Origin of the sequence: Shewanella sp. 10N.286.52.A9 (assembly GCF_041468985.1) — a bacterium.
GTDB classification, from domain to species: Bacteria; Pseudomonadota; Gammaproteobacteria; order Enterobacterales; family Shewanellaceae; genus Shewanella; species Shewanella japonica.
In genome coordinates this window covers 1-57,671 of the sequence record NZ_JBFRJQ010000007.1, presented here as the reverse complement: position 1 = coordinate 57,671, position 57,671 = coordinate 1, and the positions used below count along the sequence as shown (strand labels likewise).

Sequence of the window (57,671 nt, the reverse complement as noted above, 5' to 3'; positions counted from 1 at the left end):
GATTACCCCAGATGAGTTAGGTGATAAGTGGCAAGACAGTAAAGTTCACTTACCATTAGTCACACATTTAAACGGCGACCTATTTGGCCAACCCAATGCTGGCGTTGATATGACGTTCAACTTCAGCCAACTGGTTTCTCATGTGGCTAAAACCCGTCCATTATGCGCTGGTGCTGTGATTGGTTCAGGCACGATATCAAACTATGATCGCAGTGCAGGTTCTAGCTGTTTAGCTGAGAAACGTATGTTAGAAATCATTGCAGATGGCAAAGCTTCAACTCCATTCATGCATTTCGGTGATACTGTCAGAATCGAAATGTTTGATGAAGAAAACAACAGTATCTTTGGCTCAATAGACCAAAAAGTGGTTGAGTACAAAGGCTAGTCGTTACGGTTTAATACCCTAAAGCAATAGCGCTATGCGTTATTGCTTTTTTTATGCTCATTAGGCTGTTAGCTCAATGATGATAAGGAGATAAAATGAAACTATATGGATACTGGCGCTCAAGTGCCGCCTATCGAGTACGCATTGCACTCAATTTAAAGCAACTGGTGGCAGAACAGGTTTCAGTGCATTTAGTTAACAATGGCGGGGAGCAGCATAGCGAGATGTTTGCAGCGTTAAACCCTCAGCAATTAGTTCCCGCTTTTGTCGACTCTAACGATGACGGGGAGTTTTGCCTTACTCAATCAATGGCAATTATTGAATATTTAGAAGAGCAGTATCCTCAAAGCCCACTATTGCCAAAAACGCCAAAGGATAGGGCGATTGTTCGTGCGATGGCGCAATCTATTGCTTGCGAAATTCACCCATTAGATAATTTGCGTGTGTTGCAATTTTTAGTGAAAGAGATGGATGTAGATGAAGAAGCTAAAATGAAGTGGTATCACCATTGGATCCACATTGGCTTTAAAGCATTAGAATCACAAATGAAGACTCATTCTGGCAAATATTGTTTCGGTGATACTCCTACGTTAGTGGATTTATGTTTAATCCCGCAGGTTTATAATGCTAAACGATTCAATGTTGATTTAACTGATTACCCGAACATTTTAAGAGTTTGGACGTATTGTAATCAACAATCTGCTTTTGCTGATGCCGCTCCAGAACAGCAGGCAGATGCCACTTAAACCTTGTTGACTCTTTCGCTATACAGCCAGTTAATGTTGAGCGTGTTCTACAATCACATGCTCTGACCACTTAACTGGCAGTTGCTCTTTTCAGTGCGTTATTCGTGTTTAAACTTACTATATATTTTCCAATATTTTTCCCTATCAACTTGAAATGGCGCGTTGTTTATTAATAGCTTAGTGGCATAAAATCAGTTAACTTAACTCACCAATATTAGCATGTGTTAATATTGTCATGTGTTAATATTGGTTTTGTTATTATTGTTTTTTGTCAAAATTGTCGTTTAGCAAGTTTTGTCGAAAGAGTCGCGTTATTTATCGATCAAAATGTAAATTATTAAAGTTCTTCATTAATTAAGCCGATAAAGTGGTAGCTTTTGATTTACCGTTTTTAAATCTGCAAATTAGCATCGGTACACTGTGGTTAATTTAAATAGTACAAATAACACTCGGAATAGGTCATGGATTTTGAATCTCAAATAAAACAGTGGATTACAAACGACCCAATGCGCATGAAAGCATTGGATCTGACTGCGCAAATGTTTAAAGAGCTTGAGGTTGATGATTGGTATATTGCTGCAGGTTTTGTTCGTAATTTAGTGTGGGATAAATTGCATGGTGCTGCGGAATCAGTATCAGATGATATTGACGTGATTTATTACTGCAATGAAGAAACCAGTGTTTATCGTGACAAGTTAATCGAACTTGCTTTAGCGGAAATGGCTTCATTCCCTTGGTCCGTTAAAAACCAAGCAAGAATGCACATAAAAAACCAGCATCCTGCTTATACTTCTGCTAAAGATGCGATGTCTTATTGGCCTGAACTGCAAACAGCGATTGGGGTGAAGCTCGATGAGCGTGGTGACATTGTCGTTGAGTCAGTGTTCGGTTTGCCTTGTCTATTTAACTTGACTGTAAATTACAATCCTAAAGCTGATGAGTCAGTGTTTATGGAGCGAGTTGCCAGCAAGCCTTGGTTTAATGAGTACCAGAATTTGTCATTAGAGCTTTAATTCGTTTAGTTAGCATAGCTAATTCAAACATTTTGAAATAACACTTCGATGGTGACAGTCAAAACGGCTTGATTCAAGCGCTCGCTGTCTTCATCTTCACTCCATGTGTATTCAGGCGTAATGCCAAAAAATAACCATTCTCTCAAATAACTTTGTCTATATGTGAGCCCAATACTGGCTTTATCAATATAATGGTAGGGCTTATTGACGCCATTTATTTTTGCTTGATAGCTAATGGCTTGTGTCTCACTAATATATTGATAAAGCTGTAAACCAGTGCCTATTTTCCAGCCGTTACCTTTATTCTCATATTGTGCTGCACTGTGCCAACGGAGCAAAAATTGAGGATTAAAAGCATGTTCAAAATCTAACTCTGTAGATTCACCTGTTACGCTTTTTTCCTGGTATAACTTTTGTGTAAATCGCCAAAGGCTGTTGTCCGAAATCGGTAAAGTGTAACGGTAGCGCGCTTCAATTTTGGGTTTAAAACTGGCTTTGATATTGAAACTACTTCTTTCTTTTGTATACCAGTCATATCGTAAGCCGACATCAACATCTCTTTCTTCATCAGGACGTTTAATAAAAGAGAAAGGATCATCTTCGCCCGTGGAGTCAAAAATAAGCTTTAATTTCTTGCTCATTCCCGGCAAGTTTAAACGCGCATTTAAGTTAGCTCGGTACTTAAACCCCTCCTTTTCAAAATAAGAGAAGTCGTTATACCAGCGAATGATGGTGCCTGCTCGTCCATCATCTTCTATACGATCATCGACAAAAAAGCTGTCAAACCAGATAGCGGGTTCGCAAAACTTGGTATTCAAATAAGCGAATGTTTTATCTAACGGTAGTTCTGATTGTGAGCGGCTATAGCATGGAGAGTCTTCAGTAGCGCTTTGCTCACCGTTGGCTTTTGTAGCGTTTGGTTTAATTTTTTGAACAGCTTCTACGGTTGAGTCGCTTGCCGTTTCTGATTTACTTTCAGCTTGCTTCGATGCTTGCTCAAAAACCGTACTCGCTTGAGTAGAGTTAATATTGGCAAACAACAATAGCCAGCTAATTATCATAAAAATTTGTTTTGATAGTCGCGACAAAGCGATGTGATTCCAAAAAGAAAGTCGATAAATTTGATTGTATCACTTATGTAACAAATTTCTGATGGTTAACATCTTAGTGGCATAAAACAAATCTTATACCAATTAGATAGATGAAATTGTTGTCAACATGTGAATTATTTATTTTGCCTGAATATTTATGCGATACCTAGAATTGAGTGAAATCTGTTCATTTTTAATACGATATGCTGGATTTATAGCTGTATATTAAATGCGTGTTATCTAAATCTGCTAGGTAAATGTGATCTCAGTCATTAATGTTGCTTACCTAGTTTGGTATGGGTGTTTTTATTGATTTGGATCAATATTGTTAATCAAATACTCTGGCAGTGTAGCGGCAATTGTTAACAGTGTTTGCACAAAGCACTAATTATGTTGCGCACATGGAGTTGTCACAATGAATAAAAAAATAGCCTTAAGTATTGTCGCAGCCAGTTTATTATCTACTGGTATTTCTTCTTCTGTTTTTGCTCACCAAGCGGGTGATTTTATTTTTCGTGTAGGGGCAGTTGCTGTCGCGCCGAATGATGAAAGTCAAAATGTTGATACCCCAGACTTAGGTGATTTAGGCCAATTCTCTGTTGATGACAACACTCAAGTTGGTTTAAATTTTGGCTACATGCTGACAGATAATTGGGGAGTTGAATTATTAGCAGCAACGCCTTTTACTCATGACATCTCAATTGCTGGCATGAAAGTGGCTGAAACTAAGCATTTACCGCCAACCTTAGTTGCACAATATTACTTTGGTAATGCGCAATCTAAATTACGCCCGTATATTGGTGTAGGTGTTAACTTTACTAACTTTTTTGACAATGAAATTACCAACAGTGTTGATGGTCGTTTATCTGACTTAAGCTTGTCTAACTCTTGGGGCTTAGCTGCTCAAGTAGGCTTAGATTACAACATTAATCAAAATTGGTTAGTTAATGCTTCAGTTTGGTATGCACAGATTTCAACTGATGCAAGCTTTAACTACGCGCCAAACGGTGGTGCAGATTCAGTACCTGTGACAATTGAAACTGATATAAACCCGTGGGTTTATATGGTGAGCGTAGGTTACAAGTTCTAAGTCAGAGCGTTATTGTTACCAAAAAAAACAGGAGCTTAGCTCCTGTTTTTATTGATTGACGAGACAGTATTAAATCAACTTTTACGCCATTTTTAACTAAGGCTATTTCTTCTTTTTGTTTTTCCAGTGGCGGGTGTTGTAAATAAATTCCGGCAACATCATGGTTAACCAAGCAACCAGACGCCAGCGTTTAGTCACATATACCTTACGTTTACCTTTTTTCATTGCTGCAATTATCTGATCTGCCACTTTAGCAAGAGGCGGGAGCCATAACTTACTTTGCTGCATCGCAGCCTTATCTAATAAGCCTAATTGAATATCTGTAATGGTGATGGGTAATTTCAGGCGCTGAGCATGCATACTCAAGCCTTCAAGGTAGTTCTGTGCATACGCCTTAGATGCATGGTAAGCAACGCTTGGTCCACCTCTCAGTCCGGCAATTGAGTTAATAGCGGCTATTTGGCCATACCCTTGCTCTCGCATGAGTCGGAAAGTGGTATTACAAATAGCAGTAAAACCAGTGACATTGACGTCAATAATATCTTGCTCAAGTTGCCATGGCAGCGTCTCGTTGTAACCATTTAGCCCTGTGTTTATTAAGACCAAATGTGCGCCATCAATTCGTTGCCACTCTTGTTCTAATTGGCGAATTATCTCAACAGGCTGCTCAATATTTAACGGTAAAACGTTAACTTCAGTCTCAAGTTGTGAAGCAAACTCTTTTAATGAGTCTGGATCTTGGACAAAAAGTGTCAAAGCAACTTTTTCTGCGGCCAATTTACGGGCGATTTCTTTACTAAGATGTGAGCTAGCGCCCACTATTATTGCGTTTGCTTGTGTCATGCGCTTTAAGGCTTCGAAATGATGACCTATGATAAAAACAACTGCTTTCGATAACAAGCAAGAATATTATTCAATATAAGACGTATAGACTTCTAGAAGTCTTTATGTATGATAAGGAGACTGAAATGAGCAAGACAATGATGCGATTATTTAATGGAGTGCTTGTCGCGGTAGTGGTGCTTTTAGGATTAGGTGCATGTGCTTCGCACAATGATCTTGTCAGTGTATCAGGTGAGATCATGTATCGAGAGCGCATCGTGTTACCTGATAACGCAGTTATTAAAGTGCAACTTAAAGATGTGTCTTTGCAAGATACGAAAGCGATTGTTATGGCTGAAATGACTTCAGATGAAGTGACGACGCCCCATGCATTTACATTTGAACTTGCTCGCGATCAATTTCAGCAGGGTCATACCTATGCAGTAGCTGCCCGTATTGAGGTGGAAGGTAAGCTTTGGTTTATCAATACTCAATCTTATGTAGTTGATATTAATAGTAATGAGGCTATTAATCTTATCGTAAATAAAGTCGGTAATGAGTGATAAATGTCGGACGCAACACTGTTGTGTGTTGTTGATGTTTTCCAAGTACCGAATCTTATAGTGTTAAAAAGGTGCTTTGATGCCGGTTAGAATCCCAGATAATTTACCCGCTGCAGAAATCTTAGAATCAGAGAATATTTTCGTTATGTCCGAAACACGGGCTGCGAATCAAGATATTCGTCCAATGCGTGTGCTGATTTTAAATTTGATGCCTAATAAAATTGAGACAGAAACTCAGTTGTTACGTTTATTAGGAAATACGCCTTTGCAAGTGGATGTGGATTTATTACGTATCCATGATAAAGCTTCAAAACACACCTCAATTGATCATATGAACACTTTTTATCGTGATTTCGAAGCGGTAAGAACACGCAATTATGATGGTCTAATTATCACTGGTGCGCCACTAGGGCAATTAGATTTTGAAGATGTTGTGTATTGGGAACACATAAAAGAAATTATCGATTGGTCTCAGCAGCATGTCACATCGGTATTGTTTTTATGCTGGGCAGCCCATGCGGGCTTGTTTCACTTATATGATTTACATCGTAAACTGTTAGAGAAGAAACGTTCTGGTGTGTTTAACCACAGTCGTTGTAATAAACCACATCCGTTATTACGTGGTTTCGATGATGAATTTTTTGCGCCTCATTCACGTTTCGCTGAAATGGATATTAATGATATTAAACAGCATCCTGATTTAGAAGTATTAGCTGAATCAAAAGAAGCTGGAGCTTATATCGTGTTAAGTCGAAATAATCGAAACTTGTTTGTAATGGGTCATCCAGAATATCAAAAATCGACGTTAAACGACGAATACCTGCGTGATATTGAGCAAGGTCTAAATCCAAGTGTTCCCACTCACTATTATCGTGACGATAACCCTAAAAATGACGCCGTTGCCAAATGGCATAGTCATGGCAGTTTGTTAGTCAGTAATTGGCTTAATTATTATGTTTATCAGTTAACGCCATATGATTTATCTGACATGAGTGCAATGACGCCATGGGAAACCGGTCGTTAGTGTCTCAATATTAAGTCATTCGTTTAATTAAAGGCGCCATTTAGTATGACTAAGTGGCGCTTTTAGTCTCACCTTATTGCCTGAAAAATACCCAAAATAATTAGTTGTTTAGCACAAGTTAATACTTGGGATTGAAATCAAGCCCAACCAGTGTCGTGTCGTTGTTTCTTCGGTTAGGATTTTTGAATACTTAGTTAACGTAGCTGAGTCTTGCTGAGTATTACTTTTCAAACGGATCTGAAATTTAATGAGGGTATTCAATTGAATAACAAGAAACTACTCCCGCTAGCGTTTGCTATTGCTGGGTTATCTGGAGCCTTGCAAGCCGCACCGCATGCTCCCACGCCACAAACGGGCGCTTTCGATTTAGTGATTGCCGATGAGCAGAAGTTAATAGAAATGCTCAAGAAATCAGGCAAAATCTCGCAAAGTGCTAGCTTAAAAGAAGCTGAAACAGCGTTAAAAACCTACCTTAAAAAACGTCAATCAGAAGCGGTACTAAATGCCGCAGCGCTCGATGCTGCTGTAGTCAGTCAGTATCCCATGACTAATGAAATTAAAGGTAAGGCTAAACATCATAAACGGCATGAAGCGTCAAAAGGACAGCTAACAGCCAATGCGATGCGAAGCCGTCCTGCGAATGTTCAAGAAGAAGTATATGAAGGTGAAACACGAGAAGCACGTGTTTTAGCGATTTTGATGGAGTTCCCTGACTTTGTGCATAATTCTATCTTACCTGATGAAACAGGTATGTATTATGAGGATTACAACCCAGACCATTATCGTCAAATCCTTTTTGGTGACGATGGTTGGGTTGCGCCGAATGGTCATCATGCTAATTCGTTTAGACAATTTTATGAGAAACAGTCAGGTGACAGTTATACCGTCACTGGCGATGTTGCTGGTTGGTATATGGCAGAAATGCCTGCAGCATTCTATGGCAACAATGTTGATGGTGATGCGAGAAGCTTAATTCGAGAAGCTTTAACAGCAGCCTCACAAGATCCCACTGTTGACTTAAATCAATTTGATATTGAAGACAGGTATGATCTTGATGGAGATGGTAATTACTGGGAACCAGATGGATTGGTTGATCATGTGATGGTATTCCATTCTGCAGTGGGGGAAGAAGCTGGTGGTGGTCAAGTAGGTGAAGATGCTATTTGGTCACATCGTTGGAATTTGGGGGGAGTATTTGGGATCCCTGATTCTTCAAGCTCAGCGCCTTATTGGGGCGGACTAATGGGGGCTTTTGATTATACCATCGCTCCGATTGACAGTGCTGTTGGAGTCATTAGCCATGAATATGGTCATGATTTAGGGTTACCTGATGAATATGACACTCAATATACTGGCCAAGGTGAGCCGGTATCTATGTGGTCTATTATGTCATCTGGTAGTTGGGCGGGTGAAATCGGCGGCACAGAGCCCGTTGGTTTTAGTCCATTCGCAAAAGAGTATTTACAAGCAAGCCTTGGTGGCAATTGGCAACACGGTGCTGTGGTGAATTTTGATGATATTCCTCGTCGAGGTGTCGTTGGTCTATTAGATCAAGCATCCAGTAAAGGCACTAATCATGATGTGATTAGGGTGAGTCTGCCAAACAAGCAACAGGTTATCACTGTGCCAACCAGTGGTGAATATGCGTATTTCAGTGGTTCTGGAGATAATCTAGAAAACCTGATGGCCGTTTCTGTCGATTTAACTGATGCAACCACTGCTGCAGTGCAGTTTAAAACATGGTATGACATCGAGCTTGATTGGGATTATGGCTATGTGATTGCTGTTGGTAGCTTTGGTCAGATGATGCTTGAAGGCAATATCACCAGTAACACAAATCCGAATGATGCTAATTTGGGTAACGGTATAACAGGTAATTCAGCGGGCTGGATTGATGCTGAATTTGATCTCACCGCGCTTGCGGGTGAGGCATTTGATTTATACATAATGTATAAAACCGATGGCGCGGTATCCAACCCTGGTATGTACGTTGATGATTTAAACATTGTTGTCGATGAAACGATTGTTGCGACAGCGAATGCTGATGTGATGCCAGAAGTCATGATGCTAAATGGATTTGATGTATCGACGGGCGTTTCTGAAACTGAGCACTATTATTTAGTTGAGTGGCGAACTCATCATGGTGTCGACAGTGGTTTAGCGCATATCAATGTTGCTGGACAGCCAATGACCTATGAAAAGGGCATGCTCATTTGGTACGTGGATAATCAATATTCAGATAACTGGGTTGGTGTTCACCCTGGTGACGGTTTCTTAGGTGTTGTGGATGCTGATCAAAATACCTTGTCATGGAGTAATGGTAATGTTGCAACGACACGCTACCAAATCCACGATGCGACATTTAGAATCGATAGACCTGAAAAAATGTTTATCGATTTGTCTGAAGATTATGGCATCACTATGTATGACAACCGTACTCGTGCCCAACGTACTTTTAGAGATTCTCGTGATTACTCTGGCGGCGACTTACTTGATGCTGGACGTAATATTCCTGAATACGGGTTAACAATTCGCTTATTAAATCAAAGTGAAGATCGTAGCGTTGGTGCGGTAATGATCCAAAAGTAGTGCCTTTTTGCATAAACAGCTTGAAATAAAGCTTGCAGTTAATTGCAGATGATTCACCAACAGTGAAGTTAATGAGTGGCCTAAATAAGCCACTTTACTTCTGCAAAAAGCGCTGAGATTCAGCGCTTTTTTTATTTTTCATATTTATTTTTATACGCGAGTTATCAGTTAAAAATATCAATAGTCCTGATATTTTGCCGATAAATTATGGCAACTAAGCTAGATACAGATTAATTATCTAATCGCATTAGCGTTAGCACCGATTCAAGCATAAGCCTGCGGTCTTCGCTACATTGTCATATCGAAGCAACTCACTTATGCTGATACAATCTGTTAACCCTTGTGACAGTTTAAATCTTGTTTTGCAGACCGTGATTTATAATGGTAAGCAGGGGCATAGCGAAATCAGATGTTGAGGCGCCCATTGATTGAATTTCACCTTTGTTATTACCGAGTGCTATCGATAAGCCGATTCATTGCGTTGGTAGGCTTTATCAGTCTGGTTACTCCAGTTTATGCCAATGACAATGCAGAGCGAGCGATACAGTCAAATGATGCTCACGTCATGACATTAGATTCAGTTAAACAAGCGCTGGATAAGTTTACTGCGCCAGAGGAAAAGCTTGAGTATTTACAACAAGCTCAGCAACACCATTCGTGGAACCCAATTGATAATGCCCATATATTCAATTTAATTGCGATTGAACAAGAGGCATTAGACAAATTAGATGATGCCGTTGAATCATATTCTTTAGCGATTCAATCTGCTGAGCAAGTTGCCACTTCAGATATTTTAGTTATCAGTTATATTGAGCGTTCATTCATTAAATATTTACAGGTTAATGATAAAGAGCGCTATTGCCCTGATAGAGAATATGCATTGGAATTAGCACGCGCTATTGACTCTCCTATCGTGTTGTCCAAAGCACTCACGCAAAGCGCATTTTGCTACACTGATACACAAGTGTTTGAGCAAGGATTACAGCGCCTTGAAGAAGCTTTGTTGATTGCCAAGAAGCACCATTTCCCTCCGAACAAGCAAGCGATGATTTATAACTCAACTGGCGCGATTTACCGCTCTAATGGATTACATAAATACGCTTATGAATACTTCAATGAAGCCTATCGGTTATGGAGTGAAGTTGACGATATTCAAGACATGTTCAATATGCTGCACAACTTGGTTGGTGAGGCGATAAAAATGTCAGACTGGGAAGCGGCTGAAATTCATGTTGTCGGCCTGTTTGATTTAGCCAAGCGGCATCCTGAATTTAACGACTTCTTATTTTTCGCTTATTTTAATGCGGGTCGGCTAAGTTATTATAATAATGATCATGAGTTGGCAATTGAGCGATTGCAAAACGCTAAACAGTTAAGCTCAACCACTAATGAACAATATTTTATTGGCTTAATGTATGCCTATCTCGCTTTAGCTCACATGCAGCAAGAGCAGCCAGAAATGGCTTATGAAGCTGCTGATGAATTTATAAATTCTGACACATTTTCGGCGAGCTCTTCCTTTCTCAAAACGTCAATAATGGCGCTTAAACAGTTTTCCGAACAAGAGTACTTAGCCAGCTTTAACTTGTTGATGTCGAGCTTAAATCATGAACGTTTGACCTATGCTTCCATCATGGACAAAGACGTTATCTACTCGTCGCTAGAGCACAATTCAAAAGTCGCTGAATATGAAATCCAAATCCTAGAAAATCAGCTTGCGATTAATTTACTGAAGTTAAAGTCAGAAACAGATAAGCAGCAAATATCTCAATTAACCTTAATCGTTACCAGTTTGATTATTGTGGTTTTACTTGTTGCAACGGCTTTTTTAATTCAGTCTCGCCGCTTTTTTAAACGCCGTTCGCAAACAGATTATCTTACAGGGATATCAAATCGACGTTACACCATGGAGCAGGGGAATAGGTTATTTAGTCTTGCCCAAAAACGAGCTGAGCCATTAGCGGTGATCATTTTTGATATTGATAAATTTAAAATGATTAATGACACATACGGTCATCATATCGGGGACTTAACAATTAAAGCTGCGGCACGAAGAGCAAGAAATTGGGTCAAAAAAACGGATGTATTAGGCCGAATTGGTGGAGAAGAGTTTTTATTAATCTTGCCTAATACCAATATAGACCAAGCAGTTGAAGTGGCTGAGCGACTTCGTAATAGTATTGAGCAGCAAACATTTACTTTTGATCATGTCGAAGTGAAATTTACCATCAGCTTAGGGGTTACTGTAAGTCAACTAAGCGAAGTCGATGGTGTTGTCATAGAGCATAGCGAGCAAGATGAATTAACAGAGCAAGATCTTGGAATTGAAGAAAGCCTAGATTCACTATCTAAGATGATAAAACGAGCGGATGCTGGTATGTATAAAGCGAAACAAAATGGCCGTAATCAAACCTTTTCGATGTGATATTTTCCTATTGATCCAATGCGTGTTGATTTGATGGCTTTCCACCAAACGGGCATTAGCAACTCAATTAACCTTGATGCCCCTTAAAACCTCCGCAGGTCATCACTGTTATTTCTTTCCCATCTATTTCTTTCCCATCTATTTTTTTCCCATCAAAATCTGCAGCGATTAATTCCCCGTGTAAGTAAACTCACTTTTTGACAACAATAAACTTGGCGGTCCTAGTTATAAATCCCCTTAATTATTAATGGTATATCGTTTTTGTAAATTTTCAATGACAGCCGTGTTGAAATCTTAATATGAAATTGACGATTTTTTCTTGCTTTACGTTAGCGTAAACGTCAGAGTGTGATAATTGAACTAGATCACATTTTACTGTGTATTAATCTCGGCCAGAATATTTGCCGGTTTACAGCGGAGAAGTTATGAGCACCACACATTCATCACCACAAGATATCGTTATCGTTGCTGCTAAGCGTACCCCAATGGGTGGCTTTCAAGGCGCATTATCAGCAGTGACATCTCCAACATTAGCCGCCAATGCGATTAAAGGGTTAGTCAGTCACACTCAGATTGATACTCATTTAATTGATGAAGTCTTAATGGGTTGTGTATTGCCTGCAGGTTTAGGACAGGCGCCAGCTCGCCAAGCGACATTAGGAGCTGAATTACCTTTAAGTGTTGGTGCAACGACCATCAATAAAGTCTGCGGTTCAGGTATGAAGACTGTGATGATGGCGCACGACTTAATCAAAGCGGGTAGTGCAGAGGTTGTTGTTGCTGGTGGTATGGAAAGTATGACTCAAGCGCCTTATTTATTAGATAAGGCGCGTAGTGGAATGCGTATGGGTCATGGCAAAGTTTTGGACCACATGTTCCTCGATGGCCTTGAAGATGCGTACACAGGTGGTGCAATGGGGGCTTTTGCCCAAAAAACTGCTGATGATTTTGGCTTAACTCGTGAAAACATGGACCAATTCGCACTGAACTCTTTAGAAAAGGCTAACACAGCGATTCAGTCTGGAGCGTTTAAAGATGAAATCGTGCCAGTGACGATTTCAAGTCGTCGAGGTGATGTCACAGTGGATACGGATGAGCAGCCAGGCAATGCGCGTCCTGAAAAAATCCCTTCACTACGTCCAGCATTTGCTAAAGACGGAACAATTACAGCCGCTAACTCAAGCTCTATTTCAGATGGTGCTGCGGCCTTAATGTTAATGAGCCGAGAAAAAGCGGAGTCATTAGGTCTCACTATTATGGCGACAATTAAAGGCCATACCACTCATTCTCAAGAACCTTCAATGTTTACCACTGCACCCGTCGGTGCAATGAACAAGCTATTCGATAAAGTTAATTGGTCTAAAGCTGATGTTGATTTATTCGAAATTAACGAAGCATTCGCCATGGTGACCATGTTAGCTATTAGCGAATTACAACTTGACGAATCTAAAGTCAATATCAATGGCGGCGCTTGCGCATTAGGCCATCCTATTGGGTGCTCTGGGGCACGTGTACTTGTGACGTTAATTCATTCGCTAAAAGCCAAGGGCTTATCTAAAGGCGTGGCGTCATTATGTATTGGTGGCGGCGAAGCAACGGCAATGGCAATTGAAGTATAACTATCTCGCTATAACCGTTTAAGTGTAACAATCGATTAGAAAATCATTCAACAAGACTCAAGTGCTGCACGAGCTAGACAATTATTCGTAACACTAATAAGTAACAGTAATTAGTCAAAAATAACAAGCCGGCAGTACTTCACTTTCACAGAGCTTTGGGGCTCTACAGGGATTTAGGAAGCAAGATGACAGTTCAAGTGAAACATTATATCAACGGTGAATTTACCGAAGGCATGGGAACCCAACAGATTTCGGTGACCAATCCTGCAAATAACTTACCGATTGCCAATATTAATGCCGCCACGGTAGAGGAAGTTAATCAAGCGATTCATAGTGCTAAAGAAGCATTTAAAACATGGAAAGAAGTGCCGGTCTCTGAACGTGCCAGAGTGATGTTGCGTTATCAACATTTGCTAAAAGAGCATCATGACGAGCTCGCAACCATACTAGCCCAAGAAACAGGTAAAACCTTTGAAGATGCTAAAGGTGATGTTTGGCGTGGCATCGAAGTCGCTGAGCACGCATGTAACATCGCCTCAATGTTAATGGGCGAAACGGTTGAAAATGTGGCAAGAAATATCGATACCTATAGTTACACGCAACCATTAGGTGTTTGTGCGGGTATTACCCCATTTAACTTCCCAGCGATGATCCCATTATGGATGTTCCCGCTAGCCATTGCGTGTGGTAATACCTTTATCTTAAAACCTTCAGAGCAAGATCCAATGACGCCACAACGCTTGGTTGAGCTATTTGTTGAAGCGGGGGCGCCAAAAGGGGTACTGCAGCTGATCCATGGCGATAAAACGGCAGTTGATGTGTTGCTCAATGATAAAGAAATTAAAGCGATTTCATTTGTCGGTTCTGTCGGTGTAGGACAATACATCTATAAAACGGGTACCGATAACTTAAAACGTGTTCAAGCCTTTGCTGGTGCGAAAAACCATTGTGTGATTATGCCTGATGCGAACAAGCAACAAGTGATTAATAACATGGTAGGCGCCTCTGTTGGTGCGGCGGGTCAACGTTGTATGGCGATTTCTGTTGCTGTATTTGTCGGCGCTGCCAAAGAGTGGATCCCTGAGCTTAAAGAAGCACTAGCAAAAGTACGCCCAGGATTATGGAATGATGAAAATGCGGCTTATGGTCCAGTCATTAGCCCGGCTGCTAAAGCGCGTGTGCTAAAACTGATTGCTCAAGGTAAAGAAGAAGGCGCTGAGTGTTTACTCGATGGCAGTGACTTTACTGTTGAAGGATATGAGTCTGGTAACTGGATTGGCCCAACCATGTTCAGCAATGTCACCACAGACATGAGCATCTACAAAGAAGAAATCTTTGGTCCTGTACTCTGTTGTATGGAAGCTGAAAGCCTTGATGAAGCGATTGACGTTGTTAATAACAGCCCTTATGGCAACGGCACTTCTATCTTTACAGCATCAGGCGGTGCAGCACGTAAATATCAACATCATATTGATGTTGGCCAAGTGGGAATTAATGTCCCTATTCCTGTGCCATTACCGTTTTTCTCATTTACGGGATGGAAAGGCAGTTTCTATGGCGACCAACACGCCTATGGTAAGCAAGCGGTTCGTTTTTACACTGAAACCAAAACCATTACCTCTCGCTGGTTTGATGATGAAGTCGTCAGTGGCCCAAATATGAGTATTAATCTTAAGTAATTGATAAAGGCCTTCTGATGGGAGAAGGCCTTTTATCGACGTTGTAATAAGGCCGCAATGTTTGGCCTGCCGAGACATGCCATTCAGCAGGAAGCTGAATAACTAAACAACATACTACGCCTAAGTATCTGCAAACAGTGCAATATAGCTCACACAAATCTATTGCAGAACTTTAGCTTAAGTGACCACTGATAGTGGCAATTCAAATGACCATAGAGTCATAGTAAAAAAGGATTCAAACATGAATTTTGATTTCAACGAAGACCAACGCCAGTTCGCCGATCTCGCTCGTCAATTTGCTGCTGAAGAACTCACACCATTTGCAGCAAAATGGGATGAAGAGCACTATTTTCCAAAAGATGTCATTAAAAAAGCGGGTGAGTTAGGTTTTTGCTCATTGTACTCGCCAGAGTCAGAAGGTGGCATGGGGTTATCTCGCCTTGATGCTTCAATTATCTTCGAAGAATTATCCCAAGGTTGCACTGCAACAACCGCCATGTTGACCATTCATAATATGGCCACATGGATGGTAACAACTTGGGGAACCGAAACCTTACGTCAGCAATGGTCTGAAGGTTTGACGACAGGACAATTATTAGCATCTTATTGCCTAACGGAACCGGGTGCAGGTAGTGATGCCGCTTCTTTGCAAACCAAAGCGATTAAAGATGGCGATGATTACATCATTAATGGTTCGAAAATGTTTATTTCTGGCGCCGGTGAGACTGAGTTATTAGTTGTTATGTGCCGTACCGGTGATGCTGGTGCTAAAGGCATCTCAGCGATTGCGATTCCAGCTGATGCACCAGGCATCACATACGGAAAAGCAGAAGAAAAAATGGGCTGGAACGCACAGCCAACTCGATTAATCAGTTTTGAAAATGTACGTGTGCCACAAGCCAACTTGTTAGGCGATGAAGGACAAGGGTTTACCTTTGCCATGAAGGGCCTTGATGGTGGTCGCATTAATATTGCGACTTGTTCAGTTGGAACAGCGCAAGCGGCATTAGAACGCGCGACAGAATACATGAATGAGCGTAAGCAATTTGGTAAACCCATTGCCGCTTTTCAAGGGTTACAATTTAAACTAGCGGATATGGCGACTGAGCTTGTTGCTGCAAGACAAATGGTACGTTTAGCCGCATTTAAACTTGATAACAATGATCCTGAAGCAACGGCTTATTGCGCTATGGCCAAACGTTTTGCCACCGATATTGGTTTTCAAGTGTGTGATAGTGCGTTGCAAATCCACGGTGGTTACGGATATATCCGTGAGTACCCATTGGAGCGACACTTTAGGGATGTTCGTGTTCATCAAATATTGGAAGGCACCAATGAAATCATGCGTTTGATCATTGCTCGCCGTTTATTAGATGAGAATTCACACGCAATTTTATAAGTTGCCAGCTTGCTCCGTTTCGATAACGGAGCATTAACGCGCATGCACTATTGTTAAAGGATTAAATCATGACGACGACAACTGCCCAAACAGGGCCCGCTATCGTAGAAACCATTGATGGTCATACCGCCATTTTGACCTTAAATAACCCGCCAGCAAACACCTGGACATCAGCCAGTTTGATGTTGCTTAAAGATATCGTATTACGCCTAAATCAAGACAATAATATTTATGCGCTGGTGATTACAGGTCAAGGAGAGAAGTTTTTCTCAGCAGGTGCTGATTTAAAATTATTTGCCGACGGCGATAAAGGCAATGCTGCGACAATGGCCAAGTGTTTTGGAGAAGCATTTGAAACATTAAGCGCCTTTCGTGGCGTGTCTATTGCGGCTATCAATGGCTATGCCATGGGTGGCGGGTTAGAAGTGGCATTAGCGTGCGATTTACGCATTGCCGAGTCGCAAGCACAAATGGCCTTACCTGAAGCCACAGTCGGCTTATTACCTTGTGCGGGCGGCACACAAAACTTAACGGCTTTGGTCGGGGAAGGTTGGGCAAAAAGAATGATTCTATGCGGCGAGAGAATCGATGCAGCTAAAGCCCAAACGATTGGTTTAGTAGAAGAAGTGGTTGAACAAGGTCAATCATTAGCTGCTGCGATATCACTTGCGGCAAAAGTGGCTCGTCAATCACCGAGCAGCGTGAAAGTATGTAAAACATTAATTCAAGCTGGAAGAGCCATGCCTCGCACCCAAGCTTTACCTCTAGAGCGTGAGTTGTTTGTAGGATTATTTGATACCGAAGATCAGGCTGAAGGCGTCAATGCCTTTTTGGATAAACGCACTGCAAATTGGAAGAATAACTAATGAATCAAGATGTGATTTTTCAAACATTAGGAACACTATCAGGCAAGTCGATTGGTGTGGTTACGCTTAATATTGAAAAAGCGTTAAATTCACTGAATCTTGGTATGGTTCAAGCAATGACTAAGCAGTTATTAGCTTGGCAGCAAGACAATGATATTGCTTTTGTTGTACTCGATGGCGCTGGTGAGAAAGCTTTTTGTGCTGGTGGTGATGTCAGAGCTATTTATCATGCTTCTATGGCTAACCCTCAATCAATGACTCAAGAAGCGTGTGACTTTTTTAGCGAAGAATACCAACTTGACTACCTATTACATCAGTACGGAAAGCCTGTATTAGTGTGGGGTGATGGAATTGTGATGGGCGGCGGCTTAGGACTTATGGCTGGCGGCAGCCACCGAGTGTTAACTGAGCGAAGCCGTATTGCAATGCCCGAAATTACCATTGGTTTATATCCAGATGTTGGCGGTAGTTACTTCCTTAATAGAATGCCTGGTAAAACAGGATTATTCTTGGGATTAACGGCTTACAACATGACCGTTGCTGATGCCCATTACGTCGGATTAGGCAATCACTTTTTAAGTAGTGATGATAAAGAACCCTTGTTTGATGCTATAGCTGAAGTAAGTTGGAGTGATGATGTTGCTTTAAATCACTTACAACTAAGTGATTTACTTAATTCAATGCAGGAAAACGCGACGGCGAGTATGGGCGATAGTCTGCTAGCACAAAATCAAGTTGAAATTGATCAACTCATGAGCGGTGAAATCGAAGAAGTGCATCATCAAATTTCAAGTTTAGATACTGAACTTGATTGGCTAAAGCGCGCACAAAAAACGGCATTAGCAGGTAGCCCGTTAAGTTGGTTTTTAATTTTTGCTCAAGCCAGTATCGGTAAAGATAAAACCTTAGCTGAGTGCTTTAAATGGGAATTAGGCATCAGTGTTAATTGCTGTTCTTACGGTGACTTTTGTGAAGGGGTACGAGCACTGTTAATCGATAAAGATCGAAATCCACAATGGCGTTTTCCTCATGCAAGTGATGTGACACCAGAGGCGGTGACGCAGCTATTAACGTCACCTTGGAATAATGACAATCACCCATTAAAAGACATGTAAAAGGACATTATTATGGCAACTGTAGCATTTATTGGACTCGGCAATATGGGTGGCCCTATGGCTGTAAACTTAATTAAAGCAGGCATGACCGTGACTGTTTTTGATTTGGTTCCTGCAGCGGTAGATGCACTCACATCTCAAGGTGCGCTTAGTGCCAAAACTGCCTGTGGCGCTGCGGCTTCGGCAGATTTTGTGATAACTATGTTGCCCGCTGGAAAGCATGTCCATAGTTTGTATATTGGCGATGCTGACAATAAAGGATTGTTGGATGTTGTAGCAGAAGATGCAGTGTTAATTGATTGTTCGACCATTGATGCAGGCACTGCGCAAACAGTGGGTGCACACGCGAAAGCAAAAGGTATTGAGTTTATGGATGCGCCTGTATCTGGTGGCACAGCTGGCGCCGCAGCGGGCACATTAACCTTTATTTGTGGTGGCTCAAATAATGCGTATCAAAAAGCACAAACGGTATTAACTGTGATGGGGGCAAACATATTCCACGCAGGAGCAACGGGTGCAGGTCAAATAGCTAAAATTTGTAATAACATGCTGTTATCGGTATTGATGGTCGGTACGAGTGAATCTTTGCAATTGGGTATTGATAATGGTTTAGACCCTAAAGTGTTATCTGATATCATGAAAGTCAGTAGCGGTGGTAACTGGACTTTAGAGAAATATAATCCTTGTCCAGATGTCATGGACAATGTGCCATCATCAAATGATTACCAAGGCGGATTTATGGTTGATTTGATGGTGAAAGATTTAGGCTTGTCTCAGCAAGCATCATTGGTGTCAAATTCTAGTACGCCGATGGGAGCATTAGCACGTAGTTTATATGTAAACCATGCGAGACAAGGTAATGGCCGCCGCGATTTTTCAAGTATCTTTGAGCAGTTTGCTCAAGCGGAAAAGAAATCATAACGATTGATTTTAATAAATTAAGAAAGGATCCAGTTAATGGAAATTAAAGATAAAGTTGTTGTCATTACTGGCGGAGCAGGTGGATTAGGGCTAGCGATGGCGCAAGAGTTTGCCTCTCAAGGCGCAAGACTTGCACTTATCGATGTTGATCAAGAAAAATTAGAGCGTGCTTGTGCTGATTTAGGAGCGACAACAGAAGTACAAGGTTATGCCTTAGACATTACTGACGAAGAAGACGTCGTGGCAGGTTTTAACTATATCCTTGAAGATTTTGGTCAAGTGAACGTATTAGTTAACAATGCAGGTATTCTTCGTGATGGCATGATGATCAAAGCAAAAGAAGGTCTTGTGACTGACCGTATGTCTTTTGAGCAATTTCAATCGGTCATCAATGTTAACTTAACAGGGACTTTCTTGTGTGGGCGTGAAGCGGCTGCAGCGATGATTCATTCAAAGCAAGCAGGGGTAATTATTAATATCTCTAGCATTGCTAAGGCAGGTAATATTGGTCAGTCAAATTATTCTGCATCTAAAGCTGGTGTCGCAGCAATGAGTGTTGGTTGGTCTAAAGAACTTGCGCGTTATAACATCAGAAGCGCCGCAGTTGCGCCAGGTGTAATAGCAACAGAAATGACCGCTGGTATGAAACCAGAAGCCTTGGAGCGTCTTGAAAAAATGGTGCCAGTTGGGCGTTTAGGTCAAGCACAAGAAGTGGCTGCAACAGTTAAGTTTATTGTTGAAAATGATTATGTAAATGGCCGCGTTTTTGAAATTGATGGCGGTTTAAGCATGTAATTGCTACTGACTCAGACTAAAGCCAACCCGTTAATGGTTGGCTTTTTTATTACTGCGATTATTGTTACCATCTTGGCGAGTGTTATCGACAGCACTTTGTTCAGGGTATTTCACAGAATAATTAAAGGGATTGCGAAATGGATAGGCTAGAAAAAGCAATGAAGCTAACCATGCTGACAGTGGGGATTGCTGGTATTGCCGTGATTTATTTTGGCTTCTTTTATCTGCAATATAATGCTGAATTAGGCATGACAATGCCGTGGTATTTTTTGATCTCTCCTTGGGTGTGTGTTTATTTTGGACTAAGTGAACAACAACAAAGCGCCACTATTGCCTGGTTTACTCGAAAATTCACCGCAAAGAAATAGTCTGTTATTCCCTTCATTCTTCAGTTACTGAGTGGTTCTGACCTTTAATATTCCCCATCTATCTTTTTTGACTTAATAAATTCATGGAATTTCGCCTGTTTTATGGCGCCTTGTGGCTAAGTTAAGTTGAAAAAATAAGCTGAAATGCTATAGTACGCCGCCTATTTAATATGGCCATGCTTAACTAATTAAGGGTGGCTAGAAACCAGTGCTAACTGAGCAATAACCGCTATACTCGTTGAACGTTATAGCCGTTACATAATTCGGCACTGGTTTTTTGTTTTTATCATAACTTGAATTTTGGAATCTCATTTTGATTACTACAGCTAACATCACCATGCAGTTTGGTTCAAAGCCTCTGTTTGAAAATATCTCAGTTAAATTCGGTGGCGGTAACCGCTACGGTCTTATCGGAGCCAATGGTTGTGGTAAATCCACCTTCATGAAAATCCTAACTGGTGACCTTGAGCCGTCAAGCGGTAATGTGTCAATTGATCCAGGCGAGCGCATGGGTAAGTTGAACCAGGATCAGTTTGCTTATGAAGCTTATTCAGTGGTTGATACTGTGATCATGGGTCATAAAGAGCTATGGGAAGTTAAGCAAGAGCGTGATCGTATCTACTCATTACCAGAAATGAGTGAAGAAGACGGCATCAAAGTGGCTGAACTTGAAATGCAGTTTGCCGAAATGGACGGTTACACTGCTGAATCTCGTGCTGGTGACTTACTGATGGGCGTCGGTATTGGTGTTGACCAACACTTTGGCTTAATGAGTGAAATTGCACCAGGTTTCAAATTACGTGTGCTACTTGCACAAGCCTTGTTCTCAGACCCAGATGTATTATTACTTGATGAACCAACCAACAACTTGGACATCGATACCATTCGCTGGTTACAAGAAATGCTAAACCAACGTAATAGCACCATGGTGATTATTTCGCATGATAGATATTTCTTGAACTCTGTATGTACCCATATGGCAGATATCGATTACGGTGAACTACGTGTTTACCCTGGTAACTACGATGAATACATGATGGCAGCGCAGCAAGCTCGTGAGCGTCTACAGTCAGATAATGCCAAGAAGAAAGCACAAATTGCAGAACTTCAAGGCTTCGTAGCTCGTTTCTCGGCTAACGCATCTAAAGCAAAGCAAGCTACATCACGTGCTAAGCAAATCGATAAGATTAAAATTGAAGAAGTTAAAGCATCTAGCCGTGTGAATCCGTTTATTCGTTTCGAACAAGAGAAGAAATTGTTCCGTAACGCATTAGTGGTTGAGCAGTTAGCTAAAGGCTTTGACGAAACGCCGTTATTCTCTGGTTTTGACATGATGGCTGAAGTTGGCGAGCGAATTGCTATTTTGGGTGAAAATGGCGTGGGTAAAACCACCTTGTTACGTACCTTAGTCCATGATTTACCACAAGATGCGGGTACGATTCAATGGTCAGAAAACTCAAACATTGGTTATTATGCACAGGATCATGAAGCTGATTTTGCTAATGATATGACCTTGTTTGATTGGATGAGCCAATGGCGTAAGCCTGAAGATGACGACCAAACAGTACGTGGTATTTTAGGACGTATGTTATTTGGTTCTGACGATATTAAAAAGTCAGTAAAAGTCTTATCTGGTGGTGAAAAAGGTCGCATGTATTTTGGTAAGCTTATTATGCAAAAGCCAAATATCTTGCTGCTTGATGAACCAACTAACCACATGGATATGGAATCAATTGAGTCATTAAACAACGCGTTAGAAATGTATGAAGGTACGTTGTTGTTTGTATCTCATGACCGTGCGTTTGTATCATCTCTTGCTACTCGAATTCTTGAAGTGACGCCACAAGGCATTAATGACTTCAAAGGAACTTATGATGAGTTCTTAGCAAGCAAAGGCGTTGAAGGTTAAGCTAAAGCTTTTATTTAAATAGCCGATAAACCTGTAATACTCATATAGAGTTTTACAGGTTTTTTTTTGCGCGAACGATATTCTCATACTAATTTGAAAAGAAATTAAGTCGCCTTAGTTACATCAAAGCATGTAATTTATTGCGATAAATTGCATGGAGCACTTACTCTAAGGGTAAAGATACAATGAAATGGATTACCGATCTAAAAACGCTACATAAACTGCTATTGCTAATTGTCCCGCCTCTGCTGATTTGTCTGATTTATGGTGGCATGTTTGTTCACAATAAATATGAAACTAAATCAGAATTAAATACGGTACTTTCGTTAACTGAGCTCGCTGTAATTAATAGTGCATTAGTCCATGAGTTACAAAAAGAGCGTGGCATGAGTGCCGGCTATATTGGTTCACAAGGACAATCATTTGCCGATGCGCTACCTCAGCAGCGTGGGATGTCTGATAGACAAATAAGTCGTTTTAATAGCATTCCAAATGTTGATGATTTTCCTGTTCAGATTAGTGCTACTTTGAGACAAATTAGCAACCAGTTGCAGCAATTGCAGTCAATGAGACGTTCTGTTGATTCATTGACGGTTACGGTTGCTGATGAAGTGAAGTATTACACAGGTTTAAATACGGCATTGTTATCGGTTGTTGATGAAACGGCAATGCAAAGCACTGACAGTGAATTATCACTCAAGTTGGCATCATTTGGTGCGTTTTTACAGTTAAAAGAACGTGCCGGTATTGAGCGTGCTGTACTTAGCACAACCTTCGGCCAACAAGGGTTTAAAGATGGCGTTTTTAGCCGATTTGTCACTTTAGTGTCTGAACAAAATACTTATGGTGAACGCTTTAAGGCGTTAGCGACTCCAGATTGGATATCGCAATTTGAACAAGTTTCACGATCTCGAGAACAGTCAGCGGTGCAGCAATTACGTGATATCGCTTTTTCTCAAGATGTCACTAATATCAGCGCCCAAAATCCGGAAACTTGGTTTAGCACTTCTACAGCAAGAATTAACGTGCTAACTGACTTTGAACATTTCTTAGCTGATGATTTGATTAAGTTAACTAAACTAAGATTGGATTCAGCCAACCAAATGATGTGGACATCATTACTCGCATTAACAATATCCATAGTATTGCTAGCGTGGTTGAGTTTATCAGTGTCTAATTACTTGAATAAGAGCTTGAGTCACTTATTTGATAAAGTCACCCATGCAGGTAACCATTTTGATTTAAGCACGCGGATTGAACACAAATCTGCAGATGAATTCGGCCAATTGTCTGCCGCCTTTAATGTCATGATGACTGACTTTGAAACGATAATCGCTCAAGTTAGACAAAGTGCTTCGCAAGTGGTGAGTGTTGTTGAGCAAGTTAATGGTCATACTCAGACCATGAAGCAAGATGTTGAACTTGGCTACCAAGAGGCTGAGCAAGTGGCTTCGGCTATGACTGAGATGAGTGCAACAGTCACTCAAATTGCGGCTAATGCGGTGCAAGCATCAGATGCATCTACGTCTGCTAATAAAGAGGCACATATTGGTAATAAGGGCGTTTCACAAACGACTGTATCGATAAAACATCTTGCCAGCGAAATCAATGAAGCCTCAAATGCGATTGAGACATTAGATCAAGATGTGCAATCTATTGCGACTATTTTGGATGTCATTAGCGCGATTTCAGAGCAAACTAATTTACTGGCACTTAACGCGGCCATTGAAGCGGCAAGAGCGGGAGAGCAAGGACGAGGCTTTGCTGTTGTGGCTGATGAGGTCAGAACCTTAGCGCAACGAACACAATCATCAACGGACGATATCAAGCGGATGACTGATAGGCTTAAATCAGGTGCTCAGTTAGCCGTTAAAACCATGCAGCGTGGCATGGTCAGTGCTGATGAAAGCGTTATTGAAGTTGAAAATGCGGGTAAAGAGTTGAAACAGATTGTGGCGGATGTTGATGTTATTGACAGTATGAATCAACAAATTGCTTCAGCAACTCATGAACAAGCAGCTGTTGCCGAAGAAGTGAATCAAAATGCGATGAAAATCAGTGAGATTTATAATCAAACGCAAGAAATCGCTAATGCGTTAAGTCAACTCAATGAAACCTTACTTGAAGATGCAGCAGTGATGTCTGAACAAGTTCAGAAATTTACTCTAACTCGGTAATAATCGCATTGAGTATTGTTTAAATTCAGAAAAGTTGACGTAACAAAGGCCGGCACTTGTTGTCGGCTTTTTTTATTTACACCATTTTATGTAAACAAATTCAGAAAAAGCTAATGTATTCTAGATTTTGATAATAAATGGCATTAAGGTTGCTGAAATTAAGGCAAGTGCTTACATATACACTAAAAATGTACTATAGAAGAATGTGCATTACACTATAAGGAATCGGTTTAATACGGTATTGGGCTGTTAAAAACGGATTAAGTTTAAATGGATTATTTAGCGACAAACAAACAGGCTTGGAATGAAAGAGCAAAAGTGCACTTTGACTCATCGTTTTATGATGTTCCAAGCTTTATTGCTGGCGAAACCACATTGACTGAAATTGAGCTCGCAGAACTCAATGATGTTGCGGATAAGTCGTTATTACATCTTCAGTGTCATTTTGGGTTAGATACGCTGTCATGGGCAAGAAGAGGGGCTAAAGTGACTGGTGTTGATTTATCAAATACAGCCATTGATAAAGCGAATGAGCTGGCTAAACAATGCCAAATAAGCGCTGATTTTGTTTGCTCAGATGTTTATAGCTATTCAGCTGATAGTCAGCATAGTTTTGATATTGTCTTCACCTCGTTTGGCGCTATTTGTTGGCTGCCTTGTTTGACTCAGTGGGCAAAAGTGATAGCAGATAATTTAACATCCGGTGGCACCTTTTATATGGCTGAATTTCATCCTGTACAGGATGTGCTAGAGGGGTATCCGTATTTTCATCAATCCAAGCCAGATATTGTCACTGAAGGCAGTTATACTGATGTAGAAGATGATACGCCGCAAACGATGGTGACTTGGGCACATTCATTGGGAGAAGTGATTAACGCTTTGATACAAGCTGGTATTCGTATTGATAGCGTCAATGAATATCCTTATAGCCCTTATAATTGCTTTGAAAACTTAATTGAGCAGCAACCGAACCAGTTTCACTCTATTGTAAAAGGCCAATCAATTCCTTTGGTGTTTTCTATAAAAGGAACAAAAACGTAAATGTTATTTTCAACCGATCAAAAGTTAGACATTGGTAATCGTTGGTTAGGCATTTTTACTAAAGTCTCTTTAGGGATTTGTGCAGCTGTTGCACTAATGTATTGGTCATATTTTTATGTCAGCCCGAGTGTGACAGTTAAGAATAGCTCTGAATTTGTTATTGATTCTGCAGTCATTCAATTGCCACATAGTCGTCTCGATTTTGGTGAGATAAACATTGGTGAGCAAAATCGAATCTACTATGACTTAGCTCAACTTGATGGTGATTATCAGTATCAGCTAGTGCTTAATAGTGGTGAAACCCTTGATGGACGATGTGGTTATGTGACTAATCTTGAAGTCAATAAACGTGCAGTGTTGACTCTTAATGATAACGGGAAAATCCGTTGTGATTTTTAGTATTTTATTAATATTGTCATCTCGTTAAGCTTAACCACAATTTTGAATCTGTTCATTCAAAAGCTAATTTATAACTCACTCTTATGTCGATAAACACTCTGAACACGCGCTGAAATACGGACTCCCCACACGTATTAGCAAATCAAGCTGAAGCTATGGCTGCCCGTCATTATCCTTTCTAAACGAATAAATAACAGTTTGATACACATGTTAAGTTTGTGGCGGGTTATCTGGGTGGTTGTTAATTGCTCGGGCTTGCTGTTAGTGGCATTGTCAATATATTGGATTTCTTAAACATCCATATTCCTTTTAGCTCAATTTTAATTTTAAATTAATACTTCATCTCTATCATCCTCGCTCCCAAATTTACCTGTCTATTTTATCATCAATGCTGAGATTAATTTTACCAGTACAGAAGCATTGAATGAGTCACTTATTTATTTATCTCAATGTTTTTAATGTTGATTAACATTGAAGCTGTTAAGGATTTTTCGCTCTAATGCTACGAACTTTTACTCTTGTTATTGCTCTTTCGACGCTTTTTATTAGTCATATCGTTTTTGCTGAAGATTCGATAGAAGTCACTCCCAAATACCAACGTGCTTTCCCTATTTGGGCACAAGAAGCGATTGATTTAGGTTACGAACTCCCAAAACCTTATGGCTTTAGCATCAATTATATGACGATGGAACAGCCTTTAGTGGTCGATAGTGTTGCCTTTACAGGGTTAGGGGACTTTATTGATGACAAGATTTCGATTAATGGCAGCGAAGCACTACAAGACTCTGAAACATTAACGTTTCGGGCAGACATGTGGGTGCTTCCATTTTTGAACTTGTATGGTGTTATTGGTCATACAAAAGGCAGTAGCGTCGCCAATGTGCAAGTGGATGTCGATTTACCTTTTTTCCCTGAGTTAGATCCTTTTGATTTTGAATTAAATTTTAAAGGAACAACCTATGGCGTTGGCGGCACCATTGTTGGCGGTATTGATAACTGGTTTGCGTTATTGGATGTGAATTATACCAATACAGATCTGGATATTCTCGATGGTGAAATCAGCACGATAGTTGTGTCGCCACGAGTGGGGTATCGCACCAAAGTATATGGTAATGATCTGCAGGTATGGGTCGGTGGTATGTACCAAAACGTTGAACAGACTTTCAGTGGCTATCTTAAAGATATTCTTCCTATCGGTGACTCGAGTATTGGAGATCTGATAGGTGATGGTAAATTTGAAGTTAACCAACATCTAGCTGATAAATGGAACACCTTGGTGGGGGCTCAATTACACCTTGGCGCTGGCTTTGACTTGTTGCTTGAGGGTGGTTTTGGTACTCGTACAAGCTTTATGGCCTCCATTGGATATCGGTTTTAATACTGATGCGATTATTGATTACCAGTATCGTTATTTGGCTCATTTCCGGTTGCTCGACCGTCTCTATGGTGGATAGTTATCAGCAAAAACAGCTAATTAATGCTGGTTTTGAGCGAAACTATTTAACGCTAGAGCAGGACGGGGAATTACATTATTGGCAAGGCGGCAATGAACAGGATCCTGTAATCATTTTACTCCATGGTTTTGGTGGTACAGGCATGACAAGTTGGTATGAAACCATGCAAGATCTTGTCGTCGATTACCATATTATTGTTCCTGATTTATTGTGGTTTGGCGATTCATATAGCCATGCTCCAGCAACCATTGAAAGCGAAACTTCGGCGATTCAACAGCTCATAAGTGAACTTAGGCTTACACAAGTAAACCTTGTTGGTATTTCGTTCGGTGGCTTTGTGACGTTTGACTTAATGATTAAAGCGCCAGAAGTAAAAAAAGCGATGATGCTTGCCAGTCCGGGGATTGTCTTTAGTGATGCTGATATGGATGCGATGAGTGAGCGATTAGGCCAAACAACCCCTGAAGCGGTGTTTGTGCCTCAAGATAAAGAAGGTGTAAGGCATCTTTTGGAACATACCTTTGTCGCACACCCTTGGTACCCAAGCTTTATCGATGAACAAATCTATCAAACATACTTTGCGAATTACCTCGAAGAAAAACGCTCGTTGATTACCACATTACCTGCGTATCGAAATCAATTGGAACCTGCTGAATTCAGAGATAACTTGCCTCCATCTTTATTGATATGGGGTGAAAACGATCAGGTGTTTCCATTAGAGAAAGGGCATGAGTTTTCAGTTTTTCTAGATGCGCCACTTATCATTATTCCTGATGCTTCCCACGGGCTAACGAATGACTTTCCGGAGCTCATCAATCAAATGATCCGAGATTTTATAAAATGATGCAGTTTCTCAACAAAAACCTATTACTCCTTTCAATAATCACTATCGCTAGTGGCTGCTCAAGCAGTGAATGGCAAGTCAGTGCGACGCCATCTGATGTAGCAGTGGAAGCAGCGCTTGATAATGAGCCTGACAACGCATTACTCAAGGACATCAAATTACCAGAGCAAGCAGCTTTACCTTTACCGACAAGTGTTAGACCTTGTTGTGCATTTGGTAGTGGCCAGAAAGTTAAACTTGGACCGATTCCGGTGCCATTTTTTAGACATGCCAATACGATTGAGCTGGATGATATTGGTGCTCATGCGTTTGAAGCGGGAAGCTTTAGCCATCAAAAGTCGGCGCCGAATGCTGGCCGAAGTGGTGAGAATAACGGTTTGGTATACACCCTAAAAGGTGGCTTTATTGACCTCGCTCATGTGCGTGATACTGCTGATAACGCTGTGGCTTTGTTTTACCGCATTCAGCCTTATTTAGGTGAGGCGCAAACTATTGAGCTGCCGTTTGAAATCGGTCCAAGAACCATTGAGTTAGCGGCGTTTGACGTCAGCGAGTTAACCGCTACTGAGCGCTGGGAACTGGCGGCAAGTATAGCGGTTCGTTTGGCTTACTCTATGGCAGAAGCCCATGAAATCGCGCAATACCATGGTTATCGTAGCTTTAGTCCCTGGACCGAAGATGTGTCGGCGTATTCACCTGAAGATCTTTACTCGAATATGTTAGGGGCGAAAATCGCTCTTGCAGTGCTCACCAATAATTTAGCCATGACACGTCAGCAATATAATTTTCATATGACAGCGTGGATTTCTGCAACCATCGCTTGGTTAGAACCCGTTTCTGCCCAACAAACTGATGCCATGTTTGAAGCCATTGATGGTTATTGGTGGGATTCAAACGAACCGTTACCGAATAAATTCATGCTGCTTAAACGTCACTATGAATTAGGAGATGAACAATCACCTTACATCGTGCCTAAGGGCTTGGCATTTATTAGTAAATCATGGCCAGCGATCAGCGCTCTTTATGAGCAAACGGTTGAGCCGCATGAGTTACAGCTTGCCAATCTTGTCCACGGGATTGCCATTGATGATGTAGCAAAGCAGTGGCTATTCGTAGACCCTAAATTTTCAGCCTCATTTGATCATGTGCCTGCATCGCTTTGGCAGCAAGGTTTTACTCAAGAGCAGTTTCTTGAGTTATCTCGTTATAACCAAACTCGAGATCAAGCCATGTTAGCTGAACATTTAGCTAAGTACCCTAAGTTGCCATTGGCGAAACAACTGAAACAAGCTGATAGCTCAAACCAAGGACACGTTAATGAAGCTAATTAATTCTGTGGCACGCACATTGGCTGTTACAGTGAGCTCAAAGCGCAATCATGCTTGCAGGCGTTCAGCGTTACTTTTGCCGATTTTATCTCTATCAATTTCACTCATGCTGAGTTTTAGTGTGTCAGCAGCACAGCCTCAATCAGTGAATGGCGCGACTAAACAGATCACAGAACAAGAGCTGCATAAGGCTAACGGTGCTGATGAAGTGCCATTTCAAGACGACAATGAAGCGCTCGGCTGGGTAGAAAATTTTTTACAAAAGCTGGGGGCTGATGGCGAATTTGACCCGAGTAAACCTATTGATTTTAGCTTTTTACCAGGGCCATTTTACAATCCTGAAATGGATTTAGGTGTTGGCATTTCTGCTGTAGGCTTGTATCAAGTTGATCCTGACGATGAGGTAAGTCAACTATCTTCGTTGGTCATTAATGGTTTAGCCTCTATTAATGGCGCATTAGGTGTGTCCATTGAAAATAAAACCTTTCTGAATGAAGATAGGCAGCGCCTATATCTCAACGCCGAATTGTCAGATATTCCCGATGTGTTTTATGGCATTGGGTATGATGAAAACTATCAAGATGATAATCGTACTGATTTTAGTGGCAGAGTGATTAGTGCAAATCCAATGTTCCTTCAGCGGGTGTCGTCAAATGTGTTTGTTGGAGCAGGTTTTGACTTCAGTTATGCCAAAGCCAGTAGTATAGATATCTTAGAATCTGAAGTTGATATCACGCCATTAGAAGCATCATCACGCAGCGTAGGTATTAACTTATTGGCCAATTATGATAGCCGAGATAATGTACTCAATCCTGAACAGGGAAAAATTGCTCAGATAGATGTCGGTGTATATCGTAAAGACTTAGGTAGCAAAACAGACTTTGAAGTCGTTAATGCTCTCTACAGCACTTATTATCCAGTTGCAGGTAGTGACGTTCTGGCATGGCAAATACGTGGTCGATTTACCCATGGTGATGTACCTTGGGATCAGCTATCTAAAGCTGGCGGCGGAGATTTACTACGAGGTTACACCTCAGGTCGTTATCGCGATAAGCAAATGCTCCTTGCTCAAGTAGAATATCGTCAAAACTTATCTGGTCGTCATGGCATGGTATATTGGGTAGGTGCTGGGGTTATTTCTGATAAATTTAGTGAATTAGCGTCATCTGATGTGCTACCCAACACGGGCATTGGTTATCGTTTTGAAGTGAAACCGCGAGTTAACCTTAGATTAGACTTGGCCTTTGGTGATGGCGACAGTGGGTTTTATTTCAATGTAAATGAAGCTTTTTAGGTTTCAATCTTGTTTTTTCAAACTTGTATTTTCAATCTTCTATTTTAAAAATAGGCATCTGGATTGAGTGATGTGCATGCTATAACGTTACTCTGGATAAGTATATTTAAAGCATGGAGGCTTGATTAATGATACAAAAAGTTGGTGCAACCCTTATTAAGCTGCGGCATATTGCTCGTTGCCATTGCGGCGAAGTGAACATTGAATTGTTTCTCCCTAATGGAATAGAAAATCCCAGACGTTGTGATTGTTCTATTTGTCGCCGTAAAGGTGCCATTGTGGCTTCTGTTCCTTTAGCAAATTTAACGATTATTGCAGGCGAGCAGAATTTAACTTGCTATCAATTTAATACTCATACCGCTAAACATTACTTTTGCTCTAAATGTGGCATCTATACACATCACCAACGACGCTCCAATCCCAATGAATATGGCTATAACATTGGGTGTCTGGTTGGAGTGAACCCATATGAATTAGGCGATGTAGTGATAAATGATGGTGTAAATCATCCTGCTGACAAGTAGGATTACAATAAGCGCAAAAACAAAGCTAAGCGTTAGTGTTGTCGTTTAGTTTTAGCTATCACCCAACTTCAAGGAAGATGAATTGAGTAGAGTCAGATTAACAGGCTATATTTTAGTGGCTGATGAGGATTTATCCGCAGTAAAACAAGCCTTACCTTTGCACCGCAAGCTGACGCTAGCAGAGTCTGGCTGCGTTAGTTTTGAAGTGCTTCCTGATAACAAAAATCCCAATAAGTATAATGTCGATGAAGTGTTTACAGATCAAATGGCATTCGAAGTGCATCAAGCACGAGTGAAGCAATCAGCTTGGGGGCGGCTTACTGTCAATGTCACTCGACATTACCAAATGAGTGATACCGAGTAATGTTTACTTAATCTCGTTTCCTACCTTGCATTGTTTTAATAATGCAGTAAAAAATTCAGTGCCTTTACGTTCAGCAAAAGCGATATTCCTCTCAGGGATAGACTCTGGCTCATTATATCCAGCTAAAGCGGCTTCCATACTGGCTTCACGAATGATATGAAGCGTTGGGTAAGGGGAGCGGTTGGTATAATTTGTGGGACTATCTTGTGGCTCGCCATCAAAACAATAGTCCGGGTGAAAACTGGCAAGTTGATAGACACCTTCATAGTCATTTTCGAGTAATTTATCATTGGCTAAATCGACAAGATCGAGATAGTGATAAAAGCCTTCAAAACCTCGGGGTAAAACGAATAGTGTGGTCTCGGTATCGGGATGGTTATCTAGGTATTCACATTCTGACAGAAAGTCTTTTAGCACCTGTTTGACTTTAGTGTTTTCGCTGCAAATGTATCGGATGCTGTTATTTTCAACTTCTCGACGTGCAAATGGGCAAATATTGTATTTCATGATCACTTTATTGACCCAGTTTGCTGTTTCAATATGGTATTCGCTTTGCTCTTGCATGTTCTTTCCTGTCATATGTTCAATTCGTCATAGCGGGCTTACGCTAAAACTAATGTTCGTCGCTAAAACTAACGTTCGGCGTAAAAGCTAACAGCCTTACTAACAGTGTTGTTTATTCAATGTAAGACTAATCAGGTAAAGCCATCTGTATGATAGATAACACTAATAGCAGGGCCATTGAGATATTGAATATTCTTTGCTGACGCTCGTTTTTAAGCAGTTTTTTAAGGCCAATACCAAAGCTTAACCAAATTGAGGCACAAGGTAATGCCACCATAAAAAATACCACTGCAATGGTTAATACTTGCGGAATTAAAGCGTGTGAAATGTCAGTAAAGGTAGCGATGGCGCCGACAGCCATAATCCAGCCTTTAGGATTAACCCATTGAAATGCAGCAGCTTGAAAGAAGTTAAATGGTTTAGCTGTTTGTTTACCTTCTAAGTTGCTTGAGCTATTAGCGATGCGCCAAGAAAGGTAAAGTAGGTAGATGATACCAGCAACTTTAATGACTTGATGCGTCATTGGGTAGGCTTGAAAGACGGCACTCAGTCCTAAGCCAATAGCGACCACCATACTCGGGAAGCCAATAATAATCCCTAGTAAATGTGGCATGCTGCGTTTTATACCGAAATTAACGCCAGACGTCATTAACATGATGTTATTGGGGCCGGGTGTAATTCCTGCAGAAAAAGCGAATAGTGCAATAGTAAAAACGAGTTCCATAAATCGGTAAAATATATCAATACGGCAGTGCTAATAGGTGATCATCTTAACGGGAATATACTGGCTAACCTAGTGTTAATTACATTTTTCGTGGATGGCGCTTTTACATTTGTACTGTAATTGTTTGTAGCTTGCTAATCTTGTGTGTGGCTTTTGCTGGTAACATGACATAACTTGTTATTGAAATTGAGTCAGGTTAGGTTAGGGTTTAAGTGTTATATTGATAACGAAATTTCAATAGCTTGATACAATAAAGATAGGCTAACTTGCTGACTACAGGACTAAATGTGAATGAATAGCAAAAAATGGTGTTTATGGATAAGTCTTTTCGCTGTATTGATTTCAGGTTGTGCAACCAAAGAAGAGGTCAACAAGCCTGCTCCTAGTCGAATCACAATGGTGACTTCAGGAGATCTTAGCTTTATTTCTTCGCAAGCAAAGAGCTTTGCTTGGCACCCAACGATGTTTACTGTTCATAGTGCAAATAAACTTGATGATGCTGAATTAGTGAGACATATGCGTCAATCGATAACAAAAATCATGGAGCAAAAGGGCTACCATTTTGCTAAAGATAATGAGAATCCAAATGTGCTTATTGGTTTTGGTATGGCGCTAGAGTCGGAAATGAGTGACGCAGAAATCATGAAAAGAGCAGGTCTCGTTGCTGGCTTATCAACATCAGGTATTGATGATGATTTTGAAAAAGGATCTGTACTGGTGGCTTTGTTTAGTCCTAATCGTATTCAACCTATTTGGAAAGTGTTAGCACAAGGGTTTACAGAGACAGGAAAACCTATCGAAGATCGTGAGATCCGCTTTGATAAATTGACTGGTATGATGCTGAGCTCTATCCCTAATCATACGATGTAACGATTTTCCTGAGCGAGAAACTATTATAAAAAAGCCGCAGAGCCTAAGTTCTGCGGCTTTTTATTTAGCCTATATTCAGTTTACCGTTCAATTGAAGTGTTACTCAGTGTCAACATTCACTTCGTATGATGAGAACTTACGGATATTGATAACGCCTGTGTCAAAAATGAGGTACTGACCTTTAATACCTTGCAAAACCCCCGTTACTTCAGGTGTTTTATCAAAGTTATGAGATTTTACTTTTTTAGGGAACTCGGTAATAGGGAAGCGAATACCTTGAATTTGATCATTGAGTCGCTCAATCACAAAGTCAGGATTTTGCTCTTTTATCTCTAACAGTTTTGCTTCAATTTCTGGGATTAATTGATTGGCCATATCGACTAAATCAACATCATCAGCATTACCTTTTAACATGGCTTGCCAATTGGTTTTATCATTAATCAGTTTTGCCAATTCGACTTCAACAAGGCCTGAAAGTTGGCGAGTTGAAACTTTAAAGATAGGTAACCCTTGTGTGGCGCCTTGATCTATCCAGCGAGTCGGTATTTGCGTGTAACGCGTAATGCCAACTTTGATCCCAGATGTATTAGATAAATAGACAAAGTGAGGAACAAAGCAATGACTTTGTGCCCATTCTGGTTCACGGCAGGTACCTTGATCAAAGTGACACGTTTCAGGCTTCATGATGCATAAGTCACAGCTAGCAAGCTTTGACATACACACGTAACAATGTCCCTGAGAGTAGCTTTTTTTGGTTTTCTTACCACAACTTGAGCATAAAATTTTACCCGTATGGGTCAAGGTGAGTGTTTTACCGATTAAAGGGTTTAACTCTAAGAGTGCATCCCCTACTGGTAATTGATAGTGCACTTCATTTTGCTCATCAAGCTGAGTGCGCATTTTTGATAACGTTCCTAACATCTCTAAACTCATTTTTTGTTATGATTTGTTAATAGTCTAACAGATGGTAGTCAGTAAATTTAAACGGTTTTTTTAGATTGAATAGAAGGGATATCTGTTGCGCTAATACATTCATTAACGCAACAAACAAAAGGAGCTAGGCGCTTTTACTGAGTTTATCTAACACCACATCGTCACCGAGTTCATATAGTGATTCTGTGAGTTGTTCTTCCTGGCTTGGATCTGATAACCCTAAACCCATGGTGGCTCTAAACAATGCAATACCACTGTGGCCTGCAGTTTCTTGCTGACTACTAAATTGCTCGATGTTAATACCAAGTGCATTTATTTTATTTGAAATTTCAAGCACTAAGCCTTCACGGTCGTAGGCTACTAAATTAAAACTTAATCGTTTAATCGGCTCCGCTATGTGGCCCGTTTTACTGTAAGTACAGCTTAGCCCTTCGATACACTCCAAAGACTCAAGCAAGGTATCCCATTTTAATGCCGATACTTCTAACTGTAATATTGCGGCAAAAACGCCGTCAATATGGCGCATTTCGGAGTCGAGCCAGTTGCCGTTGTGACGACTGATAACATTTGCAATCTGTTCAACTAACCCTTTTCTATCAGGGGCTTGCAAGGTAACTAGATAACGTAACATAAAAGAAACTCCCAAATGTTTAACAAATAAATCGCCTGTAACACTACTGTCATATATACGTCATATAATTCAGCCAATTAAAATAGGCATCTAAAAAATGTCATCAATTAATCACTTAAACGTACTGATTTGAACTGACAATTGTTGAGTTGTAATCACAAACGCTTAAGGTAAATAAAACAGCTATTTATTTAGTATCACAGCGGATTAAACAATCATAGCGAAATTTCGCTGACGATTAATTATAGAGGTTCTGAATGGAAAGTCAGGTCAATCAACCTGGTTCTGAGACGAAGAGTCTGCTAGTAGGCAGAAAAGCGAATCGAAGAGCATTTACGGATAAGGCAGCAGAAGTGGGTGTAACTGTGGGTGGAACCATGGTTTTTGTCGCTTTGTTGTTGATTTTCTTTTACTTATTGTATGTTATTAAGCCAATTTTTGATGGTGCTGATGTTGAACCTGTATCAACAATCAGTTATCAAAATACCGAGACTGCCACTTTAATGGTGGGAAGTGATGAGCAAAATGAAATAGCTTATCGCGTACTGGTAAATGGCCAAGTTGATTTTTATTCAGTAGCCAGTAAACAGTTAATTGAGAGTTTTCAGCCTCCGCTTCCTGTAGGGGCGACAGTGGTGAGCAGTGCCAAAGCTAAACCAAATGAGCAACGTTTTTCGCTTGGGTTAAGTACGGGTGAGGCGTTAATCGTTGGGGTTGATTTTGGCGTGACTTACCCTGACAACGTGCGCACAATTACACCACGTTTACGCTACCCATTAGGTGAAACACCAATCATGGTTGATGAAGGTCAGGCTTTACACCATTTAGCCTTTGACTATATCGATAACCGTATTGGTTTTGCGTACCAAGATGAACAAGGTGCATGGAAGTTAAATCGCCTTGAAGGTGAAGAAAACATGATGACCGAAGAGATCGAGTGGTATTCAGATCTATCGGTAGTTGAGGATGCACCTAAAGATGCGTTAACAGCCTTGATGACACCAGATCATCGTCAATTGATACTGCCTACAACTAATAAAATCTTTATTTATGACATCCGTGACACCGATGAACCATCATTATTACAAGTACTTGATGTAAAAGATGGCTCAAACAAAGTTTCAAATGTCAGCCTACTTGCTGGTGCCAGTTCAATTCTGATTAATTATGAAGACGGCACGATTGATCAATATTTTCAAGTCAGTAGCCGAAATGGCCGTTTGTATCAAAAAATTCGCGACTTTGAGATTGATTCACCTGTACAAACAATCGCCACTGAGTTCTACCGCAAAAGTTTTGCTGTAGTCAGTCCTGAAGGCGAGTTATCTCTTTTATACACCACAAGTCAGCGTAATTTATTCACTGAAAAATTTAATATTGCTAAGCCTGGTGAAATGGCATTTAGCCCTCGCTCCAATGCGTTAATCGTTGAAGCGAATAATAGCTTGAATGTATTTGCAGTAGACAATGACCATCCAGAAGTCTCTTGGAGTGCTTTGTGGCAAAAAGTTTGGTACGAAGGTTACCCAGAGCCACAGTATGTTTGGCAGTCAACTTCAGGCTCTGATGATTTTGAAGCAAAACTAAGCTTAATGCCGTTAGCATTCGGTACCATGAAAGCTGCATTTTACGCGATGCTTTTCGCTGTGCCATTAGCGATTGCTGGTGCAATTTATACTGCTTACTTCATGTCACCTAAAGTCCGTAGTGTTGTTAAGCCAACCATTGAAATCATGGAAGCACTTCCTACGGTTATTTTAGGTTTCTTAGCGGGCCTTTGGTTAGCGCCGTTAATTGAAGACCATCTTCCAGGCATTTTAGTATTACTGACATTGTTACCAACCAGTATTTTACTAAGTGCATTTACTTGGAGCAGGTTACCAAACTCGTGGAAGCAACGATTACCTGAAACGTACCAAGAAATCATGCTAATCCCAGTTATCTTGTTTGTGGGTTGGTTCTCATTCGAAATCAGTCCAGTGATTGAGATTGCTTTCTTTGATGGTAATACTCGCCAATTTATTACCAATGATTTAGGGATTACCTTTGACCAACGAAATGCATTTGTTGTCGGTATTGCGATGGGCTTTGCTGTTATTCCAACGATTTTCTCAATTGCTGAAGATGCTATCTTCTCAGTGCCACGTCATTTATCAAATGGCTCATTAGCGCTGGGTGCAACGAACTGGCAGACTCTGACTCGCGTGGTGCTATTGACAGCCAGTCCAGGTATCTTTTCCGCTGTGATGATGGGACTTGGTCGTGCAGTGGGAGAAACCATGATTGTACTGATGGCGACAGGTAACACCGCAATCCTTGAATGGAGTGTATTTGAAGGTATGCGGACATTAGCGGCTAACATTGCGGTAGAAATGCCTGAATCTGCCATTGGTAGTTCGCACTATCGTGTATTGTTCCTTGCGGCATTCGTCTTGTTTGTATTTACCTTTGTCTTTAACACCATTGCAGAAGTGGTACGTCAACGTCTACGTGAACGTTACAGCTCACTTTAAGGAATGAAGATGAAAATAATAATGAATATTTCGCCAATCGCTTTGAGAGGTTTGAGCAATGGGTAAGTGGGTTAAATCGGGTTCTCCATGGATTTGGATGACCGGTGGTGCAGTCAGTATCAGCTTGATTGCAGTATTAGGTTTGTTGTTATTAATTGCATGGCGTGGATTAAGTTACTTTTGGCCTGCCGATATTTATCAATGGCAACTTGAAGATAATAATGGTGTTAAATCAACCTTAATTGGAGAGATTTATGACCGTGAAGAAGTGCCTACTGAACGATTGATTTCAGCAGGTCATCAGTTTAACGAACATCCTGGTGAGTTTGTCACTCGCTATCTAGTGAAAACAGGTAACCGTGAATTCGTTGGTTTGGATTTTCGCTGGATTTTGGCTACAGACATCGTTAGTCGTGAAAAGCCTACTGATATCGCTATGTTGGAGCGTACCAAAAATGGTAACTTCTACGGCTACCCGGTTGCTGTGATTGAAAATGGTGAACGTTTACCATTATCAGGCGAGCAAATCGAAGTCGCGTTAGAAGAGCACATTGACCGTGCTGTGACCATCGGCGAGCAGGCGTTAAAGCTTCAAAAGTCTGAGATTGGTTCAGTTAACTATGAACTTGAGCGTTTACGTTTAAAAGAACGTGGTTATGAATTAGACGGTAAATTAACCCCAGAGCGTAAAGCTGAATTAGATGCACAAGCAGAAAAGCTCAATCAAGATTACTTAGTCATGGAAAAAGACTTGTTCGCGTTGCGTGACCAAGCGGCAAGAGATTCTGTGATAATTCGAGACATGCGCGGTGAAGAAGTCACGCTCAAGTTAGATTCAGTATTAGACGTTAGCTACGTCAATCGTATGAACAGTTTCGATAAAGTAGTACATTGGTTTGTCGGTTTAGGTCGCTTTGTTAGTCATGACCCACGTGAAGCAAATACTGAGGGTGGGGTATTTCCAGCTATCTTTGGTACGGTATTTATGGTGATGCTGATGGCCGTTATTGTAACGCCATTCGGGGTTATCGCTGCTATTTACCTACACGAATATGCTAAAAAGGGTCCAATTACTAAGATGATCCGTATCGCGGTAATTAACTTAGCGGGTGTTCCGTCAATTGTTTACGGTGTTTTTGGCTTAGGCTTCTTTGTATACATGCTTGGTGGTTCATTAGACCAATTGTTTTATCCAGAAGCGCTACCTTCACCCACTTTTGGTTCGCCAGGTGTGATTTGGTCAGCATTAACGTTAGCGATTCTAACGCTTCCAGTGGTCATTGTATCGACTGAAGAAGGCTTAAGCCGAATCCCAAGTGCAGTGCGTCAAGGCAGTTTAGCGCTTGGTGCGACTAAGTTTGAGACCTTATGGCGAATTGTTATTCCAATGGCGAGTCCTGCAATTATGACAGGCCTTATTTTGGCTGTTGCGCGCGCAGCAGGTGAAGTTGCACCATTGATGTTAGTGGGTGTTGTTAAACTCGCACCGACTTTACCTATTGATATGAACTTTCCGTTTATCCATTTAGAACGTAAGTTTATGCATTTAGGTTTCCATATTTACGACGTTGGCTTCCAAAGTCCTAACGTAGAAGCGGCAAGACCATTAGTTTATGCCACTTCATTCTTATTAGTATCTGTGATTGTGACACTTAACTTAACAGCTATCAGTGTACGTAATCACTTACGTGAAAAATTCCGTTCGCTAGAACACTAATTAGCGATATCCTGAGGAAAAAAGAAAAATGATTTCTATTGATCAAAGCGCTATTAAATCTGAAGTTGTCGATTTAGCTAACCTACCTGCACAGGATACTGCGCTAGAAATTCGTAATTTAGATTTACGTTATGGTGATAAACAAGCTCTATTTGATGTGAGCATGAAAATCCCGAAAAACCAAGTGACAGCATTTATTGGTCCAAGTGGTTGTGGTAAATCGACGCTTTTACGTTGTATTAACCGTATGAATGACTTAGTTGAAACTTGTCATATTGACGGTGAAATTTTACTTCACGGTCAAAATATTTATGACAAGAAAGTTGATGTTGCTGCACTTCGTCGAAATGTCGGTATGGTGTTCCAGCGTCCTAACCCGTTTCCAAAATCGATTTACGAGAACGTGGTTTACGGTTTACGCCTGCAAGGGGTGAGTAACCGTCGTGAGTTAGATGAAGCCGCCGAGCGTTCATTACGCGGTGCAGCAATTTGGGATGAAGTTAAAGACCGTTTGCACGATAACGCCTTCGGATTATCTGGTGGTCAGCAACAACGTCTTGTTATTGCCCGTGCCATTGCAATTGAGCCAGAAGTATTGCTGCTTGATGAACCAACATCGGCATTGGATCCAATTTCAACGTTAACGATTGAAGAGTTAATCACGGATCTTAAATCAAAATATACTGTGGTTATCGTAACGCATAACATGCAACAGGCTGCACGTGTATCAGATCAAACGGCATTCATGTATATGGGTGAACTGATTGAATATGCTGACACTAATACTATCTTCACTACGCCACAAAAGCGTAAAACAGAAGATTACATTACCGGTCGTTACGGCTAAATTTATTGCATTAGAGCTGATGGCTTAGGTCAATATAGTAAAGAATAAGGTTGATACAGTAATGGAAAACAAAAGTTTAAATAAGCATATCTCGGGTCAATTTAACGCCGAACTTGAAGATATTCGTAACCGTGTTTTAGCCATGGGCGGCCTAGTTGAACGCCAACTAGAAGAATCTCTTGATGCACTTGCTTCTTTAGATGCTGAGCTTGCGCAAAAAGTCATTGATGGTGATCACCGTGTTAATGGCATGGAAGTGTCTATTGATGAAGAATGTACTCGTATCATCGCTAAACGCCAACCAGCAGCCAGTGATTTACGTTTGATTATCACAATCACTAAAACCATAACCGATCTTGAACGTATCGGAGATGCCTGTGTTCGTATTGCTAAAGCTGCGTTAGATAAGCGCTTGAACAATCAACAACCATTGCTAGTAAGCATTGAAAACATGGGGCGTCATGCTACTCGTACACTGCATTCAACCTTGGACGCTTTGGCCCGTATGGATGCAGATAATGCATTTGAGTTACACAAAGAAGATGCCAAATTAGATAAAGAGTATGAAGGGATTATTCGTCAATTGATGACCTATATGATGGAAGATCCTCGCTCTATCCCTGGTGTACTAGATGTTCTTTGGGCTGCTCGTGCTGTTGAGCGAGTGGGCGACCGCTGTAAAAACATCTGTGAATACATTATTTACTTCGTTAAAGGTAAAGATGTTCGCCATACTTCATACGAAGATATGGAAAAAGATCTTAACTTATAATAAGTAAGGCAAACTAACTTTGAGTGAGTTCTAGATAACTCATTAATTAATAAGCACCTTTCGAGGTGCTTTTTTATTGCGAAAATCTGAGTTCACTCACCTCGATGTCATCATATTAAGAATGACTAATTTGGACATATTGACCTTTTAAAGAATTTTTGTGTGGGTCAATATGTCTATTGTTTTTGGCTAAACGATTAACATTACAGCATTATTTTGAACTAGTTCACATTATTTTTGTTGGCATTCAAATTGCTATATCTCAGTATCCAATCCCTACGGCAAGATATATGAGATGTAAGACCAATCGTTTTAATAGTTTCAACAAAATTTCAGGTGAGTTCAGTGGTGCTTTTGCGGATTTAGGCACTTTTCTTCCTTTAGTGCTTGGGCTTATCGCCCTTAATCAATTTTCCCCCCAAGGCATATTCTTAGGCTTTGGTTGTTTTGCTATTTTTACTGCTTTTTATTATCGAAGACCTATCCCTATCCAACCGATGAAAGTGATAAGCGCGCTAGTGATTGCTGAAGGGTTAACCCCCGGTATGTTGCAAGCATCTGCCATGTTGATGGGGGGGATCCTTCTGATACTAGCTTACAGCGGTATTATTCAGTGGATGGCAAAACAATTGTCGCCTGCCATCAGTATCGGTATTCAACTCGCCATTGGTATTCAGTTGATGTGGATGGGCGGTTTCATGATGAGTGAAACATGGGGCGTAGGCTTATTGGCATTTGGTATTTTGTTTTTAAGTCGGTTTATGCCAATGCAGTATTTGGTTATGCCTTTGGTGATTTTTCTAGGCATTCTATGGCAATTATTTAGCCAATCTAGCCCGAACTTTGACTTTACTCAAACCACAGGTTGGCAATTCAGTTGGCCTGAGTCTAATGAGTGGAGTTCAGCTGCATTATTGTTAGTATTACCGCAATTAGCACTCACCTTAACTAACGCTGTCATTGCGATTTCGGCAATGGCTAAAGACAAATTCCCCGAAGACAGTGACAAGTTTACTCCACAAGCTTTTGCAAAAACTTCAGGTTGGTCAAACTTACTCATGGCGCCATTTGGCGGCGCAGCAATGTGCCATGGCGCTGGAGGACTTGCTGTTCAGCATCACTTTGGCGCTAGAACATGGTTAGCACCGGCAATCTTTGGTGGAACGTGTTTATTCATAGCCATTTTTTGGGGACAGGGCATTGCGACTGTTTTATCGTTAATTCCCCTAGCGGTGTTGGGAAGCTTGCTTGCTATTGCTGGAACGCAGCTCGCTTGGTCTAAGCGATTTATCGATGGTAAGCCCTTTTGTATTTTTGTCATTTTTTCAACGGCATTAGCATGTTTGGCAATTAATACAGCTGTAGGGCTGGCAGTGGGCGTTGTACTCGAGTTAGGCCGAAATCAATGGCTGCAACTGAGTGCGCCTAAATAGTAGTTTTCGCTCGCTATAACTGTATGTTGATGCAGATTAAAGATGGCTTTGTAGATCTATTCGTGATTTAGCTCACAAAGCCAGCTTTGCTCATTTAGCTGTGATGAATATACGTCATGGCTTATGAGCATTGTGTGCTACCATTTTCGTTCTGATTTCTATTTGCGTGGACGTAATGAAAAACACCCTTTCTAGAGGCCTAACTAATCTGTTACCTATGGTACTCAGCCTTTGGTTATTCTGGTCTTTATTTATCTCTTTAGATGGCTTAGGTCATTTCTTGCTTGATATTGTCGAACTGGACAACGCTTTTGTTGGCACAGGTTTTATCCTGGTTGCAGTATTGGTTTTTATCTCGGGGTTACTATTCTCGTTTAGTCCGTTTGCTTGGTTATATTCATGGCTTGAACAGCAATTAATGAAGTTTCCTTTGTTTAAGTCGGTATATGGCAGTATTCGTGATATTGCAGGGTTAATGAAAAGCGATGGTAAGCCAAAAAACCAAAAGACCGTGCTGATTAAACAGGCAAACGGTGGTTATGTTGTTGGTTTTATTATGAACCAAACCGCGCCTAAACCATTAACAGACGCGCTACCAGACGGGGATTGGGTACCGGTTTTATTTCAGTTGAGTTATCAAATGGCTGGTGTTACGAGTTTAGTTAAACGAGAAGATTTAATTGAAGTTGATTGGTCGTTTGAAGATGCGATGCGCTTTAATTTAACCGCTGGAATTTCGGCAAAATCAATCACAGCCACTAACGCTAAAAAGCCTATTAAAGACAGTGCCAAAGACACATTAGTAGACAGTGAGCTTGAGGCTAAAAATAGCGACAATAACCATTAAGCTAAACTACATACCAGTCTTAATACGCATTTAATTGCGAGCGGCCTTGAGCAAGGATAAAGTTAATAGCCGCTATTTTCGTCGATGTTTGCATATTAAGTCGCTCAGGGATAAATGGACTGCCCCTGAGCTTACTGAAAACTCGTCATTAATCCTGTTGCTTAAAGCACGACATCCTCATCACTAAGTACTTACATCTTACAGTCAACTCAAAATGTTAGTCTCAGGGCTTGCTGTTACATTGACTTGCAGAGCAAATTTAATGTTATAGATCTGTGTTTTTCTGTATCTTAATCCTGACAGTTGTTAACTGTGGGTAAACTTTTGCTTAAAGCGTGTGCTGTAAGACAAAAACATCCATTAGATTGTGCTATTGTGAAGGTTAGTTTATAAGTTAATCAAAGCATTAAGTTCGACAAATAGATTTTTGAACGACTTAGCGCTTAGGTTAGCTTAGATATCTTTTCACTCCAAACTAGGAGTATTAATGTTACCTAAGGCTAGTATAAATCCGCCTGTATTTTTTTCGTCTGTCACCCTTATTACTATGATGGTTCTCCTGTGTGCTTTTTGGCCACAGCAATCCGCAGCTTTTTTCCAAACGGTTCAGTCTTGGCTGCAACTTAAAGTTGGTTGGTTTTACATCGTAGGCGTCGCAATTTTTATCATCTTTATCATGTTCGTTATGATGAGCCGTTTTGGTGATATCAAGTTAGGTCCAGATCACGCCGTCCCAGACTATAGTTACAAAAGCTGGATTGCCATGCTGTTTTCTGCTGGTATGGGAATTGGCTTGATGTTCTTTGGTGTGGCTGAGCCTGTGATGCATTTTCTTGCGCCACCTGATACCAGCCCTGAAACCATAGAAGCCGCGAAAGAAGCAATGAAAATTACCTTCTTTCATTGGGGTATTCACGCTTGGGCGATTTATGCCATTGTGGCGTTAAGTTTGGCGTATTTTTCTTATCGACATAAGTTACCACTATTACCTCGCTCTGCGCTTTATCCGTTAATTGGAGAGCGCATATATGGTCCAATCGGTCACGCAGTTGATACATTTGCAGTATTAGGCACTATGTTCGGTGTCGCGACTTCATTAGGCTTTGGTGTGTTGCAAGTTAACTCAGGCTTAAGCTATTTAATTGACGGATTGCCAAACAATATCACTGTCCAAGTGATCTTAATTATTGCCATCACTGGCGTGGCGACTTTATCGGTGTTTTCAGGCTTAGATAAAGGCGTTAAAAGGCTCAGCGAGTTAAACCTAGGGTTAGCTTTGTTACTCTTGGTTGCTGTGCTTTTACTTGGCCCGACAATTGCGTTATTGCAAGCCTTTGTGCAAAACACTGGCGGCTATTTAAGTGACATTGTGGGTAAAACATTTAACTTATATGCCTACGATCAAAAAGAAGATTGGATTGGTGGTTGGACACTACTTTATTGGGGCTGGTGGATATCATGGTCCCCATTTGTCGGTACCTTTATTGCCAGAGTAAGCCGTGGACGAACCATTCGTGAGTTTTTGATTGGGGTGTTATTTGTTCCATCAGGGATTACTTTCCTATGGATGACGGCATTTGGTAATACCGCAATCGATGCTGTAATGAATCATGGTGCAACCTATTTGTCGGATGCTGTTTCAAGTGACGTTTCAGTAGCGCTATTTAAGTTCTTTGAACACTTACCATTTTCGAACATCTTATCGATTATTGCCGTGTTCTTAGTGGTGACATTTTTCGTTACGTCGTCAGATTCAGGTTCGTTGGTGATTGATAACCTTACATCTGGTGGCGACAATAGTGCACCAGTATGGCAACGAATTTTTTGGGCAATTTTACAAGGGGTTGTTGCATCGGTACTGCTAATTGCGGGTGGGTTACAAGCATTACAAACTGCGGCAATAGCCAGTGCAATGCCGTTTTTAATTGTCATGCTATTAATGTGTGTCGGCTTGTTTAGAGCCTTACAAGATGATTATTTGAAGATAAACAGTGTCCAATCTCATAATACCAGTGTGCAATTTGCTAAAGCGAATATGAGTTGGAAAGATCGCATTGATGTGCTTGTCTCTCAGCCGAGTCATCAAGATGCACAAGAGTTTTTAGATAACATCGCCAAGCCTGGTCTTGACCAAGTGAAGCAAATATTTTTGCAAAAAAATATCGCTGCTGTAATCACCCAAGATGAGCAACGTGTCAGGCTGGTTATCGGTAATGAAGATAATGATACTCTGCCATTTGCTTATGGGCTGCGGTTACGTGCGTTTAATATGAATGGTGCGGATGTTGAGTTGTTTGATAGCGAACAAGACTATTATCGTGTTGAAGTGTTTTTAGAGCATGGTGGTCAGCAGTATGATGTTATGGGGTACACCCAAGAGCAAATCATTGCAGATATTGTTAATCAATATGAACGTTATCTACACTATTTACATTTGTCGAACTCTGAGTTGGTGACAGAGTAGTCATTTTGGCTTTAGCGGTAATGTAAGCTGTATTAAATGCGTTTGTGATAGAAACCATTGCCCCAATGGATAACTGAGATTATCCTTGGGGTAATTTTTTGACAACGATTTAGCGTTAGTCACTCATATTTAATTATCAAAAGTTGGAAACTCGATGTCAGGTACGCAAAGTAAATTAGATAAAGTACTCGCTGAAGCAAGAGAATATAAAGCGAGTCGTGAAAAAGGCTATCGTGAGCAAGCATTGAAATTATACCCTTGGGTATGTGGTCGATGCACTCGAGAGTTCACTCATAAAAATTTGTCTGAATTAACTGTGCACCATGTTGATCATAACCATGATAACAACCCATCAGATGGCTCTAATTGGGAATTATTATGCTTATATTGCCATGATAATGAGCATTCTCGATTTGAGGAGTTAATTCGTTATGGCAGTACGACTGAAGTGAAGCAAGAGGCGGCAACATACAACCCTTTTGCAGATTTAAAATCAATGATGAAAAAGTGATGTTGCGTTAATACGTTAAGCATCATTCATCTGAATATTAAAAGGTTACCCGTGGGTAACCTTTTTTATTGCAAGCTGCATGTTGAACTAATCTAATTTCCCTTCGGCAGCCAGCCATTTTTCACGACTGATAGTTTGAAAGTTATTGCCTCCTTTCATCACCGCTTTTCGCTCAGGTAATTGCGCCCAAATTTGTTGTTGTCTTTCTTCACTTGCTTTGCCCCAGCCAACAATTTCATTGATATGCCTAAAACATCCCATACAAAAGTCGTCATCATTGAGACCGCATTTAGCGACACAAGGAGAGTGCATATAAACATCCTATACTGAATTAATAAACCTGAATTCTACTGAGCCAAATAGCATTTAGCCCTAGACAGAAAATGTAAAAATAACTAGTCTCGATGATATTTATTTTATATATATCATATAGTTAAATTAAACCTGTAGCTGTGTCACAAGTGTTTCATTTGTAAGGCAAGCTATGGGTAACTGTTGGTGTTTGTTTGTTATTTTGCTGCTTATTTGTGTGGAGAATACCATGAATGCATGGGAAAGTTCAGCCGTTAACCGTTTGGTTCAAGTGTTATTGTTGTTAGTGAGCGTCAGCGTATTAACAGGCTGCTCTTTATTGGAGGTTAAGCTTGAAAGTGGCGTAGAGCCCTTGCCTAAAGAGCAAATTAATATGCGTATGTTCAGCCGTGAATATAGCTATAACTTTTATACAGAGGTTGAATCCAGCGCAGATTTAATTGCTAATGACACGGATGATGTGGCAATAAAATCTAATACTCTGATGTGGAAAATTTATTCAGAGCAAAGCCTACAACGCGCCATTTTTCAGGCATCCCCGATTGCAGCTATGATTGATACTTGGGTGTTTACTGAGCAAATGAACCACTATTTTACAACTGGTGCGGGACGCGAGGTTTTTGGGGAGCATCAGCATATTGCTATTGAAGCGAGTCAACGTCTATCGGCTCGATTTGCTAAAACGGCAAAGGGATTTAATGTGAGTAATTTTAAACAGCATCAGAAATTTGTTGAGCAATACGTAGCTAAAAACCCAATCAGTGATTTGACGTTTAGCCGAACCTCAGCTTTTAATGATTGGCTTGAGTTTAGTAATATATCTGAGTTTGAAGCGATAACCACATTCGGCTCTATGCCTGAAGTGATGAGTGACATGTCAGATCGTATGGCGATGACAACCCAACAAATGCCGAAAATTTTGGGCTGGAAAGCCGAACTATATGCGTTACATTCTGATGTTAATGCGGCTGATGTTGAAAAGGCACTGACAGATATCAGTCAAACTACCGTTAAATTTCAAGCATTAATGGAGCAAACCCCTGAGTTAATGACACAGCTTGCCGCTGATATGCGCACGGAACTAAGCCCGCTTATTGAGCAGTTAAGTCAAGTGACTGATGATAAGTTAATGCAGTTATCTAAAGAGCGTGCTTCATTGGCGTTAATCATTACTCACGAGCGGGAAGCTCTCGTTCAAATGATTGCAGATGAGCGAGTTGCGGCGGTTCAAGATTTAGACGCATTAAGCCATAAAACCGTCGAATTAGTGTTTCAACAGATCACAGAAACCATTAAGAGTGTCATTGTGTATTTCATTTTGTTTTTAATTACAGTATTTTTCGCACCACTCGGTTTAGGTGTTTGGTTGGGTAAACGAATGGCGACCAATAAGAACAACTCGGTAGTTAACAATTAACAAGGTGAAATATTGTCTATTGCTAAAGTAAATACATCTGCAACTCATCGTCTAACTTTCAGTGAGCAGTTATCGATTCGAAGCGATTGTTTATTGTTACTTACCCCTTTGTGGCAAGTGCAGGCTTTTGAGTGTGCCGAGTTACCTTGGGAGACACAATTCCCAGCGCTGGCGAAAGCAGTTTGGCAAATTGATGACAGTGAAATTGATACAATAGACGCTGATCAAACTGCTTTAGTTAAGTGTTTATTACCAAGTTTACAGCTTGATTTAGCCTCAAATAACTTGAGCATTGATGGCTTATTTGAACTACTCACCAGTAAGGTAAAAGCTCAGGTTGAAGTTAGCGTCAATCAAATGCAAAACAAGATTGCTGAGCAGGGGCTAACTGAAAGCGAGCTTAGTCATTTTAGCGCGCATATCAAAGGGCGCAAATGGCAACAAATTACTGCGTTTGCTCACTTTATTCCTGCGGATGATTTACCCATTCTTGAATGGTGTGCGGGGAAGGGGCATTTAGGGCGGTATTTAGCGAAGAAAAAAACGACAAAGGTAACCAGCTTAGAATGGCAGCAAAGCTTATGTGAGCAAGGGCAAGCCTTTGCTGATAAATGGCATTTACCCCAAACGTTTACTTGCACTGATGTATTTGAAATAGCGAATAGCCCTTTAATTAATAAACAGCATGCGGTTGCGTTGCATGCCTGTGGTGATTTGCATGTAAGGCTGATTGATTTAGCTGTACAGGCGTCGACTCGCGCTATTTCATTCTCGCCTTGTTGTTATCATTTAATCCAAGCAAGTCACTATCAGGCACTATCTGATGTAGCTAAAGACTCGGGGTTAACGTTTTCACGTCATGACTTGCAGTTGCCTTTACAGCAAAGTGTTATTGCTAACCCAAAGCAGCAACTATTACGTCATCAAGAAATAAGCTGGCGCTTGGGGTTTGATTCTTTACAAAGAGACATCACTGGTAGCGGTCGATATTTACCCATTCCCAGCGTAAAACGCAGTCAATTATCCGCAAGCTTTGATGAGTTTTGTCGATGGGCAGCCAATCAAAAAGGCGTTGCACTTAACGGGTCAATTGATTTTGATGACTATCTTATCAAAGGTGAGCACAGACAGGCATTAACGCGTCGAATCGATCTCGTCGCGCACCTATTTCGTCTAATAATAGAGCAGTGGTTATTATTAGATAGAGTGTGCTTTTTAGAACAACATGGTTATCAGGTTGAGATGTTTGAATTCTGTGCAAACAGTATTACACCCAGAAATTGTTTAATTCAGGCTAAAAAGCAGCCATAGCAGACTTCTTTGTTCGAATGCTAGCTTAACCTACTGTTTATTATTGTAAAATTTTATGGTTTAGTATTAATTCTGATTTTTTTTGGCTGTTTTTTCTGTATTCATGTCTCATTGAAGTAGATTTAAATGGCCCGTAAAGTGGTTTTGTATTGAATATTTGGATTTTTCTTGTTCAAATGGCGGGTTAATAACAAATACCAATAAATTCGGTTGCTGATAGCGACCTTAAAGTGAGCGATTGATACGGTTTCATGAAATATTCCCGCGTTTTTATTAATAGTATGGCTTATGAACTTGCACCCCAAGTGGTGTCAAGTCTAGACCTAGAATCTCGCCTTGCGCCGCTTTATCAAAAGTTTCGTATCCCGATGGGGCAATTAGCCGCATTAACCGGTATTAAAGAACGCCGCTGGTGGCCGAAAGGTTATCGTTTATCTGATGGGGCACTTTGTGCTGCCAGAAAAGCGGTCGATGAGACAGGCATTAGTGTTAGCGACTTAGGTGCAGTGGTTTATACCGGCGTATGTCGTGACCAACATGAGCCAGCTACGGCTTGTCGAGTTGCAGCAGAGCTTGGCGTATCAAAAGATACAGCGATTTATGATATTAGCAATGCCTGCTTAGGTGTGCTGTCAGGTATCTTAGATATTGCAAACCGTATTGAGTTAGGCCAAATCAAAGCGGGTATGGTGGTATCGTGTGAATCTGCACGTGACATTGTTGAGGTGACGATTGATAACATGTTGTCAGACCCAACTATGCAAAACTTTGCCCAATCTCTTGCCACGCTAACAGGTGGTTCAGGTGCCATTGCCGTCATTTTAACCGATGGAAGCCTGCCGCTTAAAAACACTCGTCAGCATCAATTGTTAGGTGCAAGTCATTTATCGGCACCAGAGCATCACGAGCTATGTCAGTGGGGGCTACAGGAGACGAGCCAGAAGCTGTATCGTGAGTTTATGCGAACTGACGCTGTCACATTACTTAAAGAAGGTGTCGACTTAGCTAAACACACTTGGGAGCATTTCTTAACCCAACGTGATTGGTTAGTCGAACAAGTTGATAAAGTGATTTGTCACCAAGTCGGTGCTTCAAACCGCAAACAAGTTTTAAATGCGCTTAATATCCCGCATGAAAAAGAATTCCCTACTTATGAAACCTTAGGCAATATGGGCACCGTTTCGCTGCCTGTCACTGCTGCAATTGCCCATGATCAAGGTTTTTTAAAACTTGGCGATCAAGTGAGCTTCCTAGGAATAGGTAGCGGACTCAACTGTATGATGCTTGGCATCAAGTGGTAGTTCGTTAGCTGTGTATTTAGGATTAATAAAAAAAGATTAGGAAGCATCATGTTAGAGAATTTATTACCTTTTGATAGCCATTTCTTAGACCGTAATGGCAATAAATTGCATTATGTCAACGAAGGTCAAGGTGAGCCTGTTGTTATGGTTCATGGTAATCCAAGCTGGAGCTATTATTACCGTAATTTGGTGGGTGCATTAAGCCCAACTCATCAGTGTATCGTGCCTGATCATATCGGTTGTGGTTTGTCTGATAAACCTGACGATCCAGATTATGACTACACGCTTAAAAATCGTATTGATGATTTGGAAGCTTTACTTGATCATCTAGACGTAAAAGACAACATTACCTTGGTTGTTCATGATTGGGGCGGAATGATTGGTATGGGCTATGCTGCTCGTTACCCTGACAGAATTAAGCGTTTAGTATTTTTAAATACAGCGGCTTTCCATTTGCCAGAATCAAAGCCGTTTCCTTGGGCACTTTGGGTGTGTCGTGAAACTATTCTCGGTACTTTTTTAGTTCGTGGCTTTAACGCATTTTCTTCAATTGCATCATACGTAGGCGTTAAACGTAACCCAATGCCAAAAGAAGTAAGAGAAGCCTACGTTGCACCGTTTAATAACTGGAAAAATCGTATTTCGACTTTACGGTTTGTGCAAGATATTCCATTAAAACCAGAAGACAGAAACTATGATTTGGTTTCTAGTATTGCTGATAGCTTACCGCAGTTCTCGAATGTACCGACTTTGATTTGTTGGGGTTTACAGGACTTTGTATTCGACAAGCATTTTCTTGATAAATGGCGTCAACATATGCCTCATGCCCAAGTACGTGAGTTTGATGATTGTGGCCATTATATTTTAGAAGATGCCAGTGAAGATGTGATTGGCTTAATCCAACATTTTATGGCCGAGCAACCTCAATCTTAATCCATAAAATATTGAACGTTGTAGTATCTAAGGGCATTTTAACAATGCCCTTTTTTATTAAAATGAATACTCTATAGGTTTAAGAGATAACTAATACATTAATGAGATACTTCAGTGGTTACAGGTATCCCCAATAAGATGACATCAACATTATGACTTTACCTTCGGCCAATATTTGTCAGCACCTTCAGCATGCAGCTGTTCACTTTCCAACAGAGCTTGCCGTTGCCGTGCAAACGGCATCATCGACACTGTCATATCAAGAAATCGATTTTAACCAGCTAAATGTGCAATCCGATGAAATGGCTTATCGCTTAAATGCCGATGGTATTACAGCTGGAATGAAAGCGGTATTAATGGTGACGCCCAGTATTGATTTTTTTGTACTGACGTTTGCCTTATTCAAAGCAGGAATTATTCCCATTCTGGTTGACCCTGGAATGGGCGTAAAAAATCTAAAACAATGTTTTGAAGAGTCGCAACCTGATGCTTTTATCGGTATTACGAAGGCAAATATTGCAAGGCGCATTCTTGGATGGGGTAAAGGCTCAGTTAAGCAATGCCTCAATGTGGGAGGCAGTCGGGTCGCATGCTTTTTGGCAGGGGCAAAGGCGATAGATGACTTACCCCAAAATACGGCCTCTGCACCTTATCCCATTGCTGCATTGGCAAAAGATGCCATGGCGGCGATATTGTTTACCAGTGGTAGCACTGGCACCCCAAAGGGGGTGGTTTATAGTCACGAGATGTTTGAAGCTCAAATTCAAGCATTGAAACATGATTATGGCATTAAGCCTGGTGAGCGAGACCTAGCGACATTTCCGTTATTTTCATTATTTGGTCCAGCGCTTGGAATGGCATCGATTGTGCCAGCTATGGATGCCAGTAAACCGATTACCGCCACCCCTGAATACTTGTTTGCGGCAATTGAAAAGTATCAATGTTCAAATATGTTTGTTAACCCAGCTTTATTGGAGCGTTTAGGTGAAGCAGGTGAGACTAAACAGCATAAATTACCTAGCGTTAAACGCGTAATTTCAGCTGGCGCCCCAGCAACAATAGCTTCGATAAAGCGCTTCAGTCACATGCTGAATAGCGGTGTTGAAGTGCTAAACTCTTATGGTGCTACCGAGTCGTTACCCATTAGTATGATGCCGAGTTCGGCCTTATTTGAGACCACAGAGGCAACTGATAACGGCTTAGGAATTTGTGTGGGTCATCCGATTAAAGGTGTTGATATTGCGATTATTGATATCACAGAAAACCCGCTTAAACAGTGGGATGATGACTTGATGCTCGATAGCGGTAGCATTGGTGAAATTGTGGTAAAAGGTCCCATGGTGAGCCGCAGTTATTATCATCGTGAAAGTGCAACTGCAATCGCTAAAATCTCAGATGGTGAGCATATTCGTCATAGAATGGGCGATGTTGGCTATCTTGATGAAGAAGGGCAGTTATGGATGTGTGGCCGCAAGGCGCATCGTGTTGACCAAACTGGTACAGATAAAAAACGTTATTTTTCTATTCCCTGTGAAAGAGTATTCAATACCCATCCGCAGGTTAAACGTTCTGCACTTGTTCCTATCAGCATAAACGGTGAAACTTTGCCTTTGTTGTGTATTGAACTAGATAAAGGCCTCGCCTGTTCAGATAGTAAAATGCTCTATAGTGACCTGCTAGCAATCGCAGAAAAGCATTCTCATACCGTGGGGATCAGTCGATTCCTTATTCATCCAGATTTTCCTGTTGATGTCCGCCATAATGCAAAAATATTTCGCGAAAAGCTGGCAGTTTGGGCACAAGCACAATGGAAGGAAGCGTAAGTGACTCAAATTGAAAATAAGCCCTTAACTCATTTGGAAGCGAATTCAATGACCTCAGTAAATAGCGCTCAGCTTCAATTAACTGATTTACTGCCTCAAGAACAAACGGCATTAGCAGCACTTAAACAAACGGCAAACAAGGCATTTGTTACCGGAGCGGGCGGCTTTCTAGGTAAGAGTATTTGTAAACGTCTGCGCGCCGCGCAAATTGAGGTCGTAGGATTTGCCCGTGGTGATTACCCTGAACTCACTGCAATGGGTGTTGAGATGTTTAAAGGTGATCTTGCTGATTATGATGGGGTGGTTAACGCTATGGAAGGCTGCGATCTCGTGTTTCACGTTGCTTCAAAAGCCGGTGTTTGGGGAACTAGAGATAGTTATTTTGAACCTAACGTTAATGGCACCGCCAATATCATTAGAGCGAGTAAAGCCCATCAAATCGACCGTATTGTGTATACCAGTACCCCTAGTGTGACTTTTGCTGGTGAAGATGAAGCAGGAATTGATGAATCAGCGCCATATGCGGCTAAATTTTTAAATTATTATGGCCATTCAAAAGCGCTAGCAGAAAAGATGATTCTTGATGCAGATAGCAAAGAACTCAAAACCACAGCATTACGACCTCATTTAATCTGGGGGCCTGAGGATCCGCACTTGGTTCCAAGGGTGATTGAGCGTGCTAAAAAAGGCAAATTAAAACTAGTAGGCAAGCAAGATAAGTTAGTTGATACGATCTTTGTCGATAATGCTGCATTTGCACATATTCTTGCCGCAGTAGAGTTAAGTCATCAAGCAAACTGTGCTGGTAAAGCCTACTTCTTGAGTAATGATGAACCAATAACAATGGCTAATATGCTTAATAAAATTTTAGCTTGTGTTGATATCCCCCCCGTTGAAAAACGAGTACCTGCAGGGGTTGCCTATGCAGCAGGAGTGGTATTAGAAGGCATATATGGCCTTTTAAAGAAACAGCAAGAACCGATAATGACACGATTTGTAGCAAGGCAATTATCAACCAGTCATTACTTTGATATTAGCGCAGCAAAAAACGATTTTGGGTATCAAGCGCTAATCAGTATTGATGAAGGCATGATAAGACTAAAGCAGTCGCTTTAGTCTTATGTTAATTGTCACTAAATAAAATCAATAAGTTGAGCCAATGAACCACATTGTGCTAAGCGATTGGTTTGATAAAACAACAAGGGTTGCCGGCATACACACCATTGCCGGCGATATCTTTAGTCACGACACTTCCTGCACCAATCACAGTGTTATCGTGAATGGTAATGCCTGGCAATACAGAAACATTTCCACCTAACCAAACATCATTTCCTATCGTAATCGGCTTTCCGAATTCAGTATTGCGGCGTGCAATAGGATCAATCGGGTGTGTGGCCGTTGATAACATAACGTTAGGGCCAAACATAACATTGCTTCCTATTTTGACTTCACAGACGTCTAAAATAACCAAATTATGATTGGCATAAAAATTATCGCCGATGGTGATATTAGTGCCATAGTCACAGAAGAAGTTTGCTTCGATATGACAGTGTCCAGTGATATTAAGTAATGTTTTTAGCATCGCTTGGCGTTTATCATTATCCAATGGACTAAGTTGATTAAACTGATGACACATTAATTTTGCCTGATTTCTTGCAGCTATAAGCACTTCATCCCACGCATCATATGCCAGGCCAGCTAACATTTTTTGTTTCTCAGTCTGTTTTTGCATCACGATAACCTTAAGTGCGTGAATAATTTTTCTTTAGTATGACTTAAGTTTGCAAACCAAACATAGACTTATGTCTGCTATACGCCGAGTGTAACTTGATTATCATAACGGTATTACTTTAACGCATTGTTATAGACGGACTTATCGTACCTAAATTACATGCAATTGGATGGATACTGGCAGATGAACATTAAATTCACTGAGTTATATCGTCAAATAGGACGTCTAACCAAGGCTAAAAACCTTAAGGTTTTGGGGCTGTTTTGTATCATGCTAACAAGTATACCTTTAGCAATAGGCCAAAATCAGCCAAAACAAGAATCCCTTCATAACCCTTTGATTGGTAGCTGGGCGCTGTTTGATGGCAAGTACCTCAATGAGAATAAACAATGGGTTGATTATAAGACACTTAATTTATCTGCTATTAAACTTGTGTCGGCAACGCACTTTAGCTTCACGACAATGAAAAAAGAGGGCGGGAAAAAGACATTTTGGGCAAGTGCTAGTGGTCATTACGAATTAATTAATAATCAATATACCGAGTTTCCGACGTTGAGCTCATTTGGGGTGAAGCCAGGAGAGTCCTATCGCTTTTTATTTATGTTAAAAGAAAATGAGTGGCATACACAAAGATACGATGGTGAAGATCTCGTTGAAGAGGAGGTGTGGAAAAGGCTTGATTAAAGGGCTTGCGGATTTTCGTAATCTTGGCTTTACAAGTTTGAAGGTATCAAAAAGTCGTTTTAGCATTGGCTAATTTATCAGCACATGTATCTTGAGTTTGACTTACCCACACCAATCACAATTCTAATGAATGGGTAAGAAGGGAGAAAAAGATGCATAAACCATGGAATTTAGCCACATTAGCCATCCACGCAGGGCACGAGAAAGATGCACTTGGGGCGTTGGTATCGCCACTATATCAAAGTGCGACATTCGTTTTTGATAATGCAGAGCAAGGAGGAGCCCGCTTTGCGGGTGATGAAGCTGGATACATTTATACTCGTTTAGGTAACCCGACAACCAATGAGTTAGAGCGTAAAATGGCTTTGTTAGAGGGGGCTGAACAAGCAGCTGCCTGTGCGTCTGGGATGGCTGCAGTATCGGCATCGCTTATGACTCATTTGGAATCAGGTGATCATCTCATTGCCTCAAACGCGATTTACGGCTGTACTTTCGCTTTACTAAGTAGTCAGTTAACCCGTTTTGGGGTTGAAACAACCTTCGTCGATTTTAGTGATCTTTTAGCCATAGAAGCGGCCATTCAACCGAATACCAAATTATTATTTTGTGAAACCCCAGTGAACCCTCACTTACAAGTGTTCGATTTGAGCGCCATCGTCGATATCGCCAAAACCAATAACCTGATTACGATTGTCGATAACACCTTTATGACGCCATTGTTACAGCAGCCTATTAACATGGGAGTCGACATGGTTATCCACAGTGCCACAAAATATTTAAATGGTCACGGTGATGTTATTGCCGGAATAGTGTGCGGTTCTGAAGCGCATATCCACAAATTGAAGTATGAGATTTTAAAAGATTTTGGTGGCGTACTTTCGCCACATGATGCTTGGTTGATTTTGCGTGGAATAAAAACCTTAGATGTGCGATTACAAAGACATTGTGATAATGCAGAGATATTAGCTGAATACCTTAATCAGCATCAAGCTATAGCAAAGGTGTTCTATCCAGGGCTTAAGTCTCATCAAGGTCATGGATTTCTTGGCTCACAAATGAAACGTGCGGGCGGGGTGATTGCATTTGAAATAAAAGGAGACATCAAACAGGCAATCAAATTTGTCGATAGTTTGTCACTATTTACTATTGCTGTCAGTTTAGGAGATGCAGAGTCGTTAATTCAGCACCCAGCTTCTATGACTCATTCGCCATATACCCCAGAAGCCAGAGCTGCTGCTGGCATTACCGATAATCTATTGCGTATCTCTGTCGGATTGGAAAACGTAGAAGACTTGATAGAAGATATTTCACGAGCATTGAATATGTGCGCAATCGATAGCAAAGCGTAGAGATAGATACATAAACTGGGTAGATATCAAAAATTAAATTCTTTAATTGTAATAACAAACTAAGAAATAAACAGAAGTATAACAAGGGGAAATAACTAAATAAGATAGGTATTGATAAAATTGGTTGCGGGAGCTGGAT

At 40.8% G+C, this 57,671-nt stretch carries 51 protein-coding genes (1 of these 51 running past the window's edge); 43 read left to right on the top strand and 8 right to left on the bottom strand.

Annotated features, from left to right (window positions below; translation table 11 throughout):
- From AB4128_RS06450 to AB4128_RS06440, 3 genes are all read left to right on the top strand, one after another.
- Positions 1–385 carry the final stretch of a fumarylacetoacetate hydrolase family protein gene (locus tag AB4128_RS06450; protein WP_065109183.1) on the top strand. Its footprint begins 602 nt before the window's first position, so only the last 385 of its 987 coding nucleotides appear in the window; its start codon lies off the left edge, out of view; the stop codon is at positions 383–385.
- A 95-nt stretch (positions 386–480) separates the two neighbouring features.
- On the top strand, positions 481–1,131 hold the full coding sequence (maiA, locus tag AB4128_RS06445; protein ID WP_211028290.1) for a maleylacetoacetate isomerase: 651 nt from the start codon (positions 481–483) through the stop codon (positions 1,129–1,131).
- A 461-nt stretch (positions 1,132–1,592) separates the two neighbouring features.
- Positions 1,593–2,144: a nucleotidyltransferase family protein gene (locus AB4128_RS06440; protein WP_055023025.1), complete on the top strand. Its 552-nt coding sequence runs from the start codon at positions 1,593–1,595 to the stop codon at positions 2,142–2,144.
- 23 nt (positions 2,145–2,167) lie between these two features.
- Here AB4128_RS06440 and AB4128_RS06435 read toward each other — a convergent pair whose 3' ends face one another.
- Positions 2,168–3,205 carry a hypothetical protein gene (locus tag AB4128_RS06435; RefSeq protein ID WP_235530837.1) on the bottom strand — a complete coding sequence of 346 codons (1,038 nt, stop codon included), beginning with the start codon at positions 3,203–3,205 and terminating at the stop codon, positions 2,168–2,170.
- A 445-nt stretch (positions 3,206–3,650) separates the two neighbouring features.
- Between AB4128_RS06435 and ompW the strand changes: the two genes are divergently transcribed.
- A complete protein-coding gene (gene ompW / locus AB4128_RS06430) occupies positions 3,651–4,325 on the top strand; it encodes an outer membrane protein OmpW (RefSeq protein ID WP_055023024.1) in 675 nt (224 codons plus the stop codon).
- A 102-nt stretch (positions 4,326–4,427) separates the two neighbouring features.
- On the opposite strand, the gene AB4128_RS06425 is transcribed toward ompW, so the two are convergent.
- Positions 4,428–5,168 carry an SDR family oxidoreductase gene (locus AB4128_RS06425; RefSeq protein WP_055023175.1) on the bottom strand — a complete coding sequence of 247 codons (741 nt, stop codon included), beginning with the start codon at positions 5,166–5,168 and terminating at the stop codon, positions 4,428–4,430.
- Positions 5,169–5,293: 125 nt separating this feature from the next.
- Between AB4128_RS06425 and AB4128_RS06420 the strand changes: the two genes are divergently transcribed.
- The 22 genes from AB4128_RS06420 to AB4128_RS06315 all read left to right on the top strand — a co-directional run bounded on the left by AB4128_RS06420 (position 5,294) and on the right by AB4128_RS06315 (position 31,844).
- Positions 5,294–5,710, top strand: a complete 417-nt coding sequence (locus AB4128_RS06420; protein WP_372037265.1) for a YbaY family lipoprotein — start codon at positions 5,294–5,296, stop codon at positions 5,708–5,710.
- A gap of 79 nt (positions 5,711–5,789) precedes the next feature.
- On the top strand, positions 5,790–6,734 hold the full coding sequence (gene metA, locus AB4128_RS06415) for a homoserine O-succinyltransferase (protein ID WP_055023022.1): 945 nt from the start codon (positions 5,790–5,792) through the stop codon (positions 6,732–6,734).
- 261 nt (positions 6,735–6,995) lie between these two features.
- Positions 6,996–9,323, top strand: a complete 2,328-nt coding sequence (locus tag AB4128_RS06410; protein WP_372037264.1) for an immune inhibitor A domain-containing protein — start codon at positions 6,996–6,998, stop codon at positions 9,321–9,323.
- A gap of 424 nt (positions 9,324–9,747) precedes the next feature.
- Positions 9,748–11,748, top strand: coding sequence for a diguanylate cyclase (locus AB4128_RS06405; protein WP_372037263.1), 2,001 nt, complete (start codon positions 9,748–9,750; stop codon positions 11,746–11,748).
- Between the two features lie 425 nt (positions 11,749–12,173).
- Positions 12,174–13,367 (top strand): acetyl-CoA C-acyltransferase, encoded by a 1,194-nt coding sequence (locus AB4128_RS06400; RefSeq protein WP_372037262.1) that lies wholly within the window; start codon positions 12,174–12,176, stop codon positions 13,365–13,367.
- Between the two features lie 185 nt (positions 13,368–13,552).
- Positions 13,553–15,046, top strand: coding sequence for a CoA-acylating methylmalonate-semialdehyde dehydrogenase (locus tag AB4128_RS06395; RefSeq protein WP_055023017.1), 1,494 nt, complete (start codon positions 13,553–13,555; stop codon positions 15,044–15,046).
- A gap of 241 nt (positions 15,047–15,287) precedes the next feature.
- Positions 15,288–16,445, top strand: coding sequence for an acyl-CoA dehydrogenase family protein (locus AB4128_RS06390; RefSeq protein ID WP_055023016.1), 1,158 nt, complete (start codon positions 15,288–15,290; stop codon positions 16,443–16,445).
- Between the two features lie 68 nt (positions 16,446–16,513).
- Positions 16,514–17,311 carry an enoyl-CoA hydratase gene (locus AB4128_RS06385; protein WP_080915375.1) on the top strand — a complete coding sequence of 266 codons (798 nt, stop codon included), beginning with the start codon at positions 16,514–16,516 and terminating at the stop codon, positions 17,309–17,311.
- Entirely contained in the window at positions 17,311–18,426 is a 1,116-nt protein-coding gene (locus tag AB4128_RS06380; RefSeq protein WP_372037261.1) for an enoyl-CoA hydratase/isomerase family protein, read from the top strand. Before AB4128_RS06385 ends, AB4128_RS06380 begins: the two co-directional genes overlap by 1 nt.
- Positions 18,427–18,438: 12 nt before the next feature.
- On the top strand, positions 18,439–19,347 hold the full coding sequence (mmsB, locus tag AB4128_RS06375; protein WP_372037260.1) for a 3-hydroxyisobutyrate dehydrogenase: 909 nt from the start codon (positions 18,439–18,441) through the stop codon (positions 19,345–19,347).
- Positions 19,348–19,383: 36 nt separating this feature from the next.
- The gene (locus AB4128_RS06370; protein WP_055023012.1) at positions 19,384–20,142 is read left to right on the top strand and encodes an SDR family oxidoreductase; all 759 of its coding nucleotides are present in this window, start codon (positions 19,384–19,386) and stop codon (positions 20,140–20,142) included.
- 137 nt (positions 20,143–20,279) lie between these two features.
- Positions 20,280–20,510 carry a hypothetical protein gene (locus tag AB4128_RS06365; protein ID WP_055023011.1) on the top strand — a complete coding sequence of 77 codons (231 nt, stop codon included), beginning with the start codon at positions 20,280–20,282 and terminating at the stop codon, positions 20,508–20,510.
- A 313-nt stretch (positions 20,511–20,823) separates the two neighbouring features.
- Complete coding sequence (locus AB4128_RS06360; protein WP_082419856.1) at positions 20,824–22,419, top strand: ABC-F family ATPase; 1,596 nt, start codon at positions 20,824–20,826, stop codon at positions 22,417–22,419.
- A 185-nt stretch (positions 22,420–22,604) separates the two neighbouring features.
- Complete coding sequence (locus AB4128_RS06355; RefSeq protein ID WP_055023010.1) at positions 22,605–24,596, top strand: methyl-accepting chemotaxis protein; 1,992 nt, start codon at positions 22,605–22,607, stop codon at positions 24,594–24,596.
- Between the two features lie 270 nt (positions 24,597–24,866).
- Positions 24,867–25,637, top strand: a complete 771-nt coding sequence (locus tag AB4128_RS06350; RefSeq protein WP_065109194.1) for a bifunctional 2-polyprenyl-6-hydroxyphenol methylase/3-demethylubiquinol 3-O-methyltransferase UbiG — start codon at positions 24,867–24,869, stop codon at positions 25,635–25,637.
- Entirely contained in the window at positions 25,638–26,036 is a 399-nt protein-coding gene (locus AB4128_RS06345) for a hypothetical protein (RefSeq protein WP_055023008.1), read from the top strand.
- Positions 26,037–26,535: 499 nt separating this feature from the next.
- The gene (locus tag AB4128_RS06340) at positions 26,536–27,414 is read left to right on the top strand and encodes a virulence protein (RefSeq protein WP_119968706.1); all 879 of its coding nucleotides are present in this window, start codon (positions 26,536–26,538) and stop codon (positions 27,412–27,414) included.
- 5 nt (positions 27,415–27,419) lie between these two features.
- Positions 27,420–28,334, top strand: coding sequence for an alpha/beta fold hydrolase (locus tag AB4128_RS06335; RefSeq protein ID WP_372037259.1), 915 nt, complete (start codon positions 27,420–27,422; stop codon positions 28,332–28,334).
- Positions 28,331–29,665, top strand: coding sequence for a DUF4056 domain-containing protein (locus tag AB4128_RS06330; RefSeq protein ID WP_372037258.1), 1,335 nt, complete (start codon positions 28,331–28,333; stop codon positions 29,663–29,665). The genes AB4128_RS06335 and AB4128_RS06330 overlap by 4 nt, the downstream gene beginning before the upstream one ends.
- Positions 29,652–30,956: a BamA/TamA family outer membrane protein gene (locus tag AB4128_RS06325; protein WP_372037257.1), complete on the top strand. Its 1,305-nt coding sequence runs from the start codon at positions 29,652–29,654 to the stop codon at positions 30,954–30,956. Before AB4128_RS06330 ends, AB4128_RS06325 begins: the two co-directional genes overlap by 14 nt.
- 128 nt (positions 30,957–31,084) lie before the next feature.
- Positions 31,085–31,480, top strand: coding sequence for a GFA family protein (locus AB4128_RS06320; protein WP_372037256.1), 396 nt, complete (start codon positions 31,085–31,087; stop codon positions 31,478–31,480).
- An 82-nt stretch (positions 31,481–31,562) separates the two neighbouring features.
- Positions 31,563–31,844: a putative quinol monooxygenase gene (locus AB4128_RS06315; RefSeq protein WP_065109199.1), complete on the top strand. Its 282-nt coding sequence runs from the start codon at positions 31,563–31,565 to the stop codon at positions 31,842–31,844.
- 3 nt (positions 31,845–31,847) lie between these two features.
- Here the strand turns inward: AB4128_RS06315 and AB4128_RS06310 are convergent, their stop codons facing one another.
- On the bottom strand, positions 31,848–32,408 hold the full coding sequence (locus tag AB4128_RS06310; protein ID WP_372037255.1) for a DUF1415 domain-containing protein: 561 nt from the start codon (positions 32,406–32,408) through the stop codon (positions 31,848–31,850).
- A gap of 127 nt (positions 32,409–32,535) precedes the next feature.
- Positions 32,536–33,132 carry a LysE family translocator gene (locus AB4128_RS06305; RefSeq protein ID WP_055023002.1) on the bottom strand — a complete coding sequence of 199 codons (597 nt, stop codon included), beginning with the start codon at positions 33,130–33,132 and terminating at the stop codon, positions 32,536–32,538.
- Between the two features lie 291 nt (positions 33,133–33,423).
- Here AB4128_RS06305 and AB4128_RS06300 point away from each other — a divergent pair, with 291 nt between their 5' ends.
- Positions 33,424–34,002 (top strand): DUF4136 domain-containing protein, encoded by a 579-nt coding sequence (locus tag AB4128_RS06300; RefSeq protein WP_055023001.1) that lies wholly within the window; start codon positions 33,424–33,426, stop codon positions 34,000–34,002.
- A gap of 99 nt (positions 34,003–34,101) precedes the next feature.
- Here the strand turns inward: AB4128_RS06300 and AB4128_RS06295 are convergent, their stop codons facing one another.
- Both AB4128_RS06295 and AB4128_RS06290 read right to left on the bottom strand, forming a co-directional pair.
- Entirely contained in the window at positions 34,102–34,923 is an 822-nt protein-coding gene (locus AB4128_RS06295; RefSeq protein ID WP_055023000.1) for a DUF2797 domain-containing protein, read from the bottom strand.
- 136 nt (positions 34,924–35,059) lie between these two features.
- Positions 35,060–35,566 carry a glycine cleavage system protein R gene (locus tag AB4128_RS06290; protein WP_055022999.1) on the bottom strand — a complete coding sequence of 169 codons (507 nt, stop codon included), beginning with the start codon at positions 35,564–35,566 and terminating at the stop codon, positions 35,060–35,062.
- A gap of 257 nt (positions 35,567–35,823) precedes the next feature.
- On the opposite strand from AB4128_RS06290, the gene AB4128_RS06285 reads away from it, so the two are divergent.
- From AB4128_RS06285 to AB4128_RS06250, 8 genes are all read left to right on the top strand, one after another.
- The gene (locus AB4128_RS06285; protein ID WP_055022998.1) at positions 35,824–38,079 is read left to right on the top strand and encodes an ABC transporter permease subunit; all 2,256 of its coding nucleotides are present in this window, start codon (positions 35,824–35,826) and stop codon (positions 38,077–38,079) included.
- A 58-nt stretch (positions 38,080–38,137) separates the two neighbouring features.
- Positions 38,138–39,796, top strand: a complete 1,659-nt coding sequence (gene pstA / locus AB4128_RS06280) for a phosphate ABC transporter permease PstA (protein WP_055022997.1) — start codon at positions 38,138–38,140, stop codon at positions 39,794–39,796.
- 28 nt (positions 39,797–39,824) lie between these two features.
- A complete protein-coding gene (gene pstB, locus AB4128_RS06275) occupies positions 39,825–40,643 on the top strand; it encodes a phosphate ABC transporter ATP-binding protein PstB (RefSeq protein ID WP_055022996.1) in 819 nt (272 codons plus the stop codon).
- Positions 40,644–40,704: 61 nt separating this feature from the next.
- Positions 40,705–41,415 (top strand): phosphate signaling complex protein PhoU, encoded by a 711-nt coding sequence (gene phoU, locus AB4128_RS06270; RefSeq protein ID WP_055022995.1) that lies wholly within the window; start codon positions 40,705–40,707, stop codon positions 41,413–41,415.
- Positions 41,416–41,705: 290 nt separating this feature from the next.
- On the top strand, positions 41,706–42,848 hold the full coding sequence (locus AB4128_RS06265) for a putative sulfate/molybdate transporter (RefSeq protein WP_055022994.1): 1,143 nt from the start codon (positions 41,706–41,708) through the stop codon (positions 42,846–42,848).
- Between the two features lie 175 nt (positions 42,849–43,023).
- On the top strand, positions 43,024–43,695 hold the full coding sequence (locus AB4128_RS06260; protein ID WP_372037254.1) for a DUF502 domain-containing protein: 672 nt from the start codon (positions 43,024–43,026) through the stop codon (positions 43,693–43,695).
- 487 nt (positions 43,696–44,182) lie between these two features.
- Complete coding sequence (locus AB4128_RS06255; RefSeq protein WP_080915393.1) at positions 44,183–46,159, top strand: BCCT family transporter; 1,977 nt, start codon at positions 44,183–44,185, stop codon at positions 46,157–46,159.
- Positions 46,160–46,313: 154 nt separating this feature from the next.
- Positions 46,314–46,670, top strand: coding sequence for a YajD family HNH nuclease (locus tag AB4128_RS06250; protein ID WP_055022992.1), 357 nt, complete (start codon positions 46,314–46,316; stop codon positions 46,668–46,670).
- An 87-nt stretch (positions 46,671–46,757) separates the two neighbouring features.
- Here the strand turns inward: AB4128_RS06250 and AB4128_RS06245 are convergent, their stop codons facing one another.
- Positions 46,758–46,982: a DUF1289 domain-containing protein gene (locus tag AB4128_RS06245; RefSeq protein ID WP_055022991.1), complete on the bottom strand. Its 225-nt coding sequence runs from the start codon at positions 46,980–46,982 to the stop codon at positions 46,758–46,760.
- A 229-nt stretch (positions 46,983–47,211) separates the two neighbouring features.
- Here AB4128_RS06245 and AB4128_RS06240 point away from each other — a divergent pair, with 229 nt between their 5' ends.
- From AB4128_RS06240 to oleD, 6 genes are all read left to right on the top strand, one after another.
- Entirely contained in the window at positions 47,212–48,399 is a 1,188-nt protein-coding gene (locus AB4128_RS06240) for a hypothetical protein (protein ID WP_055023172.1), read from the top strand.
- A 12-nt stretch (positions 48,400–48,411) separates the two neighbouring features.
- Positions 48,412–49,710 (top strand): methyltransferase, encoded by a 1,299-nt coding sequence (locus AB4128_RS06235; protein ID WP_235530835.1) that lies wholly within the window; start codon positions 48,412–48,414, stop codon positions 49,708–49,710.
- Positions 49,711–49,961: 251 nt separating this feature from the next.
- Positions 49,962–51,011 (top strand): 3-oxoacyl-ACP synthase III, encoded by a 1,050-nt coding sequence (locus AB4128_RS06230; protein WP_055022990.1) that lies wholly within the window; start codon positions 49,962–49,964, stop codon positions 51,009–51,011.
- A gap of 48 nt (positions 51,012–51,059) precedes the next feature.
- The gene (locus AB4128_RS06225) at positions 51,060–51,944 is read left to right on the top strand and encodes an alpha/beta fold hydrolase (RefSeq protein WP_055022989.1); all 885 of its coding nucleotides are present in this window, start codon (positions 51,060–51,062) and stop codon (positions 51,942–51,944) included.
- 152 nt (positions 51,945–52,096) lie between these two features.
- Positions 52,097–53,767 carry an olefin beta-lactone synthetase gene (gene oleC, locus AB4128_RS06220; protein ID WP_055022988.1) on the top strand — a complete coding sequence of 557 codons (1,671 nt, stop codon included), beginning with the start codon at positions 52,097–52,099 and terminating at the stop codon, positions 53,765–53,767.
- Between the two features lie 48 nt (positions 53,768–53,815).
- Positions 53,816–54,883, top strand: coding sequence for a 2-alkyl-3-oxoalkanoate reductase (gene oleD / locus AB4128_RS06215; protein ID WP_055023170.1), 1,068 nt, complete (start codon positions 53,816–53,818; stop codon positions 54,881–54,883).
- Positions 54,884–54,941: 58 nt separating this feature from the next.
- On the opposite strand, the gene AB4128_RS06210 is transcribed toward oleD, so the two are convergent.
- Entirely contained in the window at positions 54,942–55,499 is a 558-nt protein-coding gene (locus tag AB4128_RS06210; RefSeq protein WP_372037253.1) for a sugar O-acetyltransferase, read from the bottom strand.
- A gap of 159 nt (positions 55,500–55,658) precedes the next feature.
- Here AB4128_RS06210 and AB4128_RS06205 point away from each other — a divergent pair, with 159 nt between their 5' ends.
- Together AB4128_RS06205 and AB4128_RS06200 are read left to right on the top strand one after the other, a co-directional pair.
- The gene (locus AB4128_RS06205) at positions 55,659–56,183 is read left to right on the top strand and encodes a hypothetical protein (RefSeq protein WP_235530834.1); all 525 of its coding nucleotides are present in this window, start codon (positions 55,659–55,661) and stop codon (positions 56,181–56,183) included.
- A gap of 152 nt (positions 56,184–56,335) precedes the next feature.
- Complete coding sequence (locus tag AB4128_RS06200; RefSeq protein WP_055022985.1) at positions 56,336–57,532, top strand: PLP-dependent aspartate aminotransferase family protein; 1,197 nt, start codon at positions 56,336–56,338, stop codon at positions 57,530–57,532.
- Positions 57,533–57,671 lie beyond the last annotated feature (139 nt).

Coding starts and splice junctions, on each gene's coding strand:
- maiA (WP_211028290.1), top strand. CDS start 481: ATGAAACTATATGGATACTGGCGCTCAAGTGCCGCCTATCGAGTACGC.
- AB4128_RS06440 (WP_055023025.1), top strand. CDS start 1,593: ATGGATTTTGAATCTCAAATAAAACAGTGGATTACAAACGACCCAATG.
- AB4128_RS06435 (WP_235530837.1), bottom strand. CDS start 3,205: ATGATAATTAGCTGGCTATTGTTGTTTGCCAATATTAACTCTACTCAA.
- ompW (WP_055023024.1), top strand. CDS start 3,651: ATGAATAAAAAAATAGCCTTAAGTATTGTCGCAGCCAGTTTATTATCT.
- AB4128_RS06425 (WP_055023175.1), bottom strand. CDS start 5,168: ATGACACAAGCAAACGCAATAATAGTGGGCGCTAGCTCACATCTTAGT.
- AB4128_RS06420 (WP_372037265.1), top strand. CDS start 5,294: ATGAGCAAGACAATGATGCGATTATTTAATGGAGTGCTTGTCGCGGTA.
- metA (WP_055023022.1), top strand. CDS start 5,790: ATGCCGGTTAGAATCCCAGATAATTTACCCGCTGCAGAAATCTTAGAA.
- AB4128_RS06400 (WP_372037262.1), top strand. CDS start 12,174: ATGAGCACCACACATTCATCACCACAAGATATCGTTATCGTTGCTGCT.
- AB4128_RS06395 (WP_055023017.1), top strand. CDS start 13,553: ATGACAGTTCAAGTGAAACATTATATCAACGGTGAATTTACCGAAGGC.
- AB4128_RS06390 (WP_055023016.1), top strand. CDS start 15,288: ATGAATTTTGATTTCAACGAAGACCAACGCCAGTTCGCCGATCTCGCT.
- AB4128_RS06385 (WP_080915375.1), top strand. CDS start 16,514: ATGACGACGACAACTGCCCAAACAGGGCCCGCTATCGTAGAAACCATT.
- AB4128_RS06380 (WP_372037261.1), top strand. CDS start 17,311: ATGAATCAAGATGTGATTTTTCAAACATTAGGAACACTATCAGGCAAG.
- mmsB (WP_372037260.1), top strand. CDS start 18,439: ATGGCAACTGTAGCATTTATTGGACTCGGCAATATGGGTGGCCCTATG.
- AB4128_RS06370 (WP_055023012.1), top strand. CDS start 19,384: ATGGAAATTAAAGATAAAGTTGTTGTCATTACTGGCGGAGCAGGTGGA.
- AB4128_RS06365 (WP_055023011.1), top strand. CDS start 20,280: ATGGATAGGCTAGAAAAAGCAATGAAGCTAACCATGCTGACAGTGGGG.
- AB4128_RS06355 (WP_055023010.1), top strand. CDS start 22,605: ATGAAATGGATTACCGATCTAAAAACGCTACATAAACTGCTATTGCTA.
- AB4128_RS06350 (WP_065109194.1), top strand. CDS start 24,867: ATGGATTATTTAGCGACAAACAAACAGGCTTGGAATGAAAGAGCAAAA.
- AB4128_RS06345 (WP_055023008.1), top strand. CDS start 25,638: ATGTTATTTTCAACCGATCAAAAGTTAGACATTGGTAATCGTTGGTTA.
- AB4128_RS06340 (WP_119968706.1), top strand. CDS start 26,536: ATGCTACGAACTTTTACTCTTGTTATTGCTCTTTCGACGCTTTTTATT.
- AB4128_RS06335 (WP_372037259.1), top strand. CDS start 27,420: ATGCGATTATTGATTACCAGTATCGTTATTTGGCTCATTTCCGGTTGC.
- AB4128_RS06330 (WP_372037258.1), top strand. CDS start 28,331: ATGATGCAGTTTCTCAACAAAAACCTATTACTCCTTTCAATAATCACT.
- AB4128_RS06325 (WP_372037257.1), top strand. CDS start 29,652: ATGAAGCTAATTAATTCTGTGGCACGCACATTGGCTGTTACAGTGAGC.
- AB4128_RS06320 (WP_372037256.1), top strand. CDS start 31,085: ATGATACAAAAAGTTGGTGCAACCCTTATTAAGCTGCGGCATATTGCT.
- AB4128_RS06310 (WP_372037255.1), bottom strand. CDS start 32,408: ATGCAAGAGCAAAGCGAATACCATATTGAAACAGCAAACTGGGTCAAT.
- AB4128_RS06305 (WP_055023002.1), bottom strand. CDS start 33,132: ATGGAACTCGTTTTTACTATTGCACTATTCGCTTTTTCTGCAGGAATT.
- AB4128_RS06300 (WP_055023001.1), top strand. CDS start 33,424: ATGAATAGCAAAAAATGGTGTTTATGGATAAGTCTTTTCGCTGTATTG.
- AB4128_RS06295 (WP_055023000.1), bottom strand. CDS start 34,923: ATGTTAGGAACGTTATCAAAAATGCGCACTCAGCTTGATGAGCAAAAT.
- AB4128_RS06290 (WP_055022999.1), bottom strand. CDS start 35,566: ATGTTACGTTATCTAGTTACCTTGCAAGCCCCTGATAGAAAAGGGTTA.
- AB4128_RS06285 (WP_055022998.1), top strand. CDS start 35,824: ATGGAAAGTCAGGTCAATCAACCTGGTTCTGAGACGAAGAGTCTGCTA.
- pstA (WP_055022997.1), top strand. CDS start 38,138: ATGGGTAAGTGGGTTAAATCGGGTTCTCCATGGATTTGGATGACCGGT.
- pstB (WP_055022996.1), top strand. CDS start 39,825: ATGATTTCTATTGATCAAAGCGCTATTAAATCTGAAGTTGTCGATTTA.
- phoU (WP_055022995.1), top strand. CDS start 40,705: ATGGAAAACAAAAGTTTAAATAAGCATATCTCGGGTCAATTTAACGCC.
- AB4128_RS06265 (WP_055022994.1), top strand. CDS start 41,706: ATGAGATGTAAGACCAATCGTTTTAATAGTTTCAACAAAATTTCAGGT.
- AB4128_RS06260 (WP_372037254.1), top strand. CDS start 43,024: ATGAAAAACACCCTTTCTAGAGGCCTAACTAATCTGTTACCTATGGTA.
- AB4128_RS06255 (WP_080915393.1), top strand. CDS start 44,183: ATGTTACCTAAGGCTAGTATAAATCCGCCTGTATTTTTTTCGTCTGTC.
- AB4128_RS06250 (WP_055022992.1), top strand. CDS start 46,314: ATGTCAGGTACGCAAAGTAAATTAGATAAAGTACTCGCTGAAGCAAGA.
- AB4128_RS06245 (WP_055022991.1), bottom strand. CDS start 46,982: ATGCACTCTCCTTGTGTCGCTAAATGCGGTCTCAATGATGACGACTTT.
- AB4128_RS06240 (WP_055023172.1), top strand. CDS start 47,212: ATGAATGCATGGGAAAGTTCAGCCGTTAACCGTTTGGTTCAAGTGTTA.
- AB4128_RS06230 (WP_055022990.1), top strand. CDS start 49,962: ATGAAATATTCCCGCGTTTTTATTAATAGTATGGCTTATGAACTTGCA.
- AB4128_RS06225 (WP_055022989.1), top strand. CDS start 51,060: ATGTTAGAGAATTTATTACCTTTTGATAGCCATTTCTTAGACCGTAAT.
- oleC (WP_055022988.1), top strand. CDS start 52,097: ATGACTTTACCTTCGGCCAATATTTGTCAGCACCTTCAGCATGCAGCT.
- oleD (WP_055023170.1), top strand. CDS start 53,816: ATGACCTCAGTAAATAGCGCTCAGCTTCAATTAACTGATTTACTGCCT.
- AB4128_RS06210 (WP_372037253.1), bottom strand. CDS start 55,499: ATGCAAAAACAGACTGAGAAACAAAAAATGTTAGCTGGCCTGGCATAT.
- AB4128_RS06205 (WP_235530834.1), top strand. CDS start 55,659: ATGCAATTGGATGGATACTGGCAGATGAACATTAAATTCACTGAGTTA.
- AB4128_RS06200 (WP_055022985.1), top strand. CDS start 56,336: ATGCATAAACCATGGAATTTAGCCACATTAGCCATCCACGCAGGGCAC.